The following is a 56776-nucleotide window of genomic DNA, read 5'->3' as shown; positions in this document are numbered from 1 at the left end:
CAACTGACGTCCGAGATGGACTTGCTCAACTTGCGGTTCTTCTGCATGTTCTTCACCTGTAAGGTCTCGATACCGATGACGTCGTGGTTTTGGACGATCTCGGTCGATACCTTGTGCAGGAAGTCGGTGCGCTTGTTGGCGATTTTCTCGTGGATGCGGGCAACCTTCCGCTTCTGCTTCTGATAGTTCCTTGCCTCGGAAAGCGTGACTTTCTTGTTCAAGGCGATGCGTTGACGGCGGGAGAGCTTACGCTGTTCGCACGCCAGTTTCTTCTCGAGCTTACGGAAGTAACGGTCATTCTTGTAGACCGTTCCATCTGACAGGATGGCAAAGTTCTTGAGTCCGACGTCGACGCCGACAGATGAACCGGTCTTCGGCGGCTCGTTGATCTCCTGCTCGACGAGCAGGGAGACGAAGTATTTGCCTGAAGCGTTGCGTCGGATCGTGGCGTTCAAGATACGGCCTGTGACCTGTTTCGAGTGGGCGAAACGAACCCATTTCAGCTTCGGAAGTTTGAGCTGGTTGCATCCAATCGAGACTTCAGGAAGCTGGTTTTTGCCTTGGATGTTGGTTTTGTACGACTGGACGGGATGGCGCTTGGACTTGAAACGAGGGCGTTCGTTCTGCTTCTTGAAGAAGCGGTCAAACGCATCAGCAAGATATTTGACGCTGATCTGAACAGATGTACTATCCACTTCCTTCAACCAGTCGAACTCCTGCTTCAACAAAGGAATTTCTTTGGAACAAGAACCGTAGGACAGTCCTTTTCCAGTGGTCTTGTACAATTCATCCCACTTCGCCAAGAAGTGGTTGAAGATGAAGCGCGAACACCCGATCGTCTTCGCAATCAGGATTTCCTGCTCTTTTGTGGGGTAGATTCTGAATTTGTAGGCCTTGTGCTTCAACACCATTTTTCACCTCCTTCAAAGGGAATATACCCGAAAGGCAGGCAAGCGATTCGTCTCCCACTTTCACTTCGTTTAGAAGTGGGCGTATTCTCGCCTAATTTTGATAAAACATGATGAACGTCGGAATCAAATAGACGGCTGCGTACACAAACAAATTCGTCATGAAAAACCGTCCTTCTGTAGAGATTTAGCGAGATAGTCTCATTATAGAAAGAAGAAATAGCTGAAATGATATTATTTTGAACAACAGGGGAATCAGTCTAAATTTAACGTCAGTTGCCGGGTTTTGACGGTTCCAATCAGACCGGATGGATCGTTCGCCGTTTTATGGGCGACGAATGCTTCATCTTCCGGTGTAGTTCGGACGCGTAACGGCTTTTCGTCTGCGTGGACGAGATCGAATACCAACTCGGCGATGTCATCCGCTGATTGCCGGTCTTGATGACGGATGCGGTAGGTGCGTAAATAGCTCTCGACAATCGGCTTGAAGTCATCCTCGTGTAGTCCGCCCGTCTGCTCGAGGCGATCGAGGACGCTTGCGGTAAAGTTCGTCTCGACGGCAGCCGGTTCAATCAATGTGACATCAATCGAGAAAAACGGTTTGTAATAAGTGGCGAGACTCTCGAACAATCCTTCGAGAGCAAATTTACTGGCACAATAAATTTCATTCATCGGCTGACCGACAAGACCGCTGATGCTTGAGGTCGCGAGCAGATGACTTCCGTGCGGAGCGGCTTTGAGCAGCGGCAGACAACATTCAATTGTTCGCATGACGCCAAAGACGTTGATATCAAACAGTTGATGGATTTCGTAACTCGTCGCTTGTCCGAGCGCCCGCAACAACCCTTGCCCGGCATTACAAAATAAGGCATTCAGATGCCCGACTTCTTGCTCGATGACGGCGACGGCTTGTTTCAGGCTCGCAAGATCGGTGACATCGACTTCAAGAAAATGCAGATGCGGCATAGCTTGTTGCTCGAGTGTCGGCGTCAATTCGCGGATTCCAGCGTAGACCGTCCATCCCTCTTCAGCGAATCGAGTGGCGGTCGCAAGACCTATGCCGGACGAGGCACCGGTAATGAAAATCGTACGCATACGTGATTCCTCCTTTTTAAATCTAAGTCCTAGTTTTCTTTACCCGAATTCAACGAATATATTTTGCGTTAAAATTGCATATTTTAATTTAAAAACTTAAAATAAAGAAAAGAATGGGAGGGAATCCGAATGGCGCAACAGGAACGATTGCAGCAAATGCGCGAATGGATCAAGACGACCCCTGAGATTTCACTCGATCAGGTGATGGAAGAATACCGGATTTCACGGGATACGGCGCGTCGTGATCTGATTGCACTTGAGCAGGAGGGCAAGATCATCCGGGTCAAAAACGGCTTGATTCGTGTCGGGACGAACACGACCGTACAATACGATCGACGAACGGAACAACCGGAAAAAAACCGTATTGCAAAACGGGCCGTCCGCTATGTCGAACGGAATCAAACCATCATCTTGGATGCCGCGACGACGGTCGCCCGGATGACCGTTCATCTCCCGGTACAACCACTCCACATCGTCACGAACTCCCTCGCGATCGTCGAGCAGGTCGAGGCACGACCGGAAATCGATTTGTATGTGACCGGAGGAAAGTTTGATCGGCATGCGCGCAGCTTGGTCGGAATCAAGACGGCTGATGATATTTTAAACTATCAGGTCGATCGTGTGTTTCTCGGAGCGTGTGGTCTGACAGAACAAGGCGTGTTTGCTGAAAATCTCGAAGAAGCGATCGTCAAAAAAGCCATGATCCGCAGTGCCGGTGAGGTCATCGTGCTCGCCGACCGGACGAAGTTCGAGAAACGTTTTCTGCACAAGGTCTGTGACCTTGACCAGATTGACGTCTTGATCACTGACGAACAACCAACAGACAGATGGCAGGACTGGTTAAGCCAAGCGGCAGTCTTGCTCGAAATAGCAGAGGAGGAACAAGCATGACGACGATTCAAACGACGCTTGTCGGATTCGGATTTTCAGCCGTGACATTTCATGCCCCATTGATTCAAGCGTTACCGGAGTTTACGGTCCGTCAAGTCGTCTCGAGCCAAGGCGAGAAAGTCGCGACCGTCTTTCCGGATGCGACAGTCATCGCGACGTTAGAGGAAGCACTTCAAGACAAACAGACGGAACTGGTCATCATTACGACGCCAACCGCCTTACATTTTGACATGGCAAAACAGGCAATCGAGGCGAAAAAACACGTTTTGCTTGAAAAACCGGCGGTCGTGACGATTGAAGAAGCGGAAGAGCTGATGCGCCTTGCCAATCAGCATGGTGTGCGGGTCGCAGTTTATCAAAATCGACGGTATGACGGCGATTTCTTGACGATCGAGCAGTTGATTGAAATGAATGAGATCGGCGACTGGCAATGGCTTGAATCGCGGTTTGACCGCTATCGTCCGGTCGTACGGGACCGGTGGCGCGAACAGAAGGGACCGGGCTCCGGAATTTTATTCGACCTTGGTTCCCATTTGATTGATCAAGCGCTCGCTTTATTCGGAGAACCGGATGCGGTGATCGGTGATGTCTTGTTCCAGCGTGACGGGGCAGAGACGGATGACGGGTTCCAGATGACGTTATTTTACGGAAAGCGCCGTGTCGTCTTACGGTCAAACTCCTTCATCCAAGGACCAACCCCGCGGTTTGAGTTACATGCGACACGCGGCAGTTACGTCAAATACGGGATGGATCCGCAAGAAGCCCGACTGGCGTCCGGTCAACCAATCGATCACGTATTTGGACGGGACGAGGAAGAGAACTACGGTTATCTGCAGATTGCCGATCAGCCGCCGGAACGGTTGGCGACACTTCCGGGAAACTACCTTGGGTTTTATGAAGCGTTGGCGAAAGGGCTTGCGACCGGTGCGTTACCGGTCGACCTGACCGATGCTTTGAAGACGATGCAACTGATTGAAGCGGTCCGATTGAGCAGTGAGACCGGACGAAAAATTCTGCGGAAGGAGTGGAAGGGATGAAACTGACGGAGTTGTTGGCACAAGAGCACACCTTGACGTTACAGAGTTTTACGAATCAGGAGGCACTGCGGGCCGGACAATATGTCATCGAGCGGGCGTTGCAGGAACAGTTGTCCGTCGCCGTCGAACTGAAGCGAAACGGACAACGTTTGTTTTACGCAGCACTCGATGGAACGGCACCGGATCAGGAAGAGTGGATCCGCCGGAAATCGAACGTCGTGCTCCGGCACGGTCACAGTTCGCTCTACATGCGTCTCTACAATGAAAGCAAGCAACGGTCCTACCATACGATGTACGCCGTCAATCCGGCCGACTATGCCGATGCGGGCGGTTCCTTTCCGATCCGTGTCACAGGAGTCGGTGTTATCGGGACAATCACCGTGTCCGGTTTATCGCAAGAAGCAGATCATCAGCTGGCAGTGGATGCCTTGATGTATTTGAACGGGCAAGACAAGTAGAACAGGATGGACTGAAAAGTTGGTTTTTATACAGATCAGGGGATGACAGATTTCAAGTCTGTCACCCCCTAGTCATGTTCAAAAGGAATCACTCTTTCTTTCACGCGCTTTCCTCAGGCGAGACACAAGCCAACTTCCCTGCCTCAATGAGGCGGGAAAGTGGGTCTTGTTCGTCTCTGACAGCGCAAGTTGACTTGCGCTTTTTCCTGTAGGAGTCGCGTGAAACGAGTGAGTGATTCCTTTTAGGTCAGTCATGCTTTGGATATCATAATCAAGAAGCGATCGAGTCGGAAGCAGGAGCAACAGCGCGCCGTTTGTTGCCGCGATAAATGAAGAACAAAGCAGCGAGCATGAACAAGAGACCGGCAAATCGTTTGAGATCAAACGCCACTTCGACCCCACCGAATGTCCCGAAGTGATCAAGCACCATTCCGGCAGACAACTGTCCGATGACGGTTGCGATGCTGGCTGCTGTGACACCAATCTTGGGAACAGCGAGAATAGTCAAGAACAGATAACTGACGCCGAACCAGACGGCACTGAGTTGCCAGCGTGGGGCGTCAAGCAACATCAGGACATCTCCTTGTCCAAAGAAAAGGACAGCGAGTGCAAGCAGCAACATGCCGGTGAAGAACGTCAAAAACGTACTTTCCAGTGCCCCCGCTTTTTGACCGAAAGCGCCGTTGATTGAAGATTGGGCGCTGAGGAGTACACCTCCAAGCAGCGTCATACCAAGTAATGCGATATTCATCAAGATTCCTCCTTAAAAAATCAAAAATAGGGCGATGACCATCAGACCGGATGCGATCAACTTATCTTTATTGATGGCGACCCGTGGACTCCCGAGCCAGCCTTTGTGTTCGATGATCATGCTGGCAATCATCTGACCGATGATGACGCTGATCATCGCCAAGCCGACACCGACGAGCGGGATACTGATGATGAGAATCGTTAAGTAGATACTTCCGAGCAGTCCGCCGAGCAACGTCCATTTCGGTGCCTTAAACGTGTAGCCGAGCGAGCCTTTTCCGAAAAAGAGCATGATGATGCCGATGATGATCGTCCCGGCAAAGAAATTATAAAAACTGCTCTCGAGTTTGCCGATACTGTTGCCGAGTTCCCCATAAATCGCGCCTTCGATGCTGAGTGAGATGCCGGCAAGCAAGGCGAACAAGTAATAAATGAATTTCACAATCCGTCACTTCTTTCTTTAACAAATCTATATATCGAGAAATGTCGATATGTGAGCAAAGGAAAACCCGTTAGAGTTCTCCCTTGAGGTACTCCGCCAGTTCGCTGATCTTTTGTTCATTTCGCCGATAATAGGTCCACTTGCCGTGCCGTTCTGATTCGAGCAGTCCGACTTTTTGTAACATCGCCAAGTACTGGGATACCGTGGATTGGGACAAATTTGCCTTCTCCTGGATATCACCGACACAAACGCCTCCTTTTTCAGCGGAATTCGTTGACAAGTGAGCGGTCGGTTTATTGAAATGAGTTTGAGGATCTTTGAGCCAACGTAAGATATCGAGCCGTACTTCGTTCGACAGAGCTTTAAAAAGATCAACTTGATGTGTCATGCCATCAATCTAATCGATAATTTCCGATATGTCAATTCATCGGTTCGTATTAGCGAAAGCGGATTTATCGAGCGCATGTGTAATCTTTTCACCGGTTGCCGGCTGAAATCCAAGTCCTTGATAAAACGGTTCCGCTTGCTCGCTGTAGAGGACCAAACGATCATACGTCAAGAAAGCTTCGGACACGATTTTTTCGAGTAGTGCCGTCCCGATGCCGTGCGACCGTGCTTCCGGTAAGACATAGACATGGCGGATCCGGCCTGTTTTGGTCTGACCGGATTGTTTCATATAACCACCACAGGCGAGGACTTGATTGGTCGGCGATAAGACGACGAACATCGCTTCGCCGTTTTCTTGAAAGGTTTCCTGCCGGCGGTTGCGTAACATGTGTTCAACGAACATCAACTCTTCCTGTGAACTTTTGGCAAGCAGCGGAAGCCAGTTGTAGCCGTCAAAATCATTCACCCGTTCGATTGTCATTTCCATGCGTCATTCCTCCTTCTTCTCCCTGCATTATTCCTTTTTTGACCGCGTCAAAAACCCGATTTGTTTCACAAACAATCTTTTTTTGACGAGGGACTGGATTTTTAAAAGGCATTTTGCGTATAATGAGAAGTAATGGATTGAACGCAAATGAAAGGAAGTGGCCGTCACAATGAGCCTCAGCCGTTTAAGTAAAGAAGAAATCACTGATCTTTCACTGATCAACTTCGTCAATGAAATGTTGCAAGAAGCAGGCGAACAGCCTATCACTTTCGATGACATCACGAAAGAAATCGAAAAATATCATACGTTTACAAATGAAGAAGACAAGTTTGAAAAACTTGCTCAACTTTATACAGACATGAACATCGACGGCAACTTCGTTAACGTCGGAGCCAACCGTTGGTCTCTTCGTGCGTGGTATCCGTTTGACAAATCGGATGAAGATTTGGTCATCGAAGCACGTCAACGCGGAGAACTCGATGAGTTTGAAGAAGAGTTCAATTACGATGCGGAAGAAGATGAATTCGAAACGATCGAAGACGATCTCGATACGTTCGCGAAAACAGCTGATTATGATTCTGCTGACGACAGCGAAGATGAAGATACATTCAAAAAGGTCGCGGTCATTGATGATCTCGAAGACGATCTGGATGAAGAAGACCTCGAAGATTTCGAGGAAGATGAAGAAGAAATGTAACAACCGCAACAACTGAAATCTGCTGTTTTTTGAACGGAAAAACGGCAGTTTTTTCGTTGACGGCTGACAAAAGTACGTCTGATTTTTTTCTTGAAAAATATGCTTGACGAAGTTTTCGGAATGACGTAAGTTAGTCATGGGCTTCTTTAAGCAACGTGCTTAATTTCAGCAAAAGTGTCTCCTGTGAATGGGGGCACTTTTGCTTTTTTATTTTTTTATGACCTCTGACAGATTTCTGGACTCGGGAAGGGAGCAATTTAATCATGACAAAGTATATTTTCGTAACCGGTGGGGTAGTATCGTCACTCGGTAAAGGGATCACGGCAGCATCGCTGGCACGTCTTTTAAAAAATCGCGGCCTAAACGTCACGATTCAAAAATTCGATCCGTACATCAATATTGACCCGGGCACGATGAGCCCATACCAACACGGTGAGGTATTCGTGACGGACGACGGTGCTGAAACTGACCTTGACCTTGGTCACTACGAACGTTTCATCGACATCAACCTCAGTCAGAACGCGAACGTCACATCAGGCCGGATCTACTCGACGGTTCTCAAAAAAGAACGCCGCGGCGATTACAACGGCGGAACAGTTCAAGTCATTCCGCACATCACGAATGAAATCAAAGACCGTGTCTTCCGTGCCGGAAAAGAGACAGGTGCTGACGTTGTTATCACAGAGATTGGCGGAACAGTAGGGGATATCGAGTCGCTTCCGTTCATCGAAGCCATTCGCCAAGTGAAAAATGACATCGGCAAAGAAAACGTCATGTACGTGCACTGTACGCTTGTTCCGTATCTTGCAGCTGCAGGTGAGCTGAAGACGAAACCGACGCAACACAGTGTCAAGGAACTCCGTAGCTACGGGATTCAGCCGGACATCATCGTTCTTCGTGCGGAACATGACGTACCGCAAGAGATGAAAGACAAAATTGCTCTCTTCTGTGATACACGTCCGGAAGCAGTCATCGAAGCAAAAGATGCATCGACATTGTATGAAGTGCCGCTCAACTTGCAACGCCAAGGCATGGACCAACTCGTCTGTGACTACTTCAAATTCGATACACCGGCTGCCGACATGACAGCATGGAAACAACTTGTTCATACCGTGACACACCTCGAGAAGAAAACAAAAATTGCCCTCGTCGGGAAGTATGTCGAATTGCGTGACGCGTACATTTCAGTCGCAGAAGCGTTGAAGCATGCCGGTTTTGCGTTCAACAGCGACATCGAAATCGACTGGATCAATGCAGAAGACGTCACACGAGACAACGTTCAAGAACTACTCGGTTCGGCAAACGGCATCCTGGTTCCAGGTGGATTCGGAGAGCGCGGCATCGAAGGGAAAATCGAAGCGACACGTTTCGCCCGGGAAAACAATGTACCATTCTTCGGTATTTGTCTCGGCATGCAACTGGCGACAGTTGAATTCGCCCGTAACGTCTTGAACTTAGACGGTGCGCACTCGGCGGAAATTGATCCGGCGACACCGTATCCGATCATCGATTTGCTTCCGGAGCAAAAAGATATCGAAGATTTAGGCGGAACGCTTCGTCTTGGTCTTTATCCATGTAAGCTCGAAGACGGTTCGAAAGCACGTGCTGCTTATTCAAGCGAACTCGTCTACGAACGTCACCGTCACCGTTATGAGTTCGGCAACGAATTCCGTGAACAGTTCGAAGCAAACGGCATGATTTTCTCCGGTACAAGCCCGGACGGTCGTTTGGTCGAAATCATCGAGATTCCTGAACACAAATGGTTTGTCGCATGTCAGTTCCACCCGGAATTGATTTCGCGTCCGGAACGTCCGCAAGCCTTGTTCCATGACTTCATCCAAGCATCGCTTGGCGAGTAAAAAAATAACGCGTACGATCAAATCACCCTGTCTCTGAGTTAGAGGCAGGGTGATTGTGTCTATTACTATAGAAGAAAAGCGTCATTCCCACTCTTCGGTCATCTCTTGTAACTGCGTCAGGATGTGCGTCAACAGGAAGGCACCGAGCGCAAGACTCGGTAACCCGTGACGGGAACCGTCCTCAGCCGGAAGCAGTCCTTTATTGAATTTCAAGGCGAGCGGTGCAATCGACCGTTCGAGTGTTTCCGTCATGTCACCAAGCGTGATGATGGAATACGGTGTGTGCCACGCATCATAACGGGCAAGCGACGCCAGCAGGTCGGAGCGTTCCGTATCCGGTGTGAAAATCAAGACGCGGTCGACGGCGTGTAATGTTTTATGGTCTTTGATCTTCGTGACACGTTTCATTTGATCCGGACCGTCGGACAACATTGGATACAGTCCTTCGAATTCACCGTATGCATCGAGATAGACTTTTCCTTGACCGACGAGTGCCTGAGCAAGCAGACGGACGACGTCAAATAATTCATCTTCTTGTTTTGCAAGCGTTTGTAGTTTTCCGTTGAACTGTGTCGCTAAAATTTTCAGCATTTCAAACATCCTCTCTAACTTTCTCTCAAGGATAGTATATAGCAAGTTTTGCTTTCATGTAGAATGGAAATAACTAGAGGAGGAGTGTGGGAGATGAAAGGGAGATTACTCATCGCGGAAGATGAACCGGGGATTCGGAATTTACTGGCACAATTGTTTCGGGCACAGGGCTATACGACCGATGTCGCGGTTGATGGTCTCGAGACCATCGAGCGACTGAAGGAGACGGAATATGATTTATTGTTGATGGATGTCAACATGCCGGGACGGACCGGTCTTGAAGTGTTGCGCCATCAAGAGGAAATCGGACACCGGATTCGGACGATTTTAATGACGGCTTTGGATGAAAAAGAAGCGATGGAAGAAGCGAAGCGACTTGGTGTCGTCGCTTTCTTCGGGAAGCCGTTTGACATCTTTGAATTAAAAAAAGAAGTAGCTGTGCAAATTTCGAACGATGTAAGCGGTTAATCCTTCACGTCGTCGTCACAATCCTAATTTCGGAGTGAAATGCTGTACGTTCCGGTGAAACAGTGTGTTATAATCAGTCTGAAAATGCACGTTTACGTGTAAGTAGCGATCAAAACAGAGGAGGATGTCATTATGCCATTAGTATCTATGACAGACATGTTAAACAAAGCTCTCGAAGGTAAGTACGCAGTAGGTCAATTCAACATCAACAACCTCGAGTGGACTCAAGCAGTACTCGGTGCGGCTCAAGAAGAGCAGTCACCGGTCATTCTTGGAGTATCTGAAGGTGCAGCACGTCACATGGGCGGATTCTACACAGTTGTTAAAATGGTAGAAGGTCTCGTTCACGACATGAAAGTAACAGTTCCTGTTGCTATCCACCTCGACCACGGTTCGAGCGTTGAAAAATGTAAAGAAGCGATCGACGCTGGATTTACATCTGTAATGATCGACGATTCACACAGCCCGATCGACACAAATATCGAAACAACAAAAGCTGTTGTTGAGTATGCGCATTCGAAAGGTGTTTCGGTTGAAGCAGAAGTTGGTACAGTTGGCGGACAAGAAGACGACGTCATCGGTGATGTCATGTACGCGAAACTTGACGACTGCGTTCGCATCGTTAAAGAAACTGGTATCGACACGCTTGCTCCTGCACTCGGTTCTGTTCACGGACCATACAAAGGTGAACCAAACCTTGGTTTCACTGAAATGGAAGAAATCCGTAACGCAACGGACCTCCCACTCGTTCTTCACGGTGGAACAGGAATCCCGACACACGATATCGAAAAAGCAATTTCGCTTGGTACTTCGAAAATCAACGTCAACACGGAAAACCAAATTTCGTTCGCGAAAGTGGTTCGTGAAGTCTTGGCTGAGAAACCAGAAGCATATGACCCACGCGTATTCATCGCACCAGGTCGCGAAGCAATCAAACAAACGGTCATCGGTAAGATGCGTGAGTTTGGTTCAAGCAACAAAGCTTAATTTTCCACGCAAAAAGCACGGTAGACATTCGTCTATCGTGTTTTTTTTCATCCGAATCACGAGATTGTTTCTGAAAACGTTAGGACTTCTCGGTAAAAAAATTTATAATGAAAGAGTAAGCGATTTCAAGGGAACTTTACAGGATGAAAGGGGAAAGAGAGAGATGAGATTTTTTATCGATACAGCGAACGTAGAGGATATTAAAAAAGCACATAAAATGGGGATTTTAGACGGGGTCACAACAAACCCGTCACTCGTCGCAAAAGAAGGCGTCGATTTCCATACACGACTCCGTGAAATTTGCGCAATCGTCGGCGATGTGTCGGTCAGTGCAGAAGTTATTGCACTGGATGCAGAGGGAATGATCCGGGAAGGGAAGGAACTGGCTCAGATCGCACCGAACATTACGGTAAAGGTTCCGATGACACCGGCCGGTCTCGAAGCCGTCGCAGCCTTGTCAAAAGAAAAGATTACGACGAACGTCACGTTGATCTTTAACGCAAACCAAGCCTTACTTGCAGCACGTGCCGGCGCGACATATGTCTCACCGTTCCTCGGACGTTTGGATGATATCGGTCAAGACGGAATGGGACTCGTTGAAACGATTGCCCAAATCTTCGTCATCCATGATATTCCGACACAAATCATTGCGGCATCTGTCCGGAATCCGGTTCACGTCACAAACGCAGCACTTGCGGGTGCGGACATCGCAACAATTCCGCTGAATGTCATTGAATCACTGACGCAACACCCGTTAACGACGCAAGGAATTGAACGCTTCCTCGCTGACTGGGAAAAAGCGCAGCAATAATAGATTGTAGAGAAAGGTTGATGGAATGTGGACATTTTGCATATCGTAGGACAACAACGTCTTGAAGGGACCGTCATGATCAGTGGATCGAAACAGAGTGCAATTCCGTGTCTCGCGGCTGCACTATTGACTGATCAACAGGTCATTCTTGAGGGAGTGCCGGACATTGGGGATGTCACGACGATGATTCAAATCATTGAAATGCTTGGAGCCGTCGTGACACGCCAAGGCGATATGGTGACGATTGACCCGAGTCATGTCGAACCGATGCCACTTACAGGGACTGACACACGACGATTACGTGGATCAATTTACCTGATGAGTGTCCTCGCGGCACGATTCAAAAAGGGAGTCGTCGGTCTGCCCGGTGGTTATGCCATCGGTCCTCGACCGATTGATTTACACATTAAGGCACTGGAGCGACTCGGGGTCTCAATGCGTAATGAACAAGGGGTTTACTACATGCATGTCGAAGAATTGAAGGGGAACCGGATTTATTTGGATCTTCCTTCGTTTGGTGCCACAATCAGTGCGTTGCTTGTCGCCGTCATGGCAGAAGGAACGACGGTCATTGAAAATGCAGCATGTGATCCGGAAGTCATCGATGTCAGTACGATGCTGACGAACATGGGAGCGAGTGTCAAAGGTGCAGGGACCGATGAGATTCGCATTAAAGGAATCAAGACGTTGCAAGGGTGCCGGCATACATTGATTCCGGACCGGATGGAGGCGGGGACGTTTCTTGCGATGGGGGCCGTTCTCGGACGGGTGACGGTCGATAATGTCATTCCGTTGCATCTTGAGAGCATCATTCAAAAGCTGGAACGGTTTGGCGCTAAAGTCGAGCAGACCGATGATTCGGTTACGGCATCCATTGATATGGCGAAGCCGATTGATATTCGTGTTTTCCATTACGGCGGATTCCCGAGCGATCTTCAACCGATCATTTCAGCCGTTTTGCTGAAACCAAAAGGCGCGAGTGTGGTCGTCGATAAACTGTATCCGCAACGTTTCCGGCATGTTCAGGAAATGCGGCGGCTGAATGCACGGATTACACACGAAGATGCGTCGATTATCATTCGCGGCGGCGAAACATTACGCGGCACGGAAATCGAAGCGCACGATCCGCGCGGGGCGGCAGCGCTCGTCTTGAGCGGTATGATGGCGTCCGGTGAAACGTTGTTGCATCACGCAGAAATGCTTGATCAAAGCTATGAACAGTTCGTCGAGAAGTTAAAAACACTCGGTGCGCTCGTATGGCGTGAAACGGTGTAAAGTTTTTTCAGTCAGGGAGAGGGGATTATACACATGGAAAGAAGTTTATCAATGGAACTCGTACGCGTAACGGAAGCGGCAGCACTGGCTTCGGCACGTTGGATGGGGAAGGGCTTGAAAAACGAGGCAGATGACGCAGCAACCAGCGCCATGCGTGATGTATTTGACACAATCCCGATGAAAGGAACGGTCGTCATCGGCGAAGGAGAAATGGATGAAGCACCGATGCTGTATATCGGTGAGAAGCTCGGAAATGGATACGGACCACGTCTTGACGTCGCGGTCGATCCGCTCGAAGGAACAAACATTGTCGCCAAAGGAACATGGGGAGCGCTTGCGGTGCTTGCTGTAGCAGATGCCGGGGATTTATTGCATGCTCCGGATATGTATATGGATAAAATTGCGGTCGGACCGGAAGCGGCTGGACACATCAGTCTGGATGCGACGATCGAAGAAAATATCGCGGCGGTCGCGAAAGCAAAAAATAAAGAAATCGAAGACGTCGTCGTCTCGATTCTTGACCGGGAACGACATGAAGAGATCATTCAACGGATCCGCGCAACCGGAGCCCGCATTCGCCTGATTGGAGACGGTGATGTCGCAGCAGCGATCAATACCGCTTTCCCGCATACCGGAATCGATATGTTACTTGGTTCAGGTGGTGCGCCAGAAGGTGTTCTAGCAGCAGTTGCTTTAAAATGTCTCGGTGGAGAACTCCAAGGACGCCTCTTGCCAGCAGATGACGCGGAAGTCGCGCGTTGCAAAAAGATGGGCATCGAAGATCCGTCGAAAATCCTGATGATGGATGACCTTGTCACGGGAGATGACTGTATCTTTGCCGCTACAGGTGTCACGGACAGCGAGTTGATGAAGGGTGTTCAATTCAGCGCGCAAGGTGGTCAGACACACTCTGTCGTCATGCGGGCGAAATCGGGAACGGTTCGTTTCGTCGAAGGGATTCACTCGTTCAAGAAAAAACCAAAGCTCGTTATTAAGTAATCGGCATGACAGGCTTATCCAAAAGAATCTACGTTTTCTTCACCCGCTTTCCTCGGGCGAGACACAAGTCGCGCCTACTTTGTCCAAATGGACAAGTAGTCGGGTCTTGTTTGTCTCTGACAGCGCGGAACACCGCGCTTTTTCCCGTAGGAGTCGAGTGAAGAACGTAATTCTTTTCGAAAAGGGAATGCAGTTTGATGCTACATGCGAGTCATGACTTAAAAAATGAATAAAGAGAGTTGGATTTTCGATGTTTGATCCGGAAATTCAACTCTTTTTTCTTTTTGTACAAGAAATAAGAGCATTTGTATGAGGTATCTCAATTACTCATCATACTGTCGTGAATGAGCATAGAAACAGCCGATGATCCCATGAAAAGGATCATCGGTTATTTGATTACTGTAGAACGGAGACATACATTCTCGACTCCTACGGGAAAAGAAAGTGCGATTTGCACTTCCGTCAGGGATAGGGAAGACCCGGCAGATTGCATATTAATGCGAGATGCCGCGGCTTGCCTCCCGCCCGTGGAAAGCGAGGATGTAGGAAACGTTCGTCATGAGAATTGATTTTGGAGTGACTTATGAGTCAGGCTCTGATATCGGATTTATAAAAGGCCACTCGAATGGAAATGACAAAATCTGAATTAAAAACTCTGTGTCGGAGCTTGCAACTGGTGTGTCATCTGAACCAGTTTACGACGAGAAAACAAGCGTGTCATGAAGACATATACTGCATTACTCCGTCCCGGAATGACAAGCGTTTTTCCTTTCATGTATCCGGTGAAGGAAAGTTGAGCCGTTGTTTTAGCATCCATGATTCCCGGTCGTTTAAACAATCCGGACGTTGCAAGATTGGCCGTTTTGGCGAAATCGGTATGCGTAGCACCCGGGCAAACGGCCGTCACCTGAATATTATATGGTGCAAGTTCGTCTGTCAGTGCTTCGGAAAAGCTGAGGACATAGGCTTTTGTCGCATAGTAGACGCTCAGGAAAGGACCACCATGAAAAGAGGAAGTCGAAGCGATCTGAATAATCCGTCCACTCCCTTGAACTTTCATCCGTCGGGCAAAGGTTTTCGTCAAATACGTCAGCGCCCTGATGTTGACGTCAATCATATTTTCTTCGCGTAATAAATCGGTCTCGAGAAATTCACCGTAGAGACCAAAACCGGCATTGTTGATCAAAACATCAACGGGAGTGTGTTCTGTCGCACGTAATAAGGCTTTGATTTGAACGGTTTGCCCGATGTCATACGGGAGAACGATGGCAGAGCCGCCCCGTTGTTCGACAAAGTGTTTCGTTTCAAACAGTTGTTCGACGTTTCGTCCGACGAGCAACAGATGGTGTCCTTGATCAGCATGCAGATAGGCAAGTTCGCGACCGATTCCGGCAGAAGCCCCGGTAATTAATACGTTCATGATATGTCCTCCTTGTATAATAGAGTAGAAAAAAAGCGATCGAGCCGATGCTCAACCGCTTGGTTATTTTGAATTATAGGTATGAACCCGCGCCGACAAGGCGTGAACCCCAGTATCCTGATTTGAAGCTTGAGTATTTAACGCCGCCCGTTTCCGAGTTGACCATGCTTGATTTGCTTGTCGCCATACCGACGTGTTGAATGCCGCTACCGTGTGAGAAGAAAACAAGATCTCCCGGTTGAACGTTTGAGACGCTGACTTTTTTAGAAGACGAGTATTGTGAAGAAGACGTACGCGGTAAAGTTTTACCTGCTGCTTTTTTGTAAACGTAGCTTGTGAATCCAGAGCAGTCAAATCCACGAGTTGTCGTTCCGCCCCATACGTAAGGAGTACCCTTATGTTTAGCAGCTTCGCTTAGAAGACGTGTACGTGTTGAAGATGAAGTTGTTGATTTTTTAGCAGTTGAAGTAGAAGCTTTGTATGTTTTCGTATACTGAGTAGAAACGTAACGTGTTTTACCACTGTATGAAATTTTAGTCCAGCTGCCTGATTTACCTTTGTATGTAAATGTTTGGCCGGCGTTTACTTTACCAACGATGCTTGCTTTTGTTGAAGGTGCTGTACGAACACGAAGTCCATTATCTGTGATTTTTACTTTTGTTACTGTAGAAGCAGCCTCAACTTTATCTGTTCCCACTGATGCAAATCCTGAAACCACTAATGCTGCTGTCGCAACTGATGCTAGAAAACGTTTCATATATATAATCCTCCATGTCGTTTAAAGTAATTGTGTCAACCGAGTTATATGATGTATCTCATTAAGTGTTTGTTTAAGCAGTTTTCCTTACAACTGTGTAAGATTTTTCTCTGCACGATTATCTTAGCATGCGAATCTATGTAAACGTTTTTTCAGTTAGACTACAAAACAAGCTATTTTTGTAACATAACTGCAATAATATACTCGAATATTACAAAGAAGAAATTTCCATTTTTTAAATCACGACGAATGAGAGGAAATGTGATACCTTTAATTCACATAGAAAATGCGACATAATAATGTAGAAGAATATGATTGAACCCTTTGCTCCTGAATTTATACGAAGAATAGGTGAATGCAGATGCCAACTGAAAAAACTGACAAACCAGAACGATCCTATACACTTGCTCAATTAAGCAATCTGACACTAAAAGACTTATATGAAATTGCCAAAACAAAAAATGTGCCGCAGTACCGGGAAGCCCGCAAACGTGAACTGATGTTTAAGATTTTGAAAGCACAGGCGGAGTCGACTGGTCTTTATTTCCTCGAAGGGGTATTAGAAGTGATCCCCGGTAATCCACAGATGCAAAATGACGGCGGCTTCGGCTTCCTTCGTCCCATCAACTATTCACAATCCTCTGAAGACATCTATATCGCAGCCTCACAAATCCGTCGATTTAACCTTCGTAATGGCGACGTCGTGACTGGAAAAGTCCGACCACCAAAAGAAAATGAGCGGTTCCAAGGATTATTAAGTGTGGAAGCCGTCAACGGAGAAGCGCCGGATACCGCTCGGAATCGTTTGTTCTTCCCAGCACTGACACCGATTTATCCGGATCGTTTGATGCGACTCGAAACAGAACCGCGTCATCTGTCGGTTCGTGTGATGGACATGATTGCACCGGTCGGCTTCGGACAACGTGGATTGATCGTCGCACCGCCTAAAGCGGGTAAGACATCTCTATTAAAAGAAATCGCGAATTCGATTCAAGTCAATCACCCGGATGTCGAATTGATTATTCTATTGATTGATGAGCGACCGGAAGAAGTAACGGATATCGAACGTTCTGTTCCGGGTGCGGATGTCGTCAGTTCGACGTTTGACGAAACACCGGATAACCACGTTCGGATTTCGGAGCTTGTCTTGGAGCGGGCGATGCGTCTTGTCGAACATAAAAAAGACGTCGTCATCTTAATGGACTCGATTACACGTTTGACACGGGCCTACAACTTAACCGTTCCGCAAAGTGGACGGACATTATCGGGCGGTATTGATCCGGCTGCCTTCCATAAACCAAAACGCTTTTTCGGAGCCGCACGGAACATCGAACATGGCGGCAGCCTGACGATTCTTGCGACAGCGCTTGTGGAAACGGGCTCACGTATGGATGATGTCATTTATGAAGAGTTCAAAGGAACCGGAAACATGGAACTTCATCTGGATCGGAAATTATCCGAACGCCGGATCTTCCCGGCAATTGATATCCGGAAATCCGGAACACGGAAAGAAGAGTTGTTGTTACCGAAAGAACAATTGGATGCGTTATGGACGATCCGTCGGACAATGAATGAATCCAATGAGTTTGTCGACAGCTTCTTACGAAAGATTCGGGATACAAAAAATAATGAAGAATTTTTTGTTGAACTGGAGAAAGAAAAGAAGAAGCCTGTCCGGCGCGCACCTGTTAAACCGCGTGTGACGAAAACAGACACAACGACTTGAAAATAGGTATTGCGGGTCGTTAAAAAATCGTTTAGTATAGGAAGGTAACTTACTCTGGCTCAGCAAATGAACCAGGGCGGAAGGAGAGAAAACAACCATGAAACAAGGAATTCACCCAAACTACAACAAAGTTGTATTTATGGATTCAACTACTGAGTACAAATTCTTGACTGGTTCTACACGTTCTTCGAACGAGACAATCACTTGGGAAGATGGAAACGAGTACCCGCTCATCCGCGTGGATGTGTCTTCGGACTCGCACCCATTCTACACTGGTCGTCAAAAGTTCAACGCTGCAGACGGTCGTGTCGATCGCTTCAACAAAAAATACGGCCGCAAGTAATTGCGACCCCGGTATTAAAAAACAGCCTGTCTCCATCACTGGAGCAGGCTGTTTTTGTATAGACAGAACTTGGTACGGTACGCCAGATACGTTCTCAAAACGAAAGATAGTCCGATTCCACCGGCAGCTCCGATAAGATACGGGAGTGTATCCGGATTATTCGCAAAATGTTCCATGAGCAGACTGAAGGAAAAATGACGACCGAGGAAATAACCTGCCCCTAAAAAGATACTGATCCAAATCAAGGCACCGGTATACGCATAGGTGACGAAGATCCGGAACGGCATTTTCGAGACACCGGCAAAAAATGCGGACAGCTGCCGGAGACCGGGTATGTAGTAACCGATGATTAAAACGGTTTTTCCGTAACGTAAAAATCCGACTTCTGCTTTGAAAATATGTTTTTCAGAAATCCGTAACTTCGGAGCCATCCGGTGAAGGAGTGGCATCCCCAGTTTTAAACCGAGCATATAGCTGATGGTCATGCCGATGCAGCTGCCGGCGTAAGCCGCGAGAATAGTTCCGATCAGCGGTAAATCACCGTGGTGCATCCAAAATCCGGACATGACAAGTAACGTCTCGTCAGGCACCGGGAGACCGACGATTCCGCCTGCTAACAGAATGGCGAGTCCGAACGCTCCATATTGTTGGAGTATGTCATGTAGCATGTGATGAATCGGAGTCACCTTCCTTCAAAGAAACTTCTCTTCTAGTGTACAGGAAATAGATACCAGTTGAAATGAGAAGATGAAGAAAAATCCGGATTTGGAAAGGCTTTTTGATTTTTAGAAGTCAATCCTTTTTCTTAATCTGGATTCGGGCTATACTCGTTAAAGTGACTATTTTAGAGGACGGTGTTTTACGATGATGCATGTGATCAATCAATATGGTTGGATTGAAGTAATTTGCGGAAGTATGTTTTCCGGAAAATCAGAAGAACTGATCCGTCGCGTCAGACGGGCACAATACGGAAAGTTGCCGGTTCAAGTGTTTAAGCCGGCGATTGATGACCGGTACCACGAGGAGCATGTCGTGTCGCACGTCGGTAACTCCGTCATCGCGATTCCGATGGCGACGAGCCGTGATGTTTACGCAGCAGTAGCGGAAGAGACGCAAATCGTCGCGATTGATGAAGTCCAGTTTTTTGACGATGAGATCGTCGCAGTCATCGAAGCACTGGCTCAAGATGGCAAACGCGTGATTTGCGCGGGGCTGGATCAGGATTTTCGGGCGGAACCATTTGGGAAGATGCCTGAATTACTGGCGCGGGCTGAGTTCGTGACGAAATTGCAGGCGATTTGTCTTTCGTGCGGTGATCCGGCGTCACGGACACAACGATTGATTGACGGGAAACCGGCAAACTACAATGACCCCATTATTCTTGTCGGAGCGTCTGAGTCATATGAACCACGTTGCCGCCACTGTCATCAAGTTCCGGGGAAACCGCAACCGTTACAGGAATGGAAAAAACAACAACAGAACTAACAGGACACGATAGAAAAAGCGAGCAATTTCCGGCAATGAGACCCGGGAATTGCTCGCTTTTTTTAACCGGTCTGCGTCAGCCGGCTAAACTGATTGACAAATTGTGCTGTTTCACGGACGATCGTCTCTTGATCGTGATCGAGCGTCGCCACGTGATAGGAATCGAGCAGACAATAACTTCGTTTGTCATCGGAACCAATTGTCCGGTGCAGGTAATCCGAACAGGTCGGTGGAACGACATGATCTTCAGCAGAATATAAAATAAGCGTCGGAATTTGAATGTCAGGAAGTACGGGAATCGTCTCGCCAATCAGTCGTAACAGCTCAGACGCACAAACAGACGGGACATATTCATAGACGATTTCGAAAGCCGATCGTTTAATGTCGGGTGGACTTTCCGGCAGATAGACCGTGCATTCGGTGAACGATAATGCTTCATAGGCGGGGACAGATAAGGCAGCATTGATCGTGATGATTCCTGCAACCGGCAGACCTTCTGCAACAAGAGCAAGGGCAAGTGTCGCGCCCATTGACTGTCCGACAATGAAGATGGATTCGCACCGACGGGTCAATTGTTCATAGCCGTCACGGACACTTTGTTTCCAGTCCTCTGCCGTCGCCGCCTCAAAGTCACGCAAATCCGTGCCGTGACCGTGCAGGCGCGGCGCATAGACGGAGAAACCGCGTTCGGCAAAGCGTTCTCCTACAGCCCGAACACTTTGCGGGGTTGCGTTGAAGCCGTGACAGAGCAAAATGCCGACGGATCCACGGTCAAAGAAAAAATCGTCGGCGCCAGGTAAAACAGGATAAACCATACTCATCATCTCGTCCTCCATTTCAAAATAAAAAAACCCATTTGGCTTTGGACGCAAACGAGTTTCTCGTGTGTATCATCCAAAGCAGCCGCTTTGCTGGTCGGAGCACCTTGCAAATCGCAGGTTGCCGTGGAGTCCTAGAGCCAGGTCTCTCGTCCACTCTTGATATAACATATAGGAATTGTCGGATTAATCATTGAGAAGATGATAGCACTGCTAGAAAAGGATTGTCAAATGCTCCTTGACCGGCGACCGGAACTCTTCTATGATGAAGCCCAACCCGGGAAATCAATCGATATGGGTCATATGGTTTATTTTTGAAAATATGGTTGACCTTTAAAAGATCTTTCTGTAATGTAAAAATTAGTTTTACGACATAAGTTCGAACAGCAACAACACACATATGAATTTCATACCGCAACACTTATCCAGAGAGGTGGAGGGACTGGCCCTACGAAACCTCGGCAACAGACTCATTATGAGCACTGTGCCAATTCCATCAGACAATTGTCTGAGAGATGAGTCGAGTGGATTCTGCCATTGTGCGGATCCAGGTCTCTTCTTGTTTCTTAAGAAGAGGCCTTTTTGTATTTTTAAAGGGGGAGAAATGGTGATTACATTCAAAAATGTAAAAAAAATCTATCAGACAAACGAGCAATCGATTGCGGCTTTAAACGGAGTGAATCTTGAAATCCGAAAAGGCGAAATCTTCGGCGTCATCGGTTTCAGCGGAGCCGGAAAAAGTTCTTTATTACGGTGTGTTAACCTGCTCGAACGTCCGACATCCGGCAGTGTAACGGTCGATGGACAAGATTTGACGACACTCTCGGCGAAACAATTGCGGGAAGCAAAACAACACATCGGGATGATTTTTCAGCACTTCAATCTGTTGGATTCCAATACGGTTTTTGCGAATATTGCCAAACCTCTTGTCTTAAAAGGCGTCAAAAAAGAGGAAGTCCACCGGCGTGTCACCGAACTGCTGGATTTTGTCGACTTGGCAGACAAAGCCGATCATTATCCGGATCAGTTATCCGGCGGACAGAAGCAACGTGTCGGGATTGCCCGGGCCCTTGCCACTCAGCCGTCCGTCCTGTTATGTGACGAAGCGACATCCGCCCTTGATCCGCAGACGACACAACATATATTACGTCTGTTGAAACAGATTAATCAGGAATACGGCATCACGATTTTACTGATTACCCATGAGATGGGTGTCATCCGTGAGATTTGTGACCGGGTCGCCGTCATCGAGGCCGGTAAGCTGATTGAGTCGGGTACCGTGTTTGACGTCTTTTCGAATCCGCAGACGGGGACAGCGAAAAATTTCGTCCGTTCCGTCATGCAGGATGAGATTCCGGCGTCGGTTCAACAAGTCATCGATCAGCGTGGTGCCGGGCATCATATTTATAAAATCAATTTCCTTGGGGCAGGCACCGGACAACCGCTTTTATCACAAGTCGCGAAACGGTTTGATGTTGATCTCAACATTCTGCACGGCAGCATCACGGAACTGCAAAATATTCCATTCGGTAGTCTGCTCGTTGAACTGATTGGTGACACACCGGAAATTAACCGGGCACTTCACTATATCCATCAGTCGGATGTCGTCGTCGAGGAGGTGCTCGCGGATGTTGGTTAATTACACAGACATTTGGACCGCGTTCCTGCAGACGCTGACGATGGTCGGATTGTCGTTACTCTTCTCGACGTTGATTGGTTTACCGCTCGGGATTCTGCTTGTTGTCACACGTAAAGGGGCGTTGCTCGAACAAGTGCCGTTCTTTAACGTCTTAAGCAGCACCGTCAATATTTTCCGGTCCGTCCCGTTTATTATCCTGCTCGTCGCAATCATTCCGCTGACACGGTTGCTCGTCGGGTCGTCGATCGGCACGAAGGCAGCCATCGTGCCGCTGGTGTTTTATGCGGCACCGTACATTGCCCGATTGATTGAAAGTTCGTTGCTCGAAGTCAGTACGGGCGTCCTGGAAGCGGCGGAAGCGATGGGCGCGACACCGTTGCAGACGATTTTCCGTTTCTTGTTGCCGGAAGCACTCAGCTCGCTTGTTCTGAACTTGACGATCGCGACGATTGGCTTGATCGGGGCATCAGCGATGGCCGGGGCGATTGGCGGCGGCGGACTCGGTGACTTAGCGATTACCTATGGCTACCAACGGTTTGATACGACGGTCATGATCATCACGGTCGGGATCCTCGTTATTCTAGTGCAAGGCTTACAGACAACAGGCAATCTGTTGGCACGAAAAATTCGGAGACACTAAAAAAACATAGAACAGATAAGGGAGAGATGGATGATGAAAAAAGGATTAGCGATTGGTGCAGCATTGACGACGGTATTATTTGCGGGGTGTGCCGCTTCCGGAGAAGAGGATCAAAAAACGGTCAAGCTCGGTGTCAGCGGCTCGGACACACAAGTTTGGGAATATGTTGCGAAAAAAGCGGAAAAAGAGGGCATCACGATTGAACTCGTCAAGTTTTCCGATTACGTCCAACCGAATCTGGCACTGGCAGAAGGTGAAATCGATGCCAACTCGTTCCAGACGATTTCGTACTTCAATGCCTTTAAAAAAGAACATAAGTTAAAATTGTCGCCGATTGCGACGACGGTCATCGCACCGATGGGGATTTACTCGGATAAAGTCAAGGACGTCAAAGACATTCCGGTCGGCGGGAAGATTGCCGTCCCGAACGAAGCGACGAACATGGGACGGGCACTCCTGTTGCTTCAGGAAGCCGGCTTGATCAAGCTGCCGGACGACTTTGACGGAAACGGATCCGTTGATAAGATTGTCGAGAATCCGAAAAAGCTGAAGATCGTCCCGGTCGTTGCCGGGCAGACACCACGCGTCCTGCCGGATGTTTCCGCATCGATCATCAATAACGGAATCGCCGTCGATGCCGGTTTCAATCCGATCAAAGACTCGATTCTCCATGAAAATGAAACAGCGAAACCCTACATCAACATCATCGCGACACGAACAGAAGACAAGGACAAAAAGACGTTGAAGAAAATCGCTTCACTCTACCAACAGGACGATGTCGCGGCCTTCATCAAAAAAGAATACAAAGGAAGCACGATTCCGACGTTTGTCCCGCTCAGTGACATCGGCGAATAACTAAAAATTCAAAGGAGCGTGACCCAAATGACGGTTCAGACAAAACGGGAAAACTTGATTCAAACGATTGAGCAGGATATTGAACAAAAACGCGAGTCGTATCTCGAGACGAGTCACCGGATTCATGCGACACCCGAGATTGGCAATGAGGAATATTTTGCGTCGCGTCATCATGCGGAACGCCTGACGGCAGAAGGGTTCACAGTCGAACTCGGGGTCGCCGGACACGACACGGCGTTCCTGGCCCGGAAGACTTCGGATAAACCGGGGGCGACGGTTGCCTTCCTCGCCGAATACGACGCATTGCCCGGGAATGGTCACGCCTGCGGACACAACATCATCGGCACGACGAGTGTCGCAGCGGCGATTGCGCTCAGTAAAGTCCTCGATGAAGTCGGCGGCAGTGTCGTCGTCCTCGGCACACCGGCGGAAGAAGGGGGACCAAATGGCAGTGCGAAAGGCAGCTTCGTCAAACACGATCTCCTGACGGGAATCGATGCGGCACTGATGGTCCATCCGTCCGGACAAACGCGCATCACCGGATCCTCGCTTGCCGTCGATCCACTGGATTTTGCCTTTACCGGCAAACCGGCTCATGCGGCAGCGTCACCGGAAGAGGGCATCAATGCACTCGACGCCGTCATCCAACTCTTTAACGGCATCAATGCCTTACGCCAGCAATTATCGAGCGATGTCCGGATTCACGGGATCATCACCGACGGCGGAGACGCCCCGAATATCATTCCGGAGTACGCTAAAGCCCGCTTCTTCATCCGGGCGACGACACGCGAACAGCTGAATGCGGTGACGAAGAAGGTCAAAGCCATTGCCGAAGGCGCAGCCCTTGCGACCGGAGCGACGCTTGAGGTCATCGCATTCCAAAATGAGGTCGACAATCTCCTGTTCAACCGGACGTTTGACGAGATTTTCCGGGAAGAAGCGATTGTACTTGGGGAAGACGTCAAGACAGATGAACGGCCTGGACTCGGTTCGACCGATGCCGGCAACATCAGTCAAGTCCTGCCGACCATCCATCCGTACATCAAAATCGGAGCGGATGATTTGGTCGCCCATACGGAAAGTTTCCGGGAAGCGGCGCGGTCGGAACAAGGCGACGAAGCCTTGATCACCGGCGCCAAAATCCTGGCGCGGACGGCGTTACGTCTGTTGACGGACAGACAGTTACTCGGGACGGTCAAACAAGAGTTCCATGACCGGAAAAACGGTTATTTGGCATAACAGAAAAAATAAAAAGTATGTTTCCATCCAGCAGACGTTGCTTTGATCGTCGGCTGAATGGGACGTACTTTTTTTCAGGAATGGAAGTAAAAACAAATTCTTTTTTGTATTTTAAAATAACCTGTGCTAGTCTTGAGCTGTACAACTGAATAACCAGTTCTTCGGGGTAGGGTGAAAATCCCAACCGGCGGTGATGCGATTTTCGAGTCGACGAGCCCGCGACCCATAGTGTACGCACTATGGCTGACTTGGTGTGATTCCAAGGCCGACGGTAAAGTCCGGATGGGAGAAGAACGAAAAAATGTGCTTGAAACCATTTTCTGAAAAAATACATTCAGAGAAAGGTCTATTTCTGTATGCTTCAAAACAGAAAAACAAGACGTTTCTTTCGTGACCCTTCAATCATGACGCCCTGCAAATGCAGCGGCGTCTTTTTCTTTTGAAAGGAGCGAAATCATGAACAATAAAATGCATCAGGCGATGCAATTGGCAGAGATGTTAGACGGACAAACGAGTCCAAACCCAAGTGTCGGCTGTGTGATTGCGAAGCACGGACGAATCATCGGCTTCGGGGCGCACCGGTTTGCCGGGGGTCCCCATGCCGAAGTCGAAGCGTTACGGATGGCGGGGGAGGCGGCACGCGGCGCCGATCTGTATGTCACGCTTGAACCGTGTAACCATCACGGCAAAACACCTCCTTGCACGGAAGCAATCATTGCCGCCGGTATCAAGCGGGTGTTCGTCGCGACGGAAGATCGTCATGCGATCGTCGCGGGTCAGGGCATTGCACGTCTGCGCGACGCCGGACTGACGGTCGAAGTCGGATTGCTGCAAGACGAAGCGGTTCGTTTTTATACACCGTTTTGGCAAAGTATCGAGCGAAAACGGCCGACAGTCACAGTAAAAGTCGCCCAAAGTTTAAACGGTATCGTGACGACAGGCGGACAACGTTGGATTACGTCAGAAGCCGCGCGAGTGGCGGGACGACGGCTACGGGCTTCGCACGACGCGATCTTAGTCGGTAGTGAAACGATCGTGGTGGATGATCCCGCATTGACGTTACGCAGTGAGGAGGGAATCGAACCGATTCGTGTCCTCGTTGATCGACGGGGACGGTTGTCAGAGACGTTTCAGGTCTTGCACGACGGTCTGAATCCGACGTACTGGCTGACGGAACAACCACGGATCAGTTCCAAGCCGAATGTCACCGTCCTTGTCGGAACGTACTCGACACCTGATCGAATTCTCGAGACCTTATACGAACAAGGCATCCGCAGTCTCTTGATTGAAGGCGGACCGACCATCCAGTCGGCGTTTTTAGAAGCAGACCTTGTCGATCGTCTCGACATCTATCAAGCGCCGTCCGTTCTAAATGGAACACCGGGATTATCAAGTACCGTTGAAATCGAAGATCGATTCGATTTAATGGACGTGGAACCGATCGGACAGGATGTGCATCTGCGCTATACGCGGAAAGGAGGCAGCTCATGTTCACAGGATTGATTGAAGAAGTCGGAACGATCAAACGAAAAGTCCCGCGTCCGAACGGTCTAGCGCTCGAAATTGAAGCAAGGCATGTCCTTGAAGGAACAAAAATCGGCGACAGTATCGCGGTCGACGGTATTTGTTTAACGGTGACAGCGATGACGGCCACCGGATTTACAGCGGATGCCGTCCACGAAACGATTCGGGCGACATCCCTTCAGACATTGCGCGTCGGGACACCGGTGCAACTGGAGCGGGCGATGCCAGCGAACGGACGATTCGGCGGTCATTTCGTCAGTGGACATATTGACGGGACAGCCCGGTTGTTAAGCCGCCGTCCGGACGGTGAAGCGATGGAATACCGGTTCGAAACCGGTGACTGGAGTAAATACTGTATTCCAAAAGGATCAATCGCGATCAACGGCACGAGCTTGACGATTCAACACGTGGAGACGAACAGTTTGACCATTTCGTTGATCCCGCACTCACGGCAGGTGACGACGTTTGACCGGCTCCAAAGCGGAGCGCTCGTCAATATCGAGTGTGATCTGATGGCAAAACACTTGTATCACTTTACGCAACAAGAGCAGAAAACCGATTGGTCGGCATTTTTAGGAGGCGGAGCAGGATGAACGGATTTGATCTTGTAGAAGAAGCCATTGAAGAATTAAAACAAGGGTGTCCAATTATCGTCTGTGACGATGAAAACCGGGAAAACGAAGGCGATTTGATCCTGCTTGCGGAACATGCGACACCGGAACAAATCAACTTCATGATCACTCACGGCAAAGGACTTGTCTGTGTACCGGTCAGTCCGCAACTCGCAGAACGACTTGAGTTGAACCCGATGACGGATATCAATACCGATCCGCACGGAACGGCGTTTACGATCAGCATTGATCACGAAGAGGCGAAGACCGGCATCAGTGCTGCGGAGCGCGCGTTGACGATTCAGCGGATGCTGACGGATCAGTCCGGTCAATTCAAGCGTCCGGGACATATCTTCCCCTTGATCGCGAAAGAAGGCGGTGTCCGGGAACGGCGGGGGCATACGGAAGCGGGTGTTGATTTGGCACGGCTGGCCGGAAGTGCCGAAGCAGCCGTCATTTGTGAAATCATTTTAGAGGACGGGACGATGGCACGTGTTGACGACTTGTTGACGTATAAAGAAGTCCATGGACTGAAGATGATCACGATCGACGCACTCGTTTCTTATCTGGAACGTCCGGTGCGACGCGAAGCCGACGTCTTGCTGCCGGCGGATCACGGAGCATTTCGGATGCTTGGTTATACGACGCCCGATCAAAAAGAACACGTCACCGTCTTATCGGGAGAACCGGAAGACGGCATGCTCGTCCGGCTTCATTCTGAATGTTTGACAGGAGACGTCTTTGGCTCGAAACGCTGTGATTGTGGTCCGCAACTTGATGCCGCACTGGAACGCATCGGACAGGAAGGCGGAGCTGTTCTCTACCTGCGCCAAGAGGGACGGGGAATCGGATTGATGGCGAAGTTGAAAGCCTATGAGTTGCAGGAGCAAGGACTCGATACGGTCGAAGCGAATCACGCACTCGGTTATGCGACGGACTTACGTGATTACACGGTAGCTGCCGCGATGTTGCGTGATCTCGGCGTAACGAAAATTCGTCTGATGACCAATAATCCGGAAAAACAACAGGCACTGGAAGAACAGGGTATCACGGTGCTCGAACGGATACCGCTTGAAATCGTACCGGTTCCGGAAAATAAAAATTATCTGCACACCAAACAAACGAAACTCGGGCATCTGCTCGACATCCAAGGAGGACAATGACATGGTATTTGAAGGATTTTTAACAGGTGAAGGACTACGCGTCGCGATTGTTGCAGCACGATTTAATGAATTGATCACATCTAAACTGGTGGGCGGAGCAAACGATGCATTCCGTCGTCACGGAGTCGCAGCAGATGCCGTCGATACGGCGTGGGTACCGGGAGCGTTCGAGATTCCGCTCGTTGCAGAAAAACTTGCGAAAAGCGGAAATTATGACGCAGTCATCACACTCGGTGCGGTCATTCGCGGAGCGACGTCGCATTACGATTATGTCTGCAACGAAGTGGCGAAAGGGGTCGCCGGAGCGTCGCGTGAAACGGGAGTGCCTATCATTTTCGGTGTCTTAACGACGGACTCGATCGAACAGGCTGTTGAACGGGCAGGAACGAAAGCTGGCAACAAAGGATATGAAGCGGCGGTTTCAGCGATTGAGATGGCGAATCTGTTACGGACCATTTAATGAAGGAAAACGTAAGGCTTGAGACCTGTTTCTAACGGAAACGGGTCTCTTTTTTGTATGTGACGCAGGATTTCATCTGCTCTATCCCTAATGGAGAGAGTAAGACATTTTTTGGAAGGGAGAGGGCCGTGATGCGTCTGAAAAAAACGTACTATCTGCCTGGAATCGCCGGCTTTTTGGTGGTTTATTACTTGTGGATTCTGATTTTCACACAGCAACCGGAATGGTCTTCTTGGGGAAGTAACCTGCTTTCCATCCTCGGCTGCTTCTCGGCAACCTGTTTATTAATTCAAGCACAACGAAATCCGAAGCAGCAGGAAGGCCGTTTTTTTCTTTATTTGGCTTGCGGGACAGGAAGTTATTTGATGGCGGAACTGATTTGGTTGTCGTACGAAAATATTCGTCAAGTCGACGTGCCCTTTCCCGGTATCTCGGATATTTTTTATGTGTGGCAGTCGGTCTTCTTTTTAATAGCATTTTTACATTTGATTCGCCGGCATGTCACGAAAAACCGGTTGATTAGTTTTATCTTCGATATTGCCATCGTCATGACGGTCGCCGTCACGTACAGTTGGTTTTTCTTGATCCGTCCGTTGTTTGATACGCCGTTTGCATCACGAGGTGAAGTGATTTTGGCATTTGCCTATCCGATGTGTGATATCGTGCTTCTGTTTTGCATGATCAGTATTTATTATCTGTTCGAGAAAAAAGAGTGGCGGGGGCGCATGCGCTTACTCCAATTCTTGTTTATCGGGCTCTTGTTGCAAGTCGTAGCGGATACACTGTTTGTCTATATGACGACCGTCAGCGGCAATGAGGCGGTTCGTTTGATTGATCCGTTATTCATCCTCGGATTATTGATGGTCGGTGTAGCGGGGCACGTCAAAAAACCGGTTGATGCGAACGAGCCGAATGACAGACGACAACGGAGTACGGTACAACTGGGGAAACTGTTTTTGCCGTATCTGCTTGTTATTGTCCTGTTTTCGACAATGGCTTTGTATGCCCGGCGTGATGAGGCCTTGAACGGGTTGATGATCGGTTGCGCGATTACGATTCTGTTGATTTTAATCCGGCAGATCTTGATGATTTTGAGCAATCAGGAATTAATAGAAGAAATTCATCATAAGGCAGATGAACTCGAAGAAAGTGAAGAACGGTATAAATCATTGTTCACGTACCATCCGGATGCCGTCTATTCGCTTGATCTGAAAGGGAGAATCGAGAGCGCCAACCCGTCCTTCGAAAAACTGACGGAGCAAAGTGCGGACCAACTGGTCGGAAAATCATACCGGCAATTAATGGAACAGCAAGCAGCAGCTGATGAGGAGATGACGGCGCATCAATTTGAAACGACGTTTCGCAAATCGGGCGGGACGGATGTTTTGCTAAACGTAACAAACATTCCGATTCGTGTCCGGGACCGGTTTGTCGGTATCTATGGAATCGGTCAGGATATTACACGTGTGCGGGAAAATGAATTGAAAATTCGCCGTCTTGCGTATTACGATCATTTGACCGGAGCGATCAACCGGACGTACTTTGAAGAAGTGCTTCATCATTTGGTGGAAGTGGAACAGGACGATGAAACGATCATCTTGTGCTTCATCGATTTGGATGATTTCAAACTCGTCAACGATTCGTTTGGCCACCACGTCGGAGATCAGTTATTGATTCAAGTCGCAAGCCGCTTACAAGAGGTGACAGAGCCGGACGATCTGGTGGCGCGTCAAGGCGGTGATGAATTTACGGTCATTTTGCGTCATGTCGCATCGGAAACGGACGGACGGATCCGGACGGCCCGACTGCTCGAACGGTTACGCATGACCTATACGATTGATGAGATTGAACTGATTTCGAACCCAAGTATCGGAGCCGTCAGTTATCAGCGGACAACCGACAAGCCGATCGTGACGTTGTTGAAACAAGCTGATTTAGCGATGTATCAGGCCAAATCAAGCGGTGGGAAATCGATTATCTTCTTTGAAGACATTGCGGAGAAAGCATCGTACCGATTGCGGCTCGAGTCCGAATTACCGGTTGCGATCGACACCAATCAGCTGGTGTTGTACTATCAACCGCAAGTCGATACGGTGACGTACCGGATGGTGGGTGTCGAAGGATTGATCCGTTGGAATCATCCGGAACTCGGCATGATTGCCCCGAACGATTTCATTCCGATGGCAGAAGAGGCGGGGATGATCATTCGTCTCGGCGAATGGGTGTTACGCGAAGGATTTTTACAAGCGAAGCGGTGGGAAGACGAAGGCTTGACGTTGAAGGTCGGACTGAATGTCTCGATGCAACAGTTCCACCATCCGACGTTCGTCTTGACCTTAATCCGTCTCGTAGAAGAAACACAGGTCAATCCGGCCCGAATTGATCTTGAAATCACGGAAGTCTCGGCCGTTGAAGATATTGAGGAGACGGTCGAGACGATGAATCGTCTGAAGGAACTTGGGTTCACGATTTCAATTGACGACTTCGGTACCGGCTATTCTTCCTTATCCCGACTAGCTGATTTTCCGATTGACACGTTGAAGATTCCACGCGAGTTCGTCGAAAAAATCCAACCGGCAACATCCGGCTACTCGATGATTTCCTCGATCATTCACTTGGCGAAATCACTTGAGCTCGAAGTCATCGCCGAAGGAGTCGAGACACTGGAGCAGGTCAATGTCCTCAATCGTTTGGAATGTTCCCGGATGCAGGGATATTATTTTGGTCGTCCGATGCCGCACGAACAGATTCCAGCGTTGTATCAAAAATAGGCAATCCCTTCCGTATCATGCGGAAGGGACTGCCTGTTTTTTATTTTTACTTGAGTTGGGTTGAGACTGAAACACCTTTTTTAATGACGTCACGTTTCTCGTTCAGGACGTCACTGGTCAATAATTCAACGGACGTAAGCGGTTGTTCGATGATGAAGCCGAAGTTCCCGGTCCGTGTCTCAGACGGCGCGTATGTCGTCGCGAGTGACTCGAGATAGACATCGTCCTCAATCGTCTTTTCAGTCTTGGCATCGAGTTTGAAATGAGCGACCGGGTTAAAGGTGACCGGCTTGTCACCTGTATTCGTGATCGTCACACGTGTCTTGACGAGGTCGAATGACTCATCATGGGTAAAGCCGTGGAAAAAGTCGATCATCCCGTAACTCGGACGGGCATGGAACACTTTCATCTCTTCGATTTTCATCGTGATCGGTCCGATGGTGTGTGTCGCGTCAGGCTGGACCATCTTCTTTAACGTCAGTTCACCTTTATCGTCGGATACTGATTGATTGACAGTCGTCAGCTCGCGGTCATCTGGTAATTGCGGGTTCGGGACGTAAGCGGCAGACTTTTCGATCGATACCGGCGTCTCCTGTTTCGGGACCGACTTCTGTGACGACTTCTCTTCTGTGGTGTCTGACGCATTGCCACAACCGGCAAGGATCGTCCCGAGCATCAAGGCAGCAAGTATCTGTTTCATGGAAAGTCTCCTTATTTCTTCGATTTCAACAGGTCGAAGATGATTTTGGCGTGATCCGTATTATCAACTTGACCGGCAAATCGGTCTTTCGCTGGACCAAAAGCATAGACAGGGACGTCTTCACCGGTGTGACCACCTGTCGTCCAGCCTGTGTGTGAGCGTTCGTTGAAGATGGCTTCGATCGCATTATCAACGTCGAGTACTTTCTTCGATTCCGCGGCGCGTGCGACGGACTGGATCTCGTCCTCCGTCAAAGCGAGTCGGTTTTGATCGATGTACGTCGTCAAGGTCTTCCGGACGTCGGCGCCTTCAATGATTTTTGCCGCCATGAAGTCCGGCGTCTTTTTCGCTGCCTTGATCGGCTCGGCGAACCAGTTGTAGATACCGTCTGCTCCGATCGAGTAACCACCGGTCGAATGGTCGGCTGTCGCGACGACGAGTGTATGTTTATCTTTTTTCGCAAAAGCGATCGCTGCTTTGAAGGCACGTTCGAAGTCTTCCATCTCGCTCATCGCCCCGACGATATCGTTATCGTGACCCGCCCAGTCGATTTGGCTTCCTTCGACCATCAAGAAGAAGCCTTTTTTGTTCGAATCGAGACGTTTGATGGCTGAGTTCGTCATCTGCTCGAGAGACGGCACGGTATTCTCGCGGTCGATGCGTTTTGGCAGTCCGCCGTCCGCGAACAGACCAAGAACCTGCTTGTTCTTATCCGCCTGCATTTGATCAAGATCCGTGACATAGCTGTATCCGTCTTTCTTGAACGATTTCGTCAAATCGACATCCGGACGGACGAAGTTCGACTTCCCGCCGCCGAGAAGGACGTCAATCTTGTGTTTTCCGTTGACACGTTCTTTAAAGTAGTCATCGGCGATGGCATTCATGTTCTTGCGGTTCTCATCATGCGCCCCGAACGAGGCCGGCGTCGCGTGTGTGATTTCGGATGTCGCGACGAGTCCTGTCGATTTGCCGCGTTGCTTTGCCGCTTCAAGGACGGTCTTGACTTCCGATTTATCGTTGTCGACAGCGATTGCCGCGTTATATGTCTTGACACCGGACGACATCGCCGTTGCGGCAGAAGCCGAATCGGTTACGTTTTGTTCCGGGTCTTCCGGATACGTCATCTGTTGACCGACCAGATATTGATCAAATGCCGTTTTTTCAGCGATTGGCGTCGCAGGATTGTTTTTTAAATACCGGTGGGCAGAGGTATAGGAGACACCCATTCCGTCACCAATCAAAAAGATGACATTGCGGATTTCCGGTGATTTTGCTGATTTTGTTTTTGCCTCGGCGTCGTTCATTGAGACCATTGTACTGAGAGAGAGTGTGGATAAGGCCATAATAGGAATGATTCGCTTCAACTTCATGGATGTTCCTCCTCAAGGAAAATGAATGGTATGCGCTACTGGGTAAAACCTACAGACCTAACTGTAACGTTCAAATGTAAAACGAACATTTTGCTGATGTAAATTTTCATGAAGAATAGTCAGCAATCCTACAAGGTAAGAGATAAGACCTGAATGAAAAGGTGTAAGAACTGGGGAGAAAGGTAATAGCATAGTATAGGCAATTGAAACATTTTCCATTAAGAACACGTAAAAAGAGATAATCAATGAACACGTAAAAAGAGATAATCAATTTCAAGGAGGAATGACGATGAAGAGAACAAGGTGGATGACAGTTGGTTTCCTCACGGCGACGATTGGGCTGGCTGGGTGTAATGACCAGACCATAGAAGATGGTGGAGGGACGAACGGTTCGAAACAGCTTTCGAATACGGAATTGCTGAAAAAAGCAACGGCTGCGCAGGAAGAAATCGAATCGTTTCACATGGAAGGCGACATGACCTCGGATGCTGGAGAGATGTCGGTGAATCAAAAGGTGGCGGTCGACATCATTCAAAAACCGCTTGCGATGCATCAAATCGTTAATATGAAAAATCCACAGGATGGAAAAGACATTCGGGTGGAGAACTATATCATGGATGATAAATTGTACATGTCGCAAAATAACCAGTGGTTTGTTCAGGACATCTCGGAGCTTGGTGACATGATGGAAGGTATGAAGTCAAATGCCTCAACTGAACAAAATCTAAAGCTGCTCAAGAAATATAAAGACAGCTGGACAGTTAAAAGAGAAGGAAATGTCTATCAGATTGACGTTGATTTAAAGGGAGACAAGTTGAAAGCGTTTATGAAAGATTCGCTGGAACAAACAGGACAGCTTGCTCCGATGAAGGATGTCATCGATCAAATTGATTACAAAAAGATGGTCTACTCGATGACGTATGACGCCAAAACGTATTATCCGAAAACACTTGATATGGAAATGGCGTTTGAAGTGGACGGACAATCGGAATTTACGATGAAAAACGAATCAACGTTCTCAAAATTTAATGAAATCAAATCGATTGATTTACCGGCGGAAGCCAAAGATGCGCAGGCTTTACCGAACGGAAATCAGTAAAAAAGTGGGAGACGGATCGTTTAAGATCCGTTTCCCACTTTCGTTTTGCCGATCAGACTTGAAACTGCCGAAGTACGGTATGCAGTGACTCAGCTTGTTGCTGACTGGTTGCAGTTTGATGGCGGACATCACGGAAAGCTTCGACGGAGTGACCAATCTGTTCAGACATCGACTGTGTTCCTTGCGCTCCGTCATTGACAGTTACAGCGACATCATGAATGACGCCTAACATATTGGCGGTTAACTCCTGCAACTGTGCTGCCTGTTCTGCGAAAGTGTCAGCAGCAGAACCAAACACGTCAGCATCTGCCCGGTATTGAATCGAGGCGTCTTCGAATAAATCATAGTCATGGACGACCTTCGTATCGATGAAGGATAACATATCGCCCGACGCTGCATTGAGCTGTTCAACGGAATCGATGACGGACAGCGAGACGGTTTGAATCTGTTCGACTGTATTTCGACTGCCCTCTGCCAGTTTCCGGATTTCTTCCGCTACGACGGCAAATCCACGTCCGACTTCACCCGCGCGGGCGGCTTCAATCGAAGCATTTAATGCCAACAGATTCGTTTGTGCGGCAATTGACAAGACAGCGTCCGATAAAACCGAGATTTCCTTAACTGCTTTTGCCCGGTTCATGGCTTCTTCGAGCCGGATTTTTGTTTCCGTTAAAATATGAGTGGCCGATGACTTAGCGTCAGTCGCAACAACGTGCAGGGCATGAGCACGCTCATCAACTTCTTGTGCTTGTTTGCCATTATTCCGTGCCATCGTGACAATGGTTTGAATCGTTGTTTCCATGTCGATGGCAGAGGAGTTCATTTCCTCGGCGGAAGCAGCTGTCTCCTGCATACCGGCAGATAATTGCTCAATCGTATGAGAAGTCGTTGCCATTTCCTGATCGAGTTCTCCAATCCGCTCCGCGACTTGTTTCGAGGTCGAGACGACATGAGTCGTCGTCTCATCGACTTGTACGATGATACTGCGTAAGTGAATGATGAACTGATTCATGGAATCTGCGATTTGTCCGATTTCATCATGACGGACTACATCGATCTGAGCTGTTAAGTCTCCGCCCTGTGTTGCCAGTTCATGTGTCTTTTCCTGCAATTGGTCTAACGGTTTGAAAATCGACCGCAGAATCAGGAACGTAAAGATGATGCCGAGCAGACTGATCAGACCGATGATGGAAAAGAGCAGGATATACGCTTGGTTTGCGGATTCCGTAATGCTGTTGCCGGTCTTCTCGGCTTGTTTATTGTTATAAGCGACGATTTTTTTTAGACTGTCGGAAACCGCAAAGTACGAGTCTCGGCTCGTTCCTTCGAAGTAAGTGACAGCTTCCTGTTTCGTTTCCGGCGTACTGAGACGAAGCAGTTCATTTGTCGTCGTCTTAAATCGCTGTAGATTTTTTTCGAGTGCATCAAATAATGTGCGATCGGATGCTGAATAAATTGTTTTGTTGTATTTTGCCAAATTGGTGTCGACCGTCGCAAGTCCATCGGTCAAGCGTTTGCCGTATTCAGCCTTTGTCACTGGATCGTCTTCTTGAATATGCAACAACTGGACACGACGTAAATCAGACAGTGCAGTATTCGTTTCATGTGACAAGTTCAGACCGGGAATCCAGGAAGAAGTGATGGTTTTGCTTTTTTGATTGGCAGTATTAAGTGAAAATGCCCCAAACAAACCGACTGCGATCAGGCTGAGCAAAAGAATGGAGGACAATAAGACTAACTTCGTTTTAATCTTCATCATGCACGCTCCTTTTTGCAAAATGAACAACAATCCAACTATCTGTAATATAACAAGTTGCTTTCGGAATTTACTTTTATTTGAAAAATATAAGTTGGACAATCACATGTAGTTGAAATCATATGTTGACAATAATCTGTAAATTCTGAAAAATAGAGAAGTATACATACTGAATTGAAGGAGGGGAAAGAATGGGAACATCGTTTAGTGATTGGATCAGCACGGTATCGGACTTTGTTTGGGGGCCGCCGTTGCTCGTCTTTTTGGTCGGTACGGGGATTTACTTGACGATACGATTGGGATTCATTCAGATTACCAAGCTTCCGTATGCGTTGAAACTGGCATTCACAAAACATCAGGATGATACATCCGAAGGGGACATCAGTCACTTTCAAGCGCTGATGACGGCGCTCGCCGCAACGGTTGGAACGGGGAATATCGTTGGGGTGGCGACGGCCGTCGTACTCGGGGGACCGGGCGCGCTCGTCTGGATGTGGTTATCGGGATTGTTCGGGATGGCGACGAAGTATGCCGAGGCGATTCTCGCCGTCAAATATCGGGTCGTCGATGAGAAGGGACAAATGGCCGGGGGGCCGATGTACTATCTCGAACGGGGACTAAATCAAAAATGGTTGGGCGTTCTATTTGCGGCGTTTGCGTCGCTTGCTGCCTTCGGAATCGGAAACGGTGTTCAGACGAACTCTGTCGCCCTTGCGATGAAGTCGACGTTCGATGTCCCGTTGTATGTGACAGGAATCGTTTTGATGATAGCGACAGGAGTTGTCATTCTCGGTGGAGTTAAATCGATCGGGAAGGTCGTCAGTTATTTTGTTCCGTTCATGATTTTCTTTTATGTCGGAAGTGGTCTCTTGATCATGGTCATGAACTACGAATTGATTCCGGGTGCCATCTCGACGATTTTCAGCAGTACGTTCTCAAACGAAGCGATTACCGGTGGAGCAATCGGAGCGGCGATTCGTTACGGGGTTGCGCGTGGGGTGTTCTCGAATGAGGCGGGTCTCGGTTCTGCGCCGATTGCAGCTGCCGCTGCAAAAACGGATTTTCCGGGTCGGCAGGCGCTGGTCTCGATGACACAAGTATTTCTCGATACACTTGTCGTCTGCTCGATTACCGGATTGACGCTCGTCATGGGTGGTCAGCTGGATACGAAATTAGAGGGTGTCGAGTTGACGACAGCGAGTTTTGAAGTGTTCCTTGGACCGGCCGGAAAATACATCGTGACGATCGGACTCGTCATGTTTGCCTTCTCGACGGTCCTTGGTTGGTCGTATTACGGGGAAAAGTCTATCTATTATCTGTTTGGTCAAAAATCGATTTTACCGTACCGGATTATGTTTGTCCTCGTCGCGGGTCTTGGAGCGATGACGACGAACTTGAATATGGTTTGGGCGATCTCAGATGTCTTCAACGGACTGATGGCGATTCCGAACTTGATCGGATTGATTGGATTGTCCGGTGTCGTCATTGCCGAAACCCGGCTGTTCCGGGAACAGCTGAAACGGGAGGAAGCAAATCGACGCATTTCATAGAGATATACAAAACCCCGCACTCTCGTTTGAGAATGCGGGGTTTGTTTGATTAAGTCGTTTGATACAACATGACCGATTCATACGGTCGCAATGTGACTTGTCCCGACGTCTCTAAAAAATCAGGATAGTTTTGAATCAACACCTGATGGTCCAACCACTCATTCGGTAACGTGAACGAACAATCCGTACCGTAAAAGTTCGACAAGACGAGTAGTTGTTCGTCGTCGGTCGTCCGTTCGTACGCCCAAATCGATGGATCATCTGGTGTCAAAAGTTGATAACGGCCGTTTGTCAAAACGTCATACTGCTTGCGTAACTGAATCAACCTTTTGTAATGATAGAAGACGGAATCAGAATCTGCGAGTGCTGCTTCAACATTGATCGAAGCGTGATTCGAAGGCACCGGAATCCATGGTGTCGCCGTGGAAAAGCCGGCGTGCGGTGATGCATCCCATTGCATCGGTGTCCGGGCATTATCGCGTGACTTTTGGCGGATGGCCGCAAGAATGTGGTCACGTGTCTCACCTTGTGCTGTTTTTTCAGTGTAGGCGTTCAGCGTCTCAACATCCCGGTAATCGGTTAAATCCGTGAAGTCTGGATTCGGTGTTCCAATTTCTTCCCCCTGGTAGATATAAGGTGTTCCTTGCAGACCGTGCAGTGTTGTCGCGAGCATCTTCGCACTTTCGATCCGGTAGATTGTATCATCACCAAACCGGCTGACAACGCGGGGTTGATCATGGTTACACCAGAAAATCGCATTCCAGGCGTTCCCTTGCATCCCGACCTGCCAGTCGGAGAGAATCCGTTTCAACTCGAGGAAATCAAACGGTGCTGCCGTCCATTTCTCTCCATTGGGATAATCGACTTTTAAATGGTGGAAATTGAACGTCATCTTCAGTTCCTGCTCATTCGTATTCGAGTAACGTAGACAGTGGTCGAGTGTCGTCGAGGACATCTCACCAACCGTCATCAAGTCGTGACCGGCAAAGACACGTTGGTTCATTTCCTGAAGGTAGTCATGCACACGGGGACCATCCGTATAGTATTTCCGGCCATCCCCGGTCGGATCGTTTTCGAAGCGGTCATCTTTTGAAATCAAGTTGATGACGTCGAGTCGGAAGCCGCGGACCCCTTTATCGCGCCAAAATTCCATCATCCGATAGACAGCGTCCCGGAGCTCCGGATTTTCCCAGTTGAGATCGGCCTGTGTCTCGTCAAATAAGTGCAGATAATATTTACCGGCGACTTCGTCAAATGACCAGGCCGGTCCGCCGAATTTGGACACCCAGTCCGTTGGTTCGTCCCGCCAGATGAAGTAGTCGTGGTACGGATTGTCCGGGTGTCGTCCTTGCTGAAACCATTCATGATCGGTCGAACAGTGGTTGACGACAATGTCCATCATGACGGACAACTGACGTTTTTTTGCTTCTGCAATCAGTTCGTCGAAGTCTGCCATCGTGCCGTAAGACGGGTCAATCGTGTAATAGTCACTGACATCATAGCCGTTATCGCGTTGCGGCGACGCATAGACCGGTGTCAGCCACAAGTAATCGACACCAAGTCGCGCCAAGTAATCAAGTTTCGCTGTCACACCACGAAGGGTACCGGTCGGCTTGCCTTCCGGACTGTAAAAACTTTTCGGATAAATTTGATAGACGGCGGATTTACGCCAGTCGGTTGTCGTAAGGGTCATATCAGGTCACACCTTTCTAAAAACAGTTATGCGGCCTCTTTGAGTGCCGCTTTGCGGGCACGTTTCGTCGAGACATAATGGAACAGGAACGTACAGACAATCGGAACGATGATCGCGATGACCATCCCGATGATGAATGACAGAATCGATCCCGGAACGATGGAGATGAAGGCGGGAAGACCACCAACACCAATCGCCGGTGCGAGGACTCCGCTGACAGCGATGAATGAAGACGCAATCGCGGATCCGACCAGTGCCGCGTAAAACGGATATTTGAACCGGAGATTGACTCCGAACATGGCAGGTTCGGTGATACCGAAATATGCCGAAATGGCGGAAGTCGACGCCATATTTTTATCATTGGCGTTTTTCGCGAGGAATAACATCGCAAGCGTCGCCGATCCTTGGGCGATGTTCGAGATGGCAATCATCGGCCAGATAAACGTCGTCCCGCTTTGACCAATCAGTTGCAGATCGACCGCGATGAACATATGGTGCATACCCGTGATGACGAGTGGGGCGTAAAGAGCACCAAATAATAATGCACCAAGCAGTGGGACGGCTTCAAACGTATTGACGACGCCGATCGTAATCCAGTCCCCGATTTGACGGGTAACCGGTCCGATGACAGCAAGTGCCAAAAAGCCGGTTAAGGTGATCGTCGTGATCGGGACGACCAGCAGTTGAATCGCGTTTGGGACACGGTTCTTGAGCCAGCGTTCGATTGTACCTAAGACGTAAGCGGCGGCGAGAACCGGTAAAATCTGTCCTTGATAGCCAACTTTTTCGATTTCAAATAAGCCGAGGATATTGAACGTCGGAATATCCCCTTTTAAGGCACTTTGACCGTAATTCCAAGCGTTTAAGAGATCCGGGTGCACGAGCATCAGTCCCATGACAATCCCGAGGATTTCACTGCCACCGAATCGTTTCGTGGCGGACCAACCGACGAGTGCCGGCAGGAAGACAAACGCGGTATTCGCCATCATATTGATCAAATCCCATAACCCTTGCAGGTTCGGATACCGTTCGATCATCGTCTTACCGCCGAATTCGATTCCAAACAGATTATTGATTCCCATTAATAGTCCGGCGACGATGATAGCAGGGATGATAGGCATGAAGACATCGGAAAAGACTTTGATTAATTTTTGGAATGGATTCATTTTCGAGGCACCGGACGATTTGACGTCGGCAATCGTCGTTGCCTGCAAGCCGGTCAATTGAATGAACTCAGCATAAACACGATCAACATCTCCGGCACCGATGACGATTTGATAGACACCGGCATTCAAAAAAGCGCCTTTGACAAGCGGGACTTCAAGTAACGCGTCTTGCTCAACTAAACTTTGATCTTTTAAAGTCAAGCGCAGGCGGGTAACACAATGGGCCGCTTGCTCGACGTTGTCTTTACCACCGATTCGTTCGATGATCTGTTCTGCGATTTGCCGATAGTTGGGTTTCATCTCACATTCTCCTTTTGGATTAAACTGAAGACTCATTTGAAATGAAAACGTTTTCTTATTTGCGCACACTTATCTTAACTTATCTATATAAGTTAAGTCAACAACTTATATAGATAAGTTTAAAAAGGTATAAAAAAAGGATGAATCCGTTTCTAAAACGTTTTCATCCTTGATGATCTGTCCTCTGTTTAACGACGTGCGATATCCGTGAATTGAAACTTATCGAGCCGGTGGCGCGACTGTGTTCGTTCGAAGTGTTGTCCCTCATAGTAATACGTATCGTTCGTAATGACGATGACGTGTGAGGTGCCCTCTAAATCAAGATACTGTTGATCTTCTGCTGTCGCCGGTTGTGCCTCGATTTTTCGTTTGGCGTAACTGATCTGCCGTCCGAGTGTCTGCTCGATATAGTGGTAAATCGACTCACCGGCAATCTCTTTCGTCAAACCGGGTACGAGCGATGTGACGAACAGATTAATGTCGAAGATGACCCGTTCACCGTCAATTGCCCGGACCCGTTTAATCTGGGTAAGTGACGTGCCGGGCGCGACATGAAATAAGTGGGCAAGTTCTTCGGTGGCTTCTATCAGATCACAGGAGATGACATCCGTTTTAACGTCATGGGCCCCCATTTGCTTGTGGGCTTCAGAAAAGCTGACGATGCCGTTGAATTGAAAGGCAATCGCGTCCTGACTGAGCACGAAGACGCCTTTGCCCTGATGTTTGCGGACAAAACCTTTGTCCTGCAAGGCGTCAATCGCTTTTCGGACCGTTCCGCGGCTGGCATCGAATTCCTGTATCAATTCGGTTTCCGAAGGAAGTTTTGTTTCGGCCGGTAATGTTCCGTCTTGGATCCGGTCGACCAATTGCTGATAAATATGAAGGTATTTGGGCATCATGGATTCCGTCCTTTGTTCAAAGCGTTGAAAACAGTGTAGCACGGAATCAACGTTTCCACCCAATCATCCGACGATAGGAACTGAAGGCGGGCCAGGCGAGAATCGCGACGGCGAGCCAGTACAACAGTTGATTTTCAGACGACAATAGACCGATGACAGCAGCAAGTAAGATCGTTGTGTAGACAGAGAAGACGATGATTAAAAGCGGGTGCATCTTCGGGAAAACCGTGAAGCGGCCAAGGCGTTCGTTTTCACTTTTGACATAAAGCATGCTGCCACAAATCGTCAAGACGAGCACTAAGGCGAGATTGAAGAAGATAGCCGGAGTTACATCCGTCCGTACATTAGCCTCAAACAACAGCGGGAATGGTGAGGTCGTCGTCATCAGGACATCGACGGCTGAAAGAAAGTCCTCGTTTTGCTTCAGTCCGATCGTCGATACAGACAAAATGGAGAAAAACGTTAAGTAATTTAAAAACAGGAAAAATAAACCGAGCAGCAGTTGACCGATGACGTCACCGGCAATCGTACCGGCAAACAGGAAAATACTAAAGATTGCAACGTCAAATAAGAAGTACGTCAGGAAATCGATGAACATGTCTGCTCCCGATAAGTAATCAAACGGATTGATGCCACCGATGCCTTGCAGGAGTAACCAGCTGACGAAAAAGCCAATGATCGGAAAGACAAGCAAAACAACAACGCCGATCCCCCATTTGATCCAGTACAATGCCTTTTTATTGATCGGCAGAGCATGGAGCATCAGACTGCGGCCGCTTCCGCGTTCTTGTCCGAGCATCAAGATCGCGAAGACAGCGATTAAAATCGCACCGAACCCGGCAAAACTCGGACTGACGAGAACAGGCTCGATCAAGTCAGCCTGTACGCCGAGATAATCATCAAAATTATCGATGACCGTATAACTGCCGAATCCGTAACTGAAGACGGCGAGCAGGAAAAGTGAGGCGAGTGGCCAGATGCCTTGTTTGATATGATACCGAATCAGTTGTTTATACATGATGATCGCCTCCAAACGTTCCTAAAAAATAATCTTCGAGTTGAACCGGTAACGCGTCTTTTAGTAACGGATTTGTCTGATCGACGTACATGGCTCCGGCTTCCGAGCGGACAATCAGCGTCACGACCCGACCCGTCCGGGACAAGACATGGACATCATGATGTTGGAAATCCGGAACCGTTTCGTAGGCAAGCTGCCATTTTTGCATACTCGATTTCGCATCTTCCAGTGCCTTCGGTTCTTTGACGAGGTGTTGTTCGATCGTCATGACCCGATCGGCAAGCGAATCGAGCTCTTCTAATTGGTGGGAAGCGATTAAGACGGCTGTTTGGCGTTCTGCGAGCAACGTGACCAGTTGTTTTAAGTAATCCCGTTTGTTGATCCGATCGAGTCCGTCCGTTGGTTCGTCGAGCAACAGGACAGGCGCGTTCGTCGCGAAAGCGAGTTGAAGTAAAAACAGTTGGGCCTGACCTTTTGAGAGAGAGGTGACCCGGCGTCCGCGATCGAGATTCGATGACCGGCAATAATTTTCGATAAAGGTCCGTTCAAAATTCGGATAAAACGCATCGTAAAAGCCAATCAATTCACCAAGTGTCATCTGACGGTAGATTCCGACAGAATCCGGTACTAAAAACAGATGTTGCCGTGCTGCCGGAACGTGGTGGATCGACTCCTGGTTCCATTCGACTTTTCCGCGGGACGGCTCGAGCGCTCCGACGAGTGTCTTCAGTAAGGTTGTCTTCCCGGCGCCGTTTCGTCCGATCAATGCTGTAATCGTTCCGGCGGGTAGTGTGAACGATGCATTTTCATAAATCATTTTGGAATCAATCTGTTTGGTCAGGTGAGACACGGTCAACATGAGGAATCCTCCCTTGTTTGGATAAGTAGTTGATAGAGATCTGCATTCGAGATCGATAGTTCGTTCGCTACGGTACAAAGTGTCTGCACATGCGGCAGGATTGCAGCCTGTTTGACGTGTTCAATGGGCAGGTCGGAAATGAACGAGCCTTTGCCGCGCATCGTGACGATGAAGTTCCGGCTTTCGAGTTCCTGATAGGCACGGGACACCGTATTCGGATTGACGAGCAACGTGCTCGCCAGTTCCCGAACAGACGGCATCTGTTCACCGGACCGAAGCAAGCCGCGGGCAATTGCACGGATGATTTGGGCGACCAGCTGCTCATAAATCGGCAGTGAACTTTTGGGGTCAACCGTAAACATTCGCTTACCTCCTTAAGTGTATTAATTCAATTAGTACACTAATTATAGGAAAAACCTGTCAGGAAGTCAATACAGGGCATATTCGCCAGTACGTACTCGTTTCATTCCGGTAAAATGAAGGAAACGTGATCGGAGGAAAAAAGATGAAATCAACGGGAACACTTTATTTTTTCTGCGGAAAAATGGGTGCAGGAAAATCGACTGCCGCCAAACAGATTGCCGAAGAACAACGGGCCGTTCTTCTATCAGAAGATGAATGGCTAAACGCACTGTATCCGGATCAAATTAAAACGTTTGACGACTATCTCGAACATGCAGCGCAGATGAGACCACTTGTGAAACAACATGTCCAACACCTTCTGGCTGTTGGCGTTGATGTCGTGATGGATTTTCCAGCGAATACGAAAAAACAGCGGAAATGTTTTTTGGACCTGATATCAGAAATCGATGCCCGCCATCAATTGATATTCTTGAATCGGACGAATGAGCAGTGTTTGCGTCAAATTGCTCAGCGGCGTCAGGAACAACCGGAACGAGCCGCTTTTGATACGGAAGCGATATTTCTTCAAGTCACAGATTACTTTGAAGTTCCGATTGCTTCTGAAGGCATCAGGATCGTCGAATGGAAAGGCATGTGACCTTTCTCGAACGTTGAAGTGTTCTCTGCTTCTGTTACACATCATCGGTCGTTTCGTAAAGGCTGGAATATTTGCTATACTGACGACAGAAGAATCATCAGGAAGGATGACCGAGAATGTTAGATCGATTGAGTGCGTTAGAGGACCGATATGAAAAGTTGAACGACCTGTTGGCAGACCCAGCCATCATTAAAGATACAAATCAATTGCGTGAGGTGTCAAAGGAGCAGTCACAACTCGCACCGACCGTTGAGGTCTACCGTGTTTACCGTGACAAGATGGAGGCGTACCAAGAGGCGCGTCACATGTTGACAGACCCGGAGATGCGCGATCTGGCGAAAGAAGAGATTGCTATCCTCGAGCCGGAAATCAAGGACCTCGAGACGAAGCTGAAAGCTCTTCTCTTACCAAAAGATCCGAACGATGATAAAAACGTCATCGTCGAAATCCGCGGCGCAGCAGGCGGCGACGAAGCGGCTTTATTTGCTGGTGATCTCTTTAAGATGTACTCCAAGTTCGCCGAGAAACAAAACTGGAAGATTGAGATCATCGATGCCAGTTATACCGAGCTTGGCGGATACAAGGAAATCATCTTCATCGTCAAAGGCAGCGGGGCCTATTCGAAATTGAAATACGAAAATGGGGCGCACCGGGTGCAACGTGTTCCGTCAACCGAGTCGGGCGGACGGATTCATACGTCGACCGCGACTGTTGCCGTTCTGCCGGAAGCAGAAGATGTCGAAGTCGAGATTCACGATAAGGACGTCCGCGTCGATACGTTCACTTCAAGCGGACCGGGCGGACAGTCGGTCAACACGACTCAGTCGGCAGTCCGGGTCACACACGTGCCGACGGGAATCGTCGCCAGCTGTCAGGATGAAAAGTCACAGATTAAAAATAAAGAAAAAGCAATGAAGGTCTTGCGGGCTCGTGTTTACGACAAGATTCAGCGCGAGCAACAGGCCGAGTACGATGAAAAACGAAAATCAGCGGTCGGAACGGGCGACCGGTCCGAGCGAATTCGGACGTATAACTTTGCACAGAACCGCGTGACGGATCACCGGATCGGTTTGACGATCCAAAAGCTTGACCGGATTCTCCAAGGCGAGATGGATGAAGTCATCGATACACTCGTCATGGAGTATCAGGCCCGGGCATCGGAGGCGGCGAACTGATGCGGATCGCAAAACGTCTCAATCAAGCACAAACGATGCTCGTGACGGCAGGACGCGAGGCCTCGAGTGCCGAATGGTTACTTATGCATGTTTTACAGGTCGACCGGACCGGATTATTGATCCGCTTATCGGACGATCTCGAACCGGAACAGGACCTGTTGTTCAGTGAATATTTATTAGCTCATTTAAACGGGGTTCCAGTGCAACATTTGATCGGCTATCAGCCCTTTTACGGACGTGATTTCCGTGTCTCACCCGCCGTTCTGATTCCGCGGCCGGAGACGGAAGAGTTAATTGAGTTCGTGACAGGACGTCTGCAGGGAGAAACGTTCCAATCCGGTGAAATCGTCGATATCGGGACCGGCAGCGGTGCGATTTGTCTGACGCTCGCGCTTGAACTTGGGCAACCGGTCACGACAGTTGATATCTCAGCGGATGCGATTGCGGTCGCAAAAGAAAATCACCGGATGCTTGGCGGCGACGTGACGTTTTTGGAAGGGGATTTGCTCGCACCGCTCGCGGATGATTCCGTTCGGGTGTTGATCTCGAACCCGCCCTATATTGAAGAAGATGAGTTGCTCAGTGATGTCGTCTTTGACCATGAACCCCACCTCGCGCTATTTGGTGGAAAAGACGGATTAGTGTTCTATCGCCGCCTGATTGAAGACAGCCGTCGGATTTTACGCGATGATTTTCGCCTGATTGCGTTTGAAATTGGACACAATCAAGGGCAAGAAGTGCAAATGATGTTAAAAAAACGTTATCCAACGGTAGAAACGGGTATTTTAAAAGATATAAACGGTAAAGACCGTATCGTGTATGCGGAACGAAAGGATTGTCCAGAGTGAAGACGGAAATGATTCAACATCAGACATTAAATGAAGCGGTACGACTATTACAAGAAGGTGAAGTCGTCGCAATTCCGACGGAGACGGTTTACGGTCTTGCGGGAGATGCGACGAGTGAGACGGCCGTTCGGCGAATTTTCGCCGCGAAGGGCCGGCCTTCCGACAATCCGTTGATTGTCCATGTCGCGTCCGTCGAACAGGCAAAGCAGTTCGTCACTCATATTCCGGAGGTCGCAACCCGGTTAATGGATGCGTTTTGGCCCGGTGCCTTGACGATTATCCTGCAATCGAACGGACGCGCCTCTTCACTCGTCACCGCAGGACTGGATACGATCGGATTACGGATGCCGGACCATTCATTGGCGCTTCAGTTGATCGAAGCGACCGGACTGGGTCTTGCCGCACCAAGTGCCAACCGATCCGGAAAACCCTCACCGACGTCATCTGCGCACGTTGCACATGACCTCTCGGGCCGCATCGCCGCAATCGTCGACGGAGGGGAGACCGGAATCGGTGTCGAATCGACGGTCATTGACTGTACCACGAACCCGCCGGTGATTTTGCGACCGGGTGGCGTGACACGGGAACAGATCCAAACCGTGATCGGAGACGTGGCACTTGATCCCGCCTTATCGATGAAGAACGAGACACCGAAGGCACCAGGCATGAAGTATACACACTACGCACCGGAAGCAACTTTATCCGTTGTAGCGGGTGACCTCTCATTCCTGCAACACGTCATCGATGAGGCCCGCCAAACCGGACAAAAGACAGGCGTCATTCTCTTTGACGGAGAAGACATCGAAGCCGATGTCCGCTGTTTCCTCGGAACGACGATCGAAACAGCCGCGCAGCGTCTTTACGATTGTTTACGGCGATTTGACCAAACGACGGTAGATCAGATTTTTGTACGGGATATATCAGAAGAAGGGGTTGGGCTGGCAGTCCGAAATCGGCTCCACAAGGCAGCAGGTGGTCGGATCATTCGCCCGTAAAGAAGGAGGATACTGAGATGAGCACACGTCGTGTATTGTTTATCTGTACAGGAAACACATGCCGCAGTCCGATGGCGATGGCATTATTACGCTCAAAAGTGGCCGATCAAGAATTTGATGTCCGCTCCGCCGGTCTCCGTTCGATGCAGGGATTCGACGCTTCCGAAAATGCGTTGCAAGTCTTACGCGAGCGCGGGATTGAACTTGAGCACTATACGCAAGTATTTGACGACGTCCTCGGGCGTTGGTCAGACATCATCTTGACGATGACGCGCAGTCATAAACAAGAAGTCGGCGAACGGTACCCGGAACTGAAAGACCGGACGTTTACGCTGTACGAATATGTGACCGGTCTTGAACGCGACATCAACGATCCGTACGGCGGATCGATGAACGTTTACCGGCAGGTCCGGAATGAACTCGAACCCCTCGTCAACCGTCTTGTGTTAAAATTGACGCAGAACGGAAACGGAAGAAAAGCACCGGATAACCGGAAACTTCCGAAAAAACAACCTAAACAAACGGGGGAATCGTAACGATGAAAGTAGCAATTGGAGCAGACCATGGTGGTTTTAAGTTAAAGGCGGAACTGACGGAACTCTTGCAGGAACTCGGAATGGAGTATACCGACTTCGGCACGTATTCGTCCGAATCCATCGATTACCCGGACGTCGCGATTCCGGTTGCGGAAGCTGTCGCGAACGGTGAATTCGACCGCGGCATCTTGATTTGCGGAACAGGCATCGGGATCGGGATCGCTGCGAACAAAGTCAAAGGCATCCGGGCAGCACTCGTCCATGATACGTTCAGTGCGAAAGCGACACGTCAGCACAACAACTCGAACATCTTGACGATGGGCGAGCGTGTCATCGGACCGGGTCTTGCACGCGATATCGCACAAATCTGGTTGGAAACGGAGTTCGAAGGCGGACGTCACGAAAACCGCGTCTGCAAAATTTCGGATTATGAGGTGAAGTAAATGGAGTTGGAACAAATCAAACAAGATCTCGAAGCTTGCCTGACAGAACTGAACGAACGTTTTCCGTTAAAGGGGAAACTGCTCGTCATCGGGTGTTCGACAAGTGAAGTCATTGGTAAACAAATCGGCAAGGCGGGTTCACCGGATGTCGCTGATGCTTTGTTTGATGTCTTTGATACGTTCCGTCGTTCACATCAGGTCGATTTGGCCTTTCAAGGCTGTGAGCATATCAACCGTGCGTTGACGCTCGAACGGCAAATCGTCGAACGGCTTGGTCTTGAAGCCGTCACGGTCGTGCCGGTTCCGGAAGCGGGCGGTTCGATGGCGAGTGCGGCCTATCAACGTTTTTCGGCACCGGTCGTCGTCGAGGCGATTCAAGCTGATGCGGGAATCGACATCGGGGACACGTTCATCGGCATGCATTTGAAGCATGTGGCAATTCCGGTCCGTCTGCCGCACAAGGAAATCGGAGAAGCACATGTGACGGCTGCCGTTACACGACCGAAGTTAATTGGTGGCGCTCGCGCTAAATACGAATGATGTGCGCAAGGGGTTTCATTCCCCTTGCTTTTTTGATGGATTTTTAGAGGGTGCAAGCAATCAATTATTCGTGTTAAGATAGGTTTATCGAAATGAATGGGGGAATTCAGATGGAACAAACACCGCTTACGTATCTGAAACAGCAAGACGAGGAACTCTTTTCGGCCATGCGCAAGGAGCTTGGACGTCAACGCGACAATATCGAGTTGATTGCATCAGAAAACTTTGTCTCGCAAGCTGTCATGGAAGCACAAGGCAGCGTATTGACGAACAAGTACGCAGAAGGTTATCCGGGCCGCCGCTACTACGGCGGGTGTGAGTTCGTGGATTTAGCGGAAAATCTTGCACGTGACCGGGCAAAAGCCATCTTCGGTGCAGAACATGTCAACGTCCAGCCGCACTCGGGTGCACAGGCGAACATGGCCGTGTATTTCACGATCCTCGATCAAGGCGATACGGTCCTCGGGATGAACTTGTCTCACGGCGGTCATCTGACGCACGGCAGTCCTGTGAATTTCTCCGGTGTCCAATACAACTTCGTCGAGTACGGTGTCGATCCAGAAACAGAGATGATCGATTACGATGTCGTCGCGAAGCTTGCAGAAGAACACAAACCGAAATTGATCGTTGCGGGAGCATCGGCTTATCCGCGCGTCATTGACTTTAAACGATTCCGTGAAATCGCGGACAGTGTCGGTGCTTACTTGATGGTCGATATGGCACACATCGCGGGACTCGTCGCGGCAGGTCTTCATCCGAACCCGGTCGAGCACGCACACTTCGTCACGACAACGACGCATAAAACGTTACGCGGACCACGCGGCGGGATGATCCTCTGTAAAGAAGAACATGCGAAAGCCATCGATAAATCGATTTTCCCGGGCATTCAAGGTGGACCACTCATGCACGTCATCGCAGCGAAAGCCGTGGCGTTTGCCGAAGCCCTCGCGCCTGACTTCAAAGACTACATCGGTCAAGTCGTCACGAACGCGAAGGTGCTCGGGGAAGAGTTGACGGCACGTGGACTGCGGATCGTCTCAGGCGGTACCGACAACCACCTCCTGCTTGTCGACCTGCAACCACTCGGAATCACAGGGAAATTGGCGGAACATGCACTCGACGAAGCCGGCATCACGGTCAACAAAAATACGATTCCATTTGACCCGGCGAGTCCGTTCGTCACAAGTGGGATCCGAATCGGAACAGCGGCGATGACATCACGCGGATTCAAGGAAGCGGAGATGAAACAAATCGCGGAATTGATTGAACTTGTGCTGAAAAACCCGGAAGACAATGAAACGCTGACAAGTGCCCACAAGCAAGTCGTGGCATTGACAGGTCGTTTCCCGCTTTACCCGGAACGCGGTTAAGTTTCGGATGGACGATGACCACCTCCACCTTTTCGATTGACGGGAAGGAGGGGGTGGTTTTTCTGATGACGATTCAAAGGGAAAGGGGACGGAAACATGAACATCTTAGTAGTGGAAGACGACTTGAACATCCAGCGTCTCGTCCGCGAGACACTCGAAGCCGACGGTCATCATGTTCAGGCGACGGCGGATGGAAATGAGGCTGCCCGTTGGTTGGAGGAACACGTATTCGAAGCGGCCGTCCTCGATGTGATGGTGCCGGGACGCAGTGGATTACAGCTCTGTGCAGATTTGCGCAGCCGTCAGGAAATTCCAATTTTAATGCTGACGGCACTGGGGGAATTGACGGATAAACGGGACGGGTTTACGGCAGGGGCAGATGATTACATCACGAAACCGTTTAATCCGGAAGAATTGATCTTTCGGCTTCATGCCGTCGCCCGGCGTTATCAAAAAGCCGTCATCCCGATCATTCGGTTTGGAGATGTCACGATCGACAAACAGAGCCAACAGCTGACGATTGGAGCGACCCGTCTGTCGATTCCCCGGCGCGAGTTCGAATTATTACATCAACTGGCCGGTTTTCCGGGACGGGTCTTCAGTCGTGAAGAATTGATTGAACACGTCTGGGGGCTTGATTTTATGGGGGATGACCGGACGATTGATGTGCACATTAAACGGTTGCGGAGTCGGTTACAAAATACGGAAGCGCTGACGATTCAAACGGTCCGGGGACACGGGTACCGGTTGGAGGTCCGGATATGAAGTCGTTGTATACGAAGATTGTCGGATTGGTCTGTCTTGTTTTGCTGGGATCCGCGTTCATTGCCTTGCTGATCAGCAATATCTTGTACTACACCGTGCTGCAAGCCTCCTACAGCCAAAAGGTCGAAGAAGCGGTTGAGACATCGTTTGCCTATTACGAACGGCACGGGGACCGACGGGTCGATTCGTTTTACGAGATGCTCAGCGCAACCGGTTTTCAGCTGTACGTCGTCCCGGAATCCGGACAGGTGAAGCGGTACGGCAATGCCTTCCGTGACGAGTCGCTGGCACCCGGGGTCATTCAGTCTGTCCGGAATGGTCAAGTCTACCAAGGAATGCGGGACTATCCATTCCACTTGTTCCTGCTCGGTCTGTTTGACAACGAAGTCATCAATACGTACGGTGCGTCCTTAGAGACGGATAGCGGAACGGATGCTGTCTTCGTCCGGCCGGATTTGAGCCGGCAGATTCGTGAACTGCATCTGTTCGTCGGCGCCTTTCTCGTCTTACTCGTCTTGATCAGTTTCCTGTTGCTCGTCTTTTCAATCCGGTACCTCGTCCGTCCGATCAAACGATTGACGCAGGCGACCGAACAGATGACGGCCGGCGATTATACCGTGACCGTCGCGACGACCGGACAAGACGAAATCGGGGAATTGTCCCGCCGCTTTGACGAGATGGCACAAGCGGTCGCCCAATCGGACGCGGAACGAAAAACATTTGTCGCGAACGTCTCGCACGAATTTCAGTCACCGCTGACGACCATTCAGGGATATGCACGGCAACTTGAACGAACGGCGCAACCGGCCGATCAAGTGAAGCTGGCGACGATTGGTCAAGAGGCGACGCGAATGGCAGAATTGACCCGGCAATTGCTTGTACTGGCGCGGTTGGATGAAGGAAGCCGGATGACACGTCTGCCGGTCGATCTCGGTCAAGCGGTGGAAGCGACGTTGCAGACGCTTCGTTATCAGTTGGATGAACGCGGAGTGGCGGTTGCCTTGAACATTCCCGATCAGACGATGATTCTTGCGAATGAGATGGCTCTTGAGCACATCTTCCACAATTTGATCCGTAATGCGCTTCATGTCTCGACTGATGGAGAAATGATTTCGATTCAAGCGGAGACGAACGAAAAAACGGTGACCGTCTTGATTCAAGATCAAGGACCTGGCATGACACCTGATATGATGGAGCAGGCATTTGAACGTTTTTATCAAGGCGATGCCTCGCGCGGCGCAACCGGAACGGGACTCGGTCTGGCAATTGTTCAGGAAACCGTCCATCAGCTTCACGGAACGGTTCGAATCGAGTCTCAACTCGGAGTCGGAACGACGTTTATTTTGACGTTTCCACACGTCCGTTAGGTTTGTTCATGTTCCGTTCATCTTCAGACCGTACGATGATCCTGTAGCGAAAGAAACAGGAGGGATCAGGAATGAAGATGGGATGGCGGGAATTGATTCGGATGAAACGGCGGTTTGCCTTGATGGCAGTCGTGACGACGTTGATTGTGCTGTTGATTTTAATGATTTCCGGTTTGGCAGACGGATTGGCATACGATAATGGAGCGGTCGTCCGGAACTTACCGGTCGAGCAAGTGGCACTGAGTCAAGATGCGGAAGGGCAGCTGACACGTTCATTTTTAAAGTCGACGGATCAGCCGGACGGGACGGAAGCACTGGGTGTCCAAAGTATGGTGCTTGAGAAAAAGAATGGAACAAAAGACGATGTGACGGTGTTCGCCTCCCCGGCAGACACGGTCTACGGTCCACGTAAACTGGCGGATTTACAGCCGGGTCAAGTACTCGTGGATACTGAATATGCCAAACAAACCGGAACGAAGATCGGTGATACGATTACGGACTTCCGGACAAAGACGACGTTTGAAATCGTCGGGACCGTCAGCGACGGCCGATACAGCCATGCACCGGTTTTATGGACGACGCTTGAGACATGGGACATGTGGCAGGACAAGATGAAAACGAACTATGTCTCGGCTTTCCTCAGTCGCGATTCCATTCAGACGGATCTTGCGACGTATACGAAAAAACAAGTGGTCGAACAAGTTCCGGGGTATGCCGCGGAACAAAACTCGTTTCAGATGATGCGGATCGCCCTTGTGTTGATCGGTTCTTTAATCTTAACGGCGTTCTTCTATATCTTAACGATGCAGAAGATGAAGCAACTCGGGATTTTAAAAGCAATCGGTATCCGGACACGAACAATCGGGAAAGGACTTGTCCTGCAGGTGTTCGTCTTGACCGCAGCCTCGTTTTTGATCAGTCTGCTTGTCACGTGGACCATCAGTCAATTGCTGCCGGGTGACTTACCGTTCCGCTTTGAATGGGTGACCGGTTTCGGATACGGCGGCTTGATCATCGTAACGGCCTTGATCGGCGGATTGATTCCGTTACGAGCCTTAAGAAAATTGGAGCCGGCAGAGGCGATGGGAGGACTGACAGGATGATTAAACTGACACATGTCGAACAAACGTATGGTGAGATGCGGATTTTACAGGATGTTTCGTTTGAGGCGAAGACAGGGGAATTGATTGCGCTTGTCGGACCGAGCGGCAGCGGGAAAAGTACCTTATTGCAATTACTCGGCTTGTTACAAAGTCCCTCTGACGGAATGATTCAGTTTGACGGGCGTCCGGTCGTGGATTCGTCCGATGAAGGACGACGCCGGATGCGGCTCGAAGAAATCGGCTTCATCTTTCAGGAATCGCACCTCGTGCCTTTTTTGACGGCGGCGGAACAACTCGAACTCGTCGCGGAAGAAGCCGGACGGACGATTGATACGGCAGCACAACTGGACGTGTTTGGATTACGGGACAGACGGAACCATTTGCCGCATGCCTTATCCGGCGGGGAGCGGCAACGTGTCGCGATTGCCCGCGCGCTCGTGAATGATCCGCGTCTCGTCTTGGCGGACGAACCGACGGCGAGTCTCGATTATGAAAATGCCCAGCTCGTCATGCAACTGTTGCAACAGCAGGCGCACGAACATGGAAAAACGGTTCTTGTCATTACGCATGACGAACGGATGCTGACATATTGTGACCGGATCTTACGGATGGAAGACGGTCGGGTGCTCGAATAAAAAGAAGAGTGGATGTCCTGCTTGGTTTGTTTTCATGTTTAAACAAACTGAGCAGGGCATTTTTTTTGGTATACTAGTCAGTATACGAATACGATGAGGTGGCAGGAACCATGAATTTTTCTAAATTTATTCAGTCTGAACTCCAAGTGGTCAATACGGCACAGATCGCCAAGTGGTTGGAAGATAAAAGTTTGTCGAAGCGTGATTACAAGCGGTTGGCCGAAGACTTTAAAACAATCGTCATCATGGAAGAAGCCGGTTTTTATGAGCAAGCCGATACACGATTTTTACAATGGAAAAACGTCCCGTTGCCGGCTGAACTTTACCGTTACCGTCTGGCAATCGCCGGAAAAGTCGGAGGAAAACGATTGGCTCGAAAACGCCTTTCGACGTTCCCGCCGGCATTAAAAAATCATCCGCAACTCAAGACATGGAAAAAAACGCTTCAGCTCAATCCGGTTTGGCTGGGTGGAATCGTGGTGGCGGGGATTGTCCTCCTCGGCGTCACGCAAATCGATTTTTCGGAAGAAGCAGCGACGAAACAGCCGACGGAACAGGTAAATGTCGAGCAGAAGCTCGCTGCGTTGGAAAAAGAAGTCGAACAATTGAAAGAGAAAAACGCAAAGCTGACGGCATCTGAAAAGAAGAAAGAGCAGCCGGATGCGCCAAAAGCGGAGGAACCGAAGGCGGAGGAACCAAAAGAGTCGGAAACAACGACAAAAGATCCGAAACAGGCACTCGAACAAGCGGTCTCTTCCGTTCAGTCAAAAGACTATAAAGCAGCCAATCAATTATTGACGGGAAATGTCCTGACGAACAAGGAAACGTCCGGTATGGCACGTTTCTATAAACTGATTGCAGCCGGCAAGCTGAAAGAGACGAAACAAAGTGATTATGTCGCCTACCGGAACGATTTTCCGGATTCCGGTTACATGAGTGACGTGTTGTGGATGCAGGCCGTATATGAACAAAAAAATAAAGTCGGAAACTACAAAGCGACACTGCAAGAATTGGCCAAACAACCGGACAATGAATGGTCGTATGCCGCAAAAGCGATTTTAGAAGGAAAAAGTACACTTGGGGACTGATTCACAGAAAACAGTTCCCAAGCAGTCGTCTTTTAGAGTACAATGCGAAAAGAGAATGGAGAGGAGATGCAAAACAATGAGTAAAGTACATGTATTTGATCACCCATTGATTCAGCACAAGATGACGATCATGCGTAAAGTCGAAACAGGAACGAAACAATTCCGGGAGCTTGTCGACGAAGTGGCTTCATTGATGGCATATGAACTCACGCGCGACCTTCCACTGACGGACGTTGAAATCGAGACACCGGTCACGAAAACGACGCAAAAGATGATCGACGGCAAGAAACTGGGGATCGTTCCGATTCTTCGTGCCGGTCTTGGCATGGTCGACGGCATGCTTCGCATGATGCCGAACGTCAAAGTCGGACATATCGGTCTTTACCGTGATCCGGAGACACTTGAGCCGACAGAATACTATCTCAAATTACCGACAGACGTCGCAGAACGTGATTTCGTCGTCGTCGATCCAATGCTTGCGACAGGCGGTTCTGCTGCCGACGCAATCTCCTCTTTGAAAAAACAGGGTGCACAAAGCATTAAGCTCGCTTGCCTCTGTGCAGCACCGGAAGGCGTCAAACGGATTCAGGAAGAACACCCGGATGTCGATATTTATCTCGCGGCACTGGATGAGAAATTGAATGACCATGGTTACATCGTTCCTGGACTCGGGGATGCGGGTGACCGTCTGTTTGGTACAAAGTAATCGATCGACTGAGAGACGCTGCCTGTGAAGGGAGCGTCTTTTTTTCATTTTCAGTGAAGACGGGCGGGAACTGCGCGTCCGACAGGGAATATGTTTTAATTAAGAAAAGAAGTAAAAAGGAGGAAACTTGTATGCCCATTAAAGTCATGCCGATTTTCGGCACACGACCGGAAGCGATCAAGATGGCACCACTCGTCAACGT

General features: G+C 49.3%; 59 protein-coding genes and 3 riboswitches (2 of these 62 only partly in view). Of the genes, 39 read left to right on the top strand and 20 right to left on the bottom strand.

The genetic code is table 11. The annotated features are described in order from the left end of the window. Both tnpB and ACHA8N_RS16255 read right to left on the bottom strand, forming a co-directional pair. Positions 1-908, bottom strand: the 5' portion of a protein-coding gene (tnpB, locus tag ACHA8N_RS16260; protein WP_393966361.1) for an IS200/IS605 family element RNA-guided endonuclease TnpB. 265 nt of this gene lie to the left of the window's left edge; the window shows 908 of its 1173 coding nt (coding positions 1-908); it begins with the start codon at positions 906-908; its stop codon lies beyond the left edge, outside the window. Positions 909-1163: 255 nt separating this feature from the next. After that, on the bottom strand, positions 1164-2003 hold the full coding sequence (locus ACHA8N_RS16255; RefSeq protein ID WP_393966326.1) for an SDR family NAD(P)-dependent oxidoreductase: 840 nt from the start codon (positions 2001-2003) through the stop codon (positions 1164-1166). A gap of 129 nt (positions 2004-2132) precedes the next feature. Between ACHA8N_RS16255 and ACHA8N_RS16250 the strand changes: the two genes are divergently transcribed. From ACHA8N_RS16250 to ACHA8N_RS16240, 3 genes are read left to right on the top strand one after another with little or no spacing between them, the layout of a single operon-like run. Next, entirely contained in the window at positions 2133-2894 is a 762-nt protein-coding gene (locus tag ACHA8N_RS16250) for a DeoR/GlpR family DNA-binding transcription regulator (RefSeq protein WP_393966325.1), read from the top strand. Next, on the top strand, positions 2891-3931 hold the full coding sequence (locus ACHA8N_RS16245) for a Gfo/Idh/MocA family oxidoreductase (protein ID WP_393966324.1): 1041 nt from the start codon (positions 2891-2893) through the stop codon (positions 3929-3931). The genes ACHA8N_RS16250 and ACHA8N_RS16245 overlap by 4 nt, the downstream gene beginning before the upstream one ends. Continuing rightward, positions 3928-4389 carry a heme-degrading domain-containing protein gene (locus tag ACHA8N_RS16240; RefSeq protein WP_393966323.1) on the top strand — a complete coding sequence of 154 codons (462 nt, stop codon included), beginning with the start codon at positions 3928-3930 and terminating at the stop codon, positions 4387-4389. The genes ACHA8N_RS16245 and ACHA8N_RS16240 overlap by 4 nt, the downstream gene beginning before the upstream one ends. 271 nt (positions 4390-4660) lie before the next feature. Here the strand turns inward: ACHA8N_RS16240 and ACHA8N_RS16235 are convergent, their stop codons facing one another. From ACHA8N_RS16235 to ACHA8N_RS16220, 4 genes are all read right to left on the bottom strand, one after another. Continuing rightward, positions 4661-5140, bottom strand: coding sequence for a DMT family transporter (locus ACHA8N_RS16235; protein ID WP_393966322.1), 480 nt, complete (start codon positions 5138-5140; stop codon positions 4661-4663). 12 nt (positions 5141-5152) lie between these two features. Further along, a complete protein-coding gene (locus tag ACHA8N_RS16230; RefSeq protein ID WP_026831868.1) occupies positions 5153-5581 on the bottom strand; it encodes a DMT family transporter in 429 nt (142 codons plus the stop codon). A 70-nt stretch (positions 5582-5651) separates the two neighbouring features. Continuing rightward, entirely contained in the window at positions 5652-5969 is a 318-nt protein-coding gene (locus tag ACHA8N_RS16225) for an ArsR/SmtB family transcription factor (protein WP_147510207.1), read from the bottom strand. A 36-nt stretch (positions 5970-6005) separates the two neighbouring features. Continuing rightward, complete coding sequence (locus ACHA8N_RS16220) at positions 6006-6455, bottom strand: GNAT family N-acetyltransferase (RefSeq protein WP_147510208.1); 450 nt, start codon at positions 6453-6455, stop codon at positions 6006-6008. 169 nt (positions 6456-6624) lie between these two features. On the opposite strand from ACHA8N_RS16220, the gene rpoE reads away from it, so the two are divergent. Together rpoE and ACHA8N_RS16210 are read left to right on the top strand one after the other, a co-directional pair. Then, the gene (gene rpoE / locus ACHA8N_RS16215; protein WP_147510209.1) at positions 6625-7152 is read left to right on the top strand and encodes a DNA-directed RNA polymerase subunit delta; all 528 of its coding nucleotides are present in this window, start codon (positions 6625-6627) and stop codon (positions 7150-7152) included. A gap of 263 nt (positions 7153-7415) precedes the next feature. Further along, positions 7416-9011 carry a CTP synthase gene (locus ACHA8N_RS16210; protein ID WP_393966321.1) on the top strand — a complete coding sequence of 532 codons (1596 nt, stop codon included), beginning with the start codon at positions 7416-7418 and terminating at the stop codon, positions 9009-9011. A gap of 81 nt (positions 9012-9092) precedes the next feature. On the opposite strand, the gene ACHA8N_RS16205 is transcribed toward ACHA8N_RS16210, so the two are convergent. Continuing rightward, positions 9093-9602, bottom strand: a complete 510-nt coding sequence (locus ACHA8N_RS16205; protein WP_147510211.1) for a DUF2529 family protein — start codon at positions 9600-9602, stop codon at positions 9093-9095. Between the two features lie 93 nt (positions 9603-9695). On the opposite strand from ACHA8N_RS16205, the gene ACHA8N_RS16200 reads away from it, so the two are divergent. From ACHA8N_RS16200 to glpX, 5 genes are all read left to right on the top strand, one after another. Then, on the top strand, positions 9696-10070 hold the full coding sequence (locus ACHA8N_RS16200; protein WP_147510212.1) for a response regulator: 375 nt from the start codon (positions 9696-9698) through the stop codon (positions 10068-10070). A gap of 132 nt (positions 10071-10202) precedes the next feature. After that, entirely contained in the window at positions 10203-11057 is an 855-nt protein-coding gene (fba, locus tag ACHA8N_RS16195; protein ID WP_131502432.1) for a class II fructose-1,6-bisphosphate aldolase, read from the top strand. 163 nt (positions 11058-11220) lie between these two features. Further along, positions 11221-11868 (top strand): fructose-6-phosphate aldolase, encoded by a 648-nt coding sequence (gene fsa, locus ACHA8N_RS16190; protein WP_393966320.1) that lies wholly within the window; start codon positions 11221-11223, stop codon positions 11866-11868. A 27-nt stretch (positions 11869-11895) separates the two neighbouring features. Continuing rightward, positions 11896-13143: a UDP-N-acetylglucosamine 1-carboxyvinyltransferase gene (gene murA, locus ACHA8N_RS16185; protein ID WP_393966319.1), complete on the top strand. Its 1248-nt coding sequence runs from the start codon at positions 11896-11898 to the stop codon at positions 13141-13143. Positions 13144-13176: 33 nt separating this feature from the next. Beyond that, the gene (gene glpX / locus ACHA8N_RS16180; RefSeq protein WP_147510215.1) at positions 13177-14142 is read left to right on the top strand and encodes a class II fructose-bisphosphatase; all 966 of its coding nucleotides are present in this window, start codon (positions 13177-13179) and stop codon (positions 14140-14142) included. 646 nt (positions 14143-14788) lie between these two features. On the opposite strand, the gene ACHA8N_RS16175 is transcribed toward glpX, so the two are convergent. Beyond that, positions 14789-15562: an SDR family NAD(P)-dependent oxidoreductase gene (locus ACHA8N_RS16175; protein ID WP_393966318.1), complete on the bottom strand. Its 774-nt coding sequence runs from the start codon at positions 15560-15562 to the stop codon at positions 14789-14791. A 73-nt stretch (positions 15563-15635) separates the two neighbouring features. Continuing rightward, the gene (locus ACHA8N_RS16170) at positions 15636-16319 is read right to left on the bottom strand and encodes a C40 family peptidase (protein ID WP_393966317.1); all 684 of its coding nucleotides are present in this window, start codon (positions 16317-16319) and stop codon (positions 15636-15638) included. A gap of 361 nt (positions 16320-16680) precedes the next feature. On the opposite strand from ACHA8N_RS16170, the gene rho reads away from it, so the two are divergent. Beyond that, positions 16681-18045: a transcription termination factor Rho gene (gene rho / locus ACHA8N_RS16165; RefSeq protein ID WP_012371589.1), complete on the top strand. Its 1365-nt coding sequence runs from the start codon at positions 16681-16683 to the stop codon at positions 18043-18045. A 97-nt stretch (positions 18046-18142) separates the two neighbouring features. Further along, positions 18143-18388, top strand: coding sequence for a type B 50S ribosomal protein L31 (locus ACHA8N_RS16160; RefSeq protein WP_012371588.1), 246 nt, complete (start codon positions 18143-18145; stop codon positions 18386-18388). A 35-nt stretch (positions 18389-18423) separates the two neighbouring features. Here the strand turns inward: ACHA8N_RS16160 and ACHA8N_RS16155 are convergent, their stop codons facing one another. Further along, positions 18424-19056 carry a DedA family protein gene (locus tag ACHA8N_RS16155; protein WP_147510218.1) on the bottom strand — a complete coding sequence of 211 codons (633 nt, stop codon included), beginning with the start codon at positions 19054-19056 and terminating at the stop codon, positions 18424-18426. A 196-nt stretch (positions 19057-19252) separates the two neighbouring features. On the opposite strand from ACHA8N_RS16155, the gene ACHA8N_RS16150 reads away from it, so the two are divergent. Continuing rightward, on the top strand, positions 19253-19873 hold the full coding sequence (locus ACHA8N_RS16150) for a thymidine kinase (RefSeq protein WP_147510219.1): 621 nt from the start codon (positions 19253-19255) through the stop codon (positions 19871-19873). A 62-nt stretch (positions 19874-19935) separates the two neighbouring features. Here the strand turns inward: ACHA8N_RS16150 and ACHA8N_RS16145 are convergent, their stop codons facing one another. Continuing rightward, the gene (locus ACHA8N_RS16145) at positions 19936-20694 is read right to left on the bottom strand and encodes an alpha/beta hydrolase (RefSeq protein ID WP_393966316.1); all 759 of its coding nucleotides are present in this window, start codon (positions 20692-20694) and stop codon (positions 19936-19938) included. Positions 20695-20757: 63 nt separating this feature from the next. Next, positions 20758-20860: riboswitch (SAM riboswitch) on the bottom strand. A gap of 249 nt (positions 20861-21109) precedes the next feature. Then, positions 21110-21213, top strand: a riboswitch (SAM riboswitch). 85 nt (positions 21214-21298) lie between these two features. Between ACHA8N_RS16145 and ACHA8N_RS16140 the strand changes: the two genes are divergently transcribed. From ACHA8N_RS16140 to ACHA8N_RS16100, 9 genes are all read left to right on the top strand, one after another. Then, positions 21299-22330, top strand: coding sequence for a methionine ABC transporter ATP-binding protein (locus ACHA8N_RS16140; RefSeq protein ID WP_393966315.1), 1032 nt, complete (start codon positions 21299-21301; stop codon positions 22328-22330). Beyond that, on the top strand, positions 22320-22970 hold the full coding sequence (locus ACHA8N_RS16135; RefSeq protein ID WP_393966314.1) for a methionine ABC transporter permease: 651 nt from the start codon (positions 22320-22322) through the stop codon (positions 22968-22970). The genes ACHA8N_RS16140 and ACHA8N_RS16135 overlap by 11 nt, the downstream gene beginning before the upstream one ends. A gap of 33 nt (positions 22971-23003) precedes the next feature. Continuing rightward, positions 23004-23825, top strand: a complete 822-nt coding sequence (locus ACHA8N_RS16130; protein ID WP_393966313.1) for a MetQ/NlpA family ABC transporter substrate-binding protein — start codon at positions 23004-23006, stop codon at positions 23823-23825. Between the two features lie 27 nt (positions 23826-23852). After that, positions 23853-25064, top strand: coding sequence for a M20 family metallopeptidase (locus ACHA8N_RS16125; protein ID WP_393966312.1), 1212 nt, complete (start codon positions 23853-23855; stop codon positions 25062-25064). A 153-nt stretch (positions 25065-25217) separates the two neighbouring features. After that, a riboswitch (FMN riboswitch) is annotated at positions 25218-25362 on the top strand. Positions 25363-25520: 158 nt separating this feature from the next. Continuing rightward, positions 25521-26567, top strand: a complete 1047-nt coding sequence (ribD, locus tag ACHA8N_RS16120) for a bifunctional diaminohydroxyphosphoribosylaminopyrimidine deaminase/5-amino-6-(5-phosphoribosylamino)uracil reductase RibD (RefSeq protein ID WP_393966311.1) — start codon at positions 25521-25523, stop codon at positions 26565-26567. Next, the gene (gene ribE / locus ACHA8N_RS16115; RefSeq protein ID WP_147510226.1) at positions 26552-27181 is read left to right on the top strand and encodes a riboflavin synthase; all 630 of its coding nucleotides are present in this window, start codon (positions 26552-26554) and stop codon (positions 27179-27181) included. The genes ribD and ribE overlap by 16 nt, the downstream gene beginning before the upstream one ends. Beyond that, positions 27178-28362, top strand: a complete 1185-nt coding sequence (ribB, locus tag ACHA8N_RS16110) for a 3,4-dihydroxy-2-butanone-4-phosphate synthase (protein WP_393966310.1) — start codon at positions 27178-27180, stop codon at positions 28360-28362. The genes ribE and ribB overlap by 4 nt, the downstream gene beginning before the upstream one ends. 1 nt (position 28363) lies before the next feature. After that, positions 28364-28822 carry a 6,7-dimethyl-8-ribityllumazine synthase gene (gene ribH / locus ACHA8N_RS16105; protein ID WP_012371577.1) on the top strand — a complete coding sequence of 153 codons (459 nt, stop codon included), beginning with the start codon at positions 28364-28366 and terminating at the stop codon, positions 28820-28822. A 131-nt stretch (positions 28823-28953) separates the two neighbouring features. Beyond that, positions 28954-31593 carry an EAL domain-containing protein gene (locus ACHA8N_RS16100; protein ID WP_393966309.1) on the top strand — a complete coding sequence of 880 codons (2640 nt, stop codon included), beginning with the start codon at positions 28954-28956 and terminating at the stop codon, positions 31591-31593. Positions 31594-31639: 46 nt separating this feature from the next. Here ACHA8N_RS16100 and ACHA8N_RS16095 read toward each other — a convergent pair whose 3' ends face one another. Together ACHA8N_RS16095 and ACHA8N_RS16090 are read right to left on the bottom strand one after the other, a co-directional pair. Then, positions 31640-32293, bottom strand: coding sequence for a DUF4352 domain-containing protein (locus ACHA8N_RS16095; protein WP_147510229.1), 654 nt, complete (start codon positions 32291-32293; stop codon positions 31640-31642). Between the two features lie 11 nt (positions 32294-32304). Further along, positions 32305-33663 carry an alkaline phosphatase gene (locus ACHA8N_RS16090; RefSeq protein ID WP_147510230.1) on the bottom strand — a complete coding sequence of 453 codons (1359 nt, stop codon included), beginning with the start codon at positions 33661-33663 and terminating at the stop codon, positions 32305-32307. 289 nt (positions 33664-33952) lie between these two features. Between ACHA8N_RS16090 and ACHA8N_RS16085 the strand changes: the two genes are divergently transcribed. Then, on the top strand, positions 33953-34762 hold the full coding sequence (locus ACHA8N_RS16085) for a DUF6612 family protein (RefSeq protein WP_147510231.1): 810 nt from the start codon (positions 33953-33955) through the stop codon (positions 34760-34762). A 52-nt stretch (positions 34763-34814) separates the two neighbouring features. On the opposite strand, the gene ACHA8N_RS16080 is transcribed toward ACHA8N_RS16085, so the two are convergent. Further along, positions 34815-36518 carry a methyl-accepting chemotaxis protein gene (locus ACHA8N_RS16080; RefSeq protein WP_393966308.1) on the bottom strand — a complete coding sequence of 568 codons (1704 nt, stop codon included), beginning with the start codon at positions 36516-36518 and terminating at the stop codon, positions 34815-34817. A 191-nt stretch (positions 36519-36709) separates the two neighbouring features. On the opposite strand from ACHA8N_RS16080, the gene ACHA8N_RS16075 reads away from it, so the two are divergent. Further along, positions 36710-38068: an alanine/glycine:cation symporter family protein gene (locus ACHA8N_RS16075; RefSeq protein WP_147510233.1), complete on the top strand. Its 1359-nt coding sequence runs from the start codon at positions 36710-36712 to the stop codon at positions 38066-38068. A gap of 49 nt (positions 38069-38117) precedes the next feature. On the opposite strand, the gene treC is transcribed toward ACHA8N_RS16075, so the two are convergent. The 6 genes from treC to ACHA8N_RS16045 all read right to left on the bottom strand — a co-directional run bounded on the left by treC (position 38118) and on the right by ACHA8N_RS16045 (position 44365). Continuing rightward, positions 38118-39761 carry an alpha,alpha-phosphotrehalase gene (gene treC, locus ACHA8N_RS16070; protein WP_393966307.1) on the bottom strand — a complete coding sequence of 548 codons (1644 nt, stop codon included), beginning with the start codon at positions 39759-39761 and terminating at the stop codon, positions 38118-38120. 26 nt (positions 39762-39787) lie between these two features. Beyond that, the gene (treP, locus tag ACHA8N_RS16065) at positions 39788-41227 is read right to left on the bottom strand and encodes a PTS system trehalose-specific EIIBC component (RefSeq protein WP_393966306.1); all 1440 of its coding nucleotides are present in this window, start codon (positions 41225-41227) and stop codon (positions 39788-39790) included. A 188-nt stretch (positions 41228-41415) separates the two neighbouring features. After that, complete coding sequence (gene treR, locus ACHA8N_RS16060) at positions 41416-42126, bottom strand: trehalose operon repressor (RefSeq protein WP_147510236.1); 711 nt, start codon at positions 42124-42126, stop codon at positions 41416-41418. Between the two features lie 46 nt (positions 42127-42172). Beyond that, positions 42173-43144 (bottom strand): hypothetical protein, encoded by a 972-nt coding sequence (locus ACHA8N_RS16055; protein WP_147510237.1) that lies wholly within the window; start codon positions 43142-43144, stop codon positions 42173-42175. After that, complete coding sequence (locus ACHA8N_RS16050; RefSeq protein WP_393966305.1) at positions 43137-44003, bottom strand: ABC transporter ATP-binding protein; 867 nt, start codon at positions 44001-44003, stop codon at positions 43137-43139. The genes ACHA8N_RS16055 and ACHA8N_RS16050 overlap by 8 nt, the downstream gene beginning before the upstream one ends. Then, a complete protein-coding gene (locus ACHA8N_RS16045; RefSeq protein ID WP_012371565.1) occupies positions 43997-44365 on the bottom strand; it encodes a GntR family transcriptional regulator in 369 nt (122 codons plus the stop codon). Before ACHA8N_RS16045 ends, ACHA8N_RS16050 begins: the two co-directional genes overlap by 7 nt. A gap of 143 nt (positions 44366-44508) precedes the next feature. Here ACHA8N_RS16045 and ACHA8N_RS16040 point away from each other — a divergent pair, with 143 nt between their 5' ends. From ACHA8N_RS16040 to wecB, 15 genes are all read left to right on the top strand, one after another. Continuing rightward, positions 44509-45003 (top strand): P-loop nucleotide/nucleoside kinase family protein, encoded by a 495-nt coding sequence (locus ACHA8N_RS16040; protein ID WP_393966304.1) that lies wholly within the window; start codon positions 44509-44511, stop codon positions 45001-45003. Between the two features lie 116 nt (positions 45004-45119). Continuing rightward, positions 45120-46178: a peptide chain release factor 1 gene (prfA, locus tag ACHA8N_RS16035; RefSeq protein WP_393966303.1), complete on the top strand. Its 1059-nt coding sequence runs from the start codon at positions 45120-45122 to the stop codon at positions 46176-46178. Next, positions 46178-47026 (top strand): peptide chain release factor N(5)-glutamine methyltransferase, encoded by an 849-nt coding sequence (gene prmC, locus ACHA8N_RS16030; RefSeq protein WP_147510242.1) that lies wholly within the window; start codon positions 46178-46180, stop codon positions 47024-47026. The genes prfA and prmC overlap by 1 nt, the downstream gene beginning before the upstream one ends. An 8-nt stretch (positions 47027-47034) precedes the next feature. Continuing rightward, positions 47035-48021, top strand: a complete 987-nt coding sequence (locus ACHA8N_RS16025; RefSeq protein ID WP_393966302.1) for an L-threonylcarbamoyladenylate synthase — start codon at positions 47035-47037, stop codon at positions 48019-48021. 17 nt (positions 48022-48038) lie between these two features. Then, positions 48039-48557, top strand: coding sequence for a low molecular weight protein arginine phosphatase (locus ACHA8N_RS16020; RefSeq protein ID WP_026827337.1), 519 nt, complete (start codon positions 48039-48041; stop codon positions 48555-48557). A 2-nt stretch (positions 48558-48559) separates the two neighbouring features. Further along, positions 48560-49000 (top strand): ribose 5-phosphate isomerase B, encoded by a 441-nt coding sequence (gene rpiB / locus ACHA8N_RS16015; RefSeq protein ID WP_147510244.1) that lies wholly within the window; start codon positions 48560-48562, stop codon positions 48998-49000. Further along, entirely contained in the window at positions 49001-49540 is a 540-nt protein-coding gene (locus ACHA8N_RS16010) for a TIGR01440 family protein (protein ID WP_147510245.1), read from the top strand. A 110-nt stretch (positions 49541-49650) separates the two neighbouring features. Continuing rightward, positions 49651-50910 (top strand): serine hydroxymethyltransferase, encoded by a 1260-nt coding sequence (glyA, locus tag ACHA8N_RS16005; protein WP_147510246.1) that lies wholly within the window; start codon positions 49651-49653, stop codon positions 50908-50910. A gap of 96 nt (positions 50911-51006) precedes the next feature. Beyond that, a complete protein-coding gene (locus ACHA8N_RS16000; protein ID WP_147510247.1) occupies positions 51007-51675 on the top strand; it encodes a response regulator transcription factor in 669 nt (222 codons plus the stop codon). Next, the gene (locus tag ACHA8N_RS15995; protein WP_393966301.1) at positions 51672-53042 is read left to right on the top strand and encodes a sensor histidine kinase; all 1371 of its coding nucleotides are present in this window, start codon (positions 51672-51674) and stop codon (positions 53040-53042) included. The genes ACHA8N_RS16000 and ACHA8N_RS15995 overlap by 4 nt, the downstream gene beginning before the upstream one ends. Before the next feature lie 71 nt (positions 53043-53113). Then, positions 53114-54145, top strand: coding sequence for an ABC transporter permease (locus ACHA8N_RS15990; RefSeq protein ID WP_147510249.1), 1032 nt, complete (start codon positions 53114-53116; stop codon positions 54143-54145). Then, positions 54142-54780 carry an ABC transporter ATP-binding protein gene (locus tag ACHA8N_RS15985; protein WP_393966300.1) on the top strand — a complete coding sequence of 213 codons (639 nt, stop codon included), beginning with the start codon at positions 54142-54144 and terminating at the stop codon, positions 54778-54780. The genes ACHA8N_RS15990 and ACHA8N_RS15985 overlap by 4 nt, the downstream gene beginning before the upstream one ends. A gap of 110 nt (positions 54781-54890) precedes the next feature. After that, a complete protein-coding gene (locus tag ACHA8N_RS15980; RefSeq protein ID WP_393966299.1) occupies positions 54891-55868 on the top strand; it encodes a hypothetical protein in 978 nt (325 codons plus the stop codon). Between the two features lie 76 nt (positions 55869-55944). Next, positions 55945-56574 carry a uracil phosphoribosyltransferase gene (upp, locus tag ACHA8N_RS15975; RefSeq protein ID WP_147510252.1) on the top strand — a complete coding sequence of 210 codons (630 nt, stop codon included), beginning with the start codon at positions 55945-55947 and terminating at the stop codon, positions 56572-56574. A 131-nt stretch (positions 56575-56705) separates the two neighbouring features. Then, on the top strand, positions 56706-56776 hold the 5' end (the start) of the coding sequence (gene wecB / locus ACHA8N_RS15970) for a non-hydrolyzing UDP-N-acetylglucosamine 2-epimerase (RefSeq protein WP_393966298.1). It continues 1066 nt past the right edge of the window; only the first 71 of its 1137 coding nucleotides appear in the window; it begins with the start codon at positions 56706-56708; its stop codon lies beyond the right edge, outside the window.

Source organism: Exiguobacterium sp. S22-S28, assembly GCF_043359615.1.
Lineage (GTDB): Bacteria > Bacillota > Bacilli > Exiguobacteriales > Exiguobacteriaceae > Exiguobacterium_A.
The sequence above is the reverse complement of the archived record's forward strand: the minus strand, read 5'-3'. Positions and strand labels throughout refer to the sequence as shown.

Coding starts and splice junctions, on each gene's coding strand:
- ACHA8N_RS16090 (WP_147510230.1), bottom strand. CDS start 33,663: ATGAAGTTGAAGCGAATCATTCCTATTATGGCCTTATCCACACTCTCT.
- ACHA8N_RS16080 (WP_393966308.1), bottom strand. CDS start 36,518: ATGAAGATTAAAACGAAGTTAGTCTTATTGTCCTCCATTCTTTTGCTC.
- ACHA8N_RS16205 (WP_147510211.1), bottom strand. CDS start 9,602: ATGCTGAAAATTTTAGCGACACAGTTCAACGGAAAACTACAAACGCTT.
- ACHA8N_RS16235 (WP_393966322.1), bottom strand. CDS start 5,140: ATGAATATCGCATTACTTGGTATGACGCTGCTTGGAGGTGTACTCCTC.
- ACHA8N_RS16245 (WP_393966324.1), top strand. CDS start 2,891: ATGACGACGATTCAAACGACGCTTGTCGGATTCGGATTTTCAGCCGTG.
- ACHA8N_RS16010 (WP_147510245.1), top strand. CDS start 49,001: ATGGAGTTGGAACAAATCAAACAAGATCTCGAAGCTTGCCTGACAGAA.
- ACHA8N_RS16200 (WP_147510212.1), top strand. CDS start 9,696: ATGAAAGGGAGATTACTCATCGCGGAAGATGAACCGGGGATTCGGAAT.
- glpX (WP_147510215.1), top strand. CDS start 13,177: ATGGAAAGAAGTTTATCAATGGAACTCGTACGCGTAACGGAAGCGGCA.
- ACHA8N_RS16050 (WP_393966305.1), bottom strand. CDS start 44,003: ATGTTGACCGTGTCTCACCTGACCAAACAGATTGATTCCAAAATGATT.
- ACHA8N_RS16020 (WP_026827337.1), top strand. CDS start 48,039: ATGAGCACACGTCGTGTATTGTTTATCTGTACAGGAAACACATGCCGC.
- ACHA8N_RS16255 (WP_393966326.1), bottom strand. CDS start 2,003: ATGCGTACGATTTTCATTACCGGTGCCTCGTCCGGCATAGGTCTTGCG.
- ACHA8N_RS16025 (WP_393966302.1), top strand. CDS start 47,035: ATGATTCAACATCAGACATTAAATGAAGCGGTACGACTATTACAAGAA.
- fsa (WP_393966320.1), top strand. CDS start 11,221: ATGAGATTTTTTATCGATACAGCGAACGTAGAGGATATTAAAAAAGCA.
- ACHA8N_RS16250 (WP_393966325.1), top strand. CDS start 2,133: ATGGCGCAACAGGAACGATTGCAGCAAATGCGCGAATGGATCAAGACG.
- ACHA8N_RS16075 (WP_147510233.1), top strand. CDS start 36,710: ATGGGAACATCGTTTAGTGATTGGATCAGCACGGTATCGGACTTTGTT.
- ACHA8N_RS16210 (WP_393966321.1), top strand. CDS start 7,416: ATGACAAAGTATATTTTCGTAACCGGTGGGGTAGTATCGTCACTCGGT.
- ACHA8N_RS16125 (WP_393966312.1), top strand. CDS start 23,853: ATGACGGTTCAGACAAAACGGGAAAACTTGATTCAAACGATTGAGCAG.
- ACHA8N_RS16175 (WP_393966318.1), bottom strand. CDS start 15,562: ATGAACGTATTAATTACCGGGGCTTCTGCCGGAATCGGTCGCGAACTT.
- ribH (WP_012371577.1), top strand. CDS start 28,364: ATGGTATTTGAAGGATTTTTAACAGGTGAAGGACTACGCGTCGCGATT.
- ACHA8N_RS16130 (WP_393966313.1), top strand. CDS start 23,004: ATGAAAAAAGGATTAGCGATTGGTGCAGCATTGACGACGGTATTATTT.
- ACHA8N_RS16240 (WP_393966323.1), top strand. CDS start 3,928: ATGAAACTGACGGAGTTGTTGGCACAAGAGCACACCTTGACGTTACAG.
- treR (WP_147510236.1), bottom strand. CDS start 42,126: ATGATGCCCAAATACCTTCATATTTATCAGCAATTGGTCGACCGGATC.
- ACHA8N_RS16145 (WP_393966316.1), bottom strand. CDS start 20,694: ATGAGTATGGTTTATCCTGTTTTACCTGGCGCCGACGATTTTTTCTTT.
- ACHA8N_RS15995 (WP_393966301.1), top strand. CDS start 51,672: ATGAAGTCGTTGTATACGAAGATTGTCGGATTGGTCTGTCTTGTTTTG.
- ACHA8N_RS15990 (WP_147510249.1), top strand. CDS start 53,114: ATGAAGATGGGATGGCGGGAATTGATTCGGATGAAACGGCGGTTTGCC.
- rpoE (WP_147510209.1), top strand. CDS start 6,625: ATGAGCCTCAGCCGTTTAAGTAAAGAAGAAATCACTGATCTTTCACTG.
- upp (WP_147510252.1), top strand. CDS start 55,945: ATGAGTAAAGTACATGTATTTGATCACCCATTGATTCAGCACAAGATG.
- rpiB (WP_147510244.1), top strand. CDS start 48,560: ATGAAAGTAGCAATTGGAGCAGACCATGGTGGTTTTAAGTTAAAGGCG.
- glyA (WP_147510246.1), top strand. CDS start 49,651: ATGGAACAAACACCGCTTACGTATCTGAAACAGCAAGACGAGGAACTC.
- ribE (WP_147510226.1), top strand. CDS start 26,552: ATGTTCACAGGATTGATTGAAGAAGTCGGAACGATCAAACGAAAAGTC.
- ACHA8N_RS16085 (WP_147510231.1), top strand. CDS start 33,953: ATGAAGAGAACAAGGTGGATGACAGTTGGTTTCCTCACGGCGACGATT.
- treP (WP_393966306.1), bottom strand. CDS start 41,227: ATGAAACCCAACTATCGGCAAATCGCAGAACAGATCATCGAACGAATC.
- ACHA8N_RS16040 (WP_393966304.1), top strand. CDS start 44,509: ATGAAATCAACGGGAACACTTTATTTTTTCTGCGGAAAAATGGGTGCA.
- ACHA8N_RS16160 (WP_012371588.1), top strand. CDS start 18,143: ATGAAACAAGGAATTCACCCAAACTACAACAAAGTTGTATTTATGGAT.
- ACHA8N_RS16155 (WP_147510218.1), bottom strand. CDS start 19,056: ATGCTACATGACATACTCCAACAATATGGAGCGTTCGGACTCGCCATT.
- ACHA8N_RS16100 (WP_393966309.1), top strand. CDS start 28,954: ATGCGTCTGAAAAAAACGTACTATCTGCCTGGAATCGCCGGCTTTTTG.
- ACHA8N_RS16000 (WP_147510247.1), top strand. CDS start 51,007: ATGAACATCTTAGTAGTGGAAGACGACTTGAACATCCAGCGTCTCGTC.
- prmC (WP_147510242.1), top strand. CDS start 46,178: ATGCGGATCGCAAAACGTCTCAATCAAGCACAAACGATGCTCGTGACG.
- ACHA8N_RS16225 (WP_147510207.1), bottom strand. CDS start 5,969: ATGACACATCAAGTTGATCTTTTTAAAGCTCTGTCGAACGAAGTACGG.
- ACHA8N_RS16220 (WP_147510208.1), bottom strand. CDS start 6,455: ATGGAAATGACAATCGAACGGGTGAATGATTTTGACGGCTACAACTGG.
- ACHA8N_RS16135 (WP_393966314.1), top strand. CDS start 22,320: ATGTTGGTTAATTACACAGACATTTGGACCGCGTTCCTGCAGACGCTG.
- ACHA8N_RS15980 (WP_393966299.1), top strand. CDS start 54,891: ATGAATTTTTCTAAATTTATTCAGTCTGAACTCCAAGTGGTCAATACG.
- fba (WP_131502432.1), top strand. CDS start 10,203: ATGCCATTAGTATCTATGACAGACATGTTAAACAAAGCTCTCGAAGGT.
- ACHA8N_RS16045 (WP_012371565.1), bottom strand. CDS start 44,365: ATGTTTACGGTTGACCCCAAAAGTTCACTGCCGATTTATGAGCAGCTG.
- treC (WP_393966307.1), bottom strand. CDS start 39,761: ATGACCCTTACGACAACCGACTGGCGTAAATCCGCCGTCTATCAAATT.
- ACHA8N_RS16150 (WP_147510219.1), top strand. CDS start 19,253: ATGATGCATGTGATCAATCAATATGGTTGGATTGAAGTAATTTGCGGA.
- prfA (WP_393966303.1), top strand. CDS start 45,120: ATGTTAGATCGATTGAGTGCGTTAGAGGACCGATATGAAAAGTTGAAC.
- ribD (WP_393966311.1), top strand. CDS start 25,521: ATGAACAATAAAATGCATCAGGCGATGCAATTGGCAGAGATGTTAGAC.
- ACHA8N_RS15985 (WP_393966300.1), top strand. CDS start 54,142: ATGATTAAACTGACACATGTCGAACAAACGTATGGTGAGATGCGGATT.
- ACHA8N_RS16055 (WP_147510237.1), bottom strand. CDS start 43,144: ATGTATAAACAACTGATTCGGTATCATATCAAACAAGGCATCTGGCCA.
- ACHA8N_RS16170 (WP_393966317.1), bottom strand. CDS start 16,319: ATGAAACGTTTTCTAGCATCAGTTGCGACAGCAGCATTAGTGGTTTCA.
- ACHA8N_RS16095 (WP_147510229.1), bottom strand. CDS start 32,293: ATGAAACAGATACTTGCTGCCTTGATGCTCGGGACGATCCTTGCCGGT.
- rho (WP_012371589.1), top strand. CDS start 16,681: ATGCCAACTGAAAAAACTGACAAACCAGAACGATCCTATACACTTGCT.
- ribB (WP_393966310.1), top strand. CDS start 27,178: ATGAACGGATTTGATCTTGTAGAAGAAGCCATTGAAGAATTAAAACAA.